This is a genomic window from Nocardioides sp. (assembly GCF_025965415.1).
Taxonomy (GTDB): Bacteria; Actinomycetota; Actinomycetes; order Propionibacteriales; family Nocardioidaceae; genus Nocardioides.
Map to the genome: position 1 here is coordinate 1 of NZ_JAOPWY010000192.1, position 52,855 is coordinate 52,855.

At 71.9% G+C, this 52,855-nt stretch carries 63 protein-coding genes and 4 tRNA genes; 29 read left to right on the plus strand and 38 right to left on the minus strand.

What is annotated here, in order from left to right; all coding sequences use genetic code 11:
• Positions 1-156: 156 nt before the first annotated feature.
• Together JWN97_RS20300 and JWN97_RS20305 are read right to left on the minus strand one after the other, a co-directional pair.
• Entirely contained in the window at positions 157-1,947 is a 1,791-nt protein-coding gene (locus tag JWN97_RS20300; RefSeq protein WP_297627368.1) for a GTPase domain-containing protein, read from the minus strand.
• Positions 1,944-3,062, minus strand: a complete 1,119-nt coding sequence (locus tag JWN97_RS20305) for a PrsW family intramembrane metalloprotease (protein WP_297627371.1) — start codon at positions 3,060-3,062, stop codon at positions 1,944-1,946. Before JWN97_RS20305 ends, JWN97_RS20300 begins: the two co-directional genes overlap by 4 nt.
• Before the next feature lie 103 nt (positions 3,063-3,165).
• Here JWN97_RS20305 and JWN97_RS20310 point away from each other — a divergent pair, with 103 nt between their 5' ends.
• Positions 3,166-4,563 carry an aminopeptidase P family protein gene (locus tag JWN97_RS20310; RefSeq protein ID WP_297627375.1) on the plus strand — a complete coding sequence of 466 codons (1,398 nt, stop codon included), beginning with the start codon at positions 3,166-3,168 and terminating at the stop codon, positions 4,561-4,563.
• A 2-nt stretch (positions 4,564-4,565) separates the two neighbouring features.
• Positions 4,566-5,672, plus strand: a complete 1,107-nt coding sequence (locus JWN97_RS20315) for a methyltransferase domain-containing protein (protein WP_297627378.1) — start codon at positions 4,566-4,568, stop codon at positions 5,670-5,672.
• Between the two features lie 5 nt (positions 5,673-5,677).
• Here JWN97_RS20315 and JWN97_RS20320 read toward each other — a convergent pair whose 3' ends face one another.
• Positions 5,678-6,295, minus strand: coding sequence for a hypothetical protein (locus tag JWN97_RS20320; protein WP_297627381.1), 618 nt, complete (start codon positions 6,293-6,295; stop codon positions 5,678-5,680).
• A gap of 257 nt (positions 6,296-6,552) precedes the next feature.
• Here JWN97_RS20320 and JWN97_RS20325 point away from each other — a divergent pair, with 257 nt between their 5' ends.
• Together JWN97_RS20325 and JWN97_RS20330 are read left to right on the plus strand one after the other, a co-directional pair.
• A complete protein-coding gene (locus tag JWN97_RS20325; protein WP_297627391.1) occupies positions 6,553-7,959 on the plus strand; it encodes a dicarboxylate/amino acid:cation symporter in 1,407 nt (468 codons plus the stop codon).
• A gap of 44 nt (positions 7,960-8,003) precedes the next feature.
• Positions 8,004-8,079 (plus strand) — tRNA-Arg (locus tag JWN97_RS20330).
• 134 nt (positions 8,080-8,213) lie between these two features.
• Here JWN97_RS20330 and JWN97_RS20335 read toward each other — a convergent pair.
• From JWN97_RS20335 to JWN97_RS20345, 3 genes are read right to left on the minus strand one after another with little or no spacing between them, the layout of a single operon-like run.
• Positions 8,214-9,233 carry an adenosine deaminase gene (locus tag JWN97_RS20335; RefSeq protein WP_297627394.1) on the minus strand — a complete coding sequence of 340 codons (1,020 nt, stop codon included), beginning with the start codon at positions 9,231-9,233 and terminating at the stop codon, positions 8,214-8,216.
• A 24-nt stretch (positions 9,234-9,257) separates the two neighbouring features.
• A complete protein-coding gene (locus JWN97_RS20340; RefSeq protein WP_297627396.1) occupies positions 9,258-10,040 on the minus strand; it encodes a thioredoxin domain-containing protein in 783 nt (260 codons plus the stop codon).
• A complete protein-coding gene (locus JWN97_RS20345; protein WP_297627400.1) occupies positions 10,006-10,533 on the minus strand; it encodes a MauE/DoxX family redox-associated membrane protein in 528 nt (175 codons plus the stop codon). The genes JWN97_RS20340 and JWN97_RS20345 overlap by 35 nt, the downstream gene beginning before the upstream one ends.
• Positions 10,534-10,609: 76 nt before the next feature.
• On the opposite strand from JWN97_RS20345, the gene orn reads away from it, so the two are divergent.
• Together orn and JWN97_RS20355 are read left to right on the plus strand one after the other, a co-directional pair.
• Positions 10,610-11,290, plus strand: coding sequence for an oligoribonuclease (orn, locus tag JWN97_RS20350; RefSeq protein WP_297627403.1), 681 nt, complete (start codon positions 10,610-10,612; stop codon positions 11,288-11,290).
• A 46-nt stretch (positions 11,291-11,336) separates the two neighbouring features.
• A tRNA-His gene (locus tag JWN97_RS20355) sits at positions 11,337-11,412 on the plus strand.
• A 53-nt stretch (positions 11,413-11,465) separates the two neighbouring features.
• Here the strand turns inward: JWN97_RS20355 and JWN97_RS20360 are convergent.
• The 3 genes from JWN97_RS20360 to JWN97_RS20370 are packed head-to-tail and all read right to left on the minus strand — an operon-like array spanning position 11,466 to position 13,316.
• Positions 11,466-12,593: an aromatic acid exporter family protein gene (locus JWN97_RS20360; protein WP_297627407.1), complete on the minus strand. Its 1,128-nt coding sequence runs from the start codon at positions 12,591-12,593 to the stop codon at positions 11,466-11,468.
• Positions 12,594-12,645: 52 nt separating this feature from the next.
• Complete coding sequence (locus JWN97_RS20365) at positions 12,646-12,909, minus strand: metal-sensitive transcriptional regulator (RefSeq protein ID WP_297627410.1); 264 nt, start codon at positions 12,907-12,909, stop codon at positions 12,646-12,648.
• A complete protein-coding gene (locus tag JWN97_RS20370) occupies positions 12,909-13,316 on the minus strand; it encodes a DUF302 domain-containing protein (protein WP_297627413.1) in 408 nt (135 codons plus the stop codon). The genes JWN97_RS20365 and JWN97_RS20370 overlap by 1 nt, the downstream gene beginning before the upstream one ends.
• 67 nt (positions 13,317-13,383) lie before the next feature.
• On the opposite strand from JWN97_RS20370, the gene JWN97_RS20375 reads away from it, so the two are divergent.
• Positions 13,384-13,566 carry a hypothetical protein gene (locus JWN97_RS20375; protein WP_297627415.1) on the plus strand — a complete coding sequence of 61 codons (183 nt, stop codon included), beginning with the start codon at positions 13,384-13,386 and terminating at the stop codon, positions 13,564-13,566.
• Positions 13,567-13,578: 12 nt separating this feature from the next.
• Here JWN97_RS20375 and JWN97_RS20380 read toward each other — a convergent pair whose 3' ends face one another.
• Positions 13,579-13,980, minus strand: coding sequence for a MerR family transcriptional regulator (locus tag JWN97_RS20380; protein WP_297627418.1), 402 nt, complete (start codon positions 13,978-13,980; stop codon positions 13,579-13,581).
• A gap of 63 nt (positions 13,981-14,043) precedes the next feature.
• On the opposite strand from JWN97_RS20380, the gene JWN97_RS20385 reads away from it, so the two are divergent.
• Positions 14,044-15,540 carry a SulP family inorganic anion transporter gene (locus JWN97_RS20385; RefSeq protein ID WP_297627420.1) on the plus strand — a complete coding sequence of 499 codons (1,497 nt, stop codon included), beginning with the start codon at positions 14,044-14,046 and terminating at the stop codon, positions 15,538-15,540.
• 7 nt (positions 15,541-15,547) lie between these two features.
• Here the strand turns inward: JWN97_RS20385 and JWN97_RS20390 are convergent, their stop codons facing one another.
• Entirely contained in the window at positions 15,548-16,477 is a 930-nt protein-coding gene (locus JWN97_RS20390) for a universal stress protein (RefSeq protein WP_297627423.1), read from the minus strand.
• A 169-nt stretch (positions 16,478-16,646) separates the two neighbouring features.
• Here JWN97_RS20390 and JWN97_RS20395 point away from each other — a divergent pair, with 169 nt between their 5' ends.
• The 4 genes from JWN97_RS20395 (at position 16,647) to JWN97_RS20410 (ending at position 20,195) form a co-directional block, all read left to right on the plus strand.
• Positions 16,647-18,221: an NAD(P)/FAD-dependent oxidoreductase gene (locus tag JWN97_RS20395; protein ID WP_297627426.1), complete on the plus strand. Its 1,575-nt coding sequence runs from the start codon at positions 16,647-16,649 to the stop codon at positions 18,219-18,221.
• A gap of 66 nt (positions 18,222-18,287) precedes the next feature.
• Positions 18,288-18,360: transfer RNA gene (locus tag JWN97_RS20400), tRNA-Lys, on the plus strand.
• Between the two features lie 296 nt (positions 18,361-18,656).
• Positions 18,657-19,394, plus strand: coding sequence for a GAF and ANTAR domain-containing protein (locus tag JWN97_RS20405; protein WP_297627429.1), 738 nt, complete (start codon positions 18,657-18,659; stop codon positions 19,392-19,394).
• Between the two features lie 168 nt (positions 19,395-19,562).
• On the plus strand, positions 19,563-20,195 hold the full coding sequence (locus tag JWN97_RS20410) for a GAF and ANTAR domain-containing protein (protein ID WP_297627432.1): 633 nt from the start codon (positions 19,563-19,565) through the stop codon (positions 20,193-20,195).
• Positions 20,196-20,272: 77 nt separating this feature from the next.
• Here JWN97_RS20410 and JWN97_RS20415 read toward each other — a convergent pair whose 3' ends face one another.
• From JWN97_RS20415 to JWN97_RS20455, 9 genes are all read right to left on the minus strand, one after another.
• Positions 20,273-20,419, minus strand: coding sequence for a GPGG-motif small membrane protein (locus tag JWN97_RS20415; RefSeq protein WP_297627435.1), 147 nt, complete (start codon positions 20,417-20,419; stop codon positions 20,273-20,275).
• Between the two features lie 85 nt (positions 20,420-20,504).
• Entirely contained in the window at positions 20,505-21,077 is a 573-nt protein-coding gene (locus JWN97_RS20420; RefSeq protein WP_297627438.1) for a 1-acyl-sn-glycerol-3-phosphate acyltransferase, read from the minus strand.
• On the minus strand, positions 21,064-22,437 hold the full coding sequence (locus JWN97_RS20425; RefSeq protein ID WP_297627441.1) for an NAD(P)-binding domain-containing protein: 1,374 nt from the start codon (positions 22,435-22,437) through the stop codon (positions 21,064-21,066). Before JWN97_RS20425 ends, JWN97_RS20420 begins: the two co-directional genes overlap by 14 nt.
• Positions 22,438-22,462: 25 nt before the next feature.
• On the minus strand, positions 22,463-22,762 hold the full coding sequence (locus JWN97_RS20430) for a co-chaperone GroES (protein ID WP_297627444.1): 300 nt from the start codon (positions 22,760-22,762) through the stop codon (positions 22,463-22,465).
• 17 nt (positions 22,763-22,779) lie between these two features.
• Positions 22,780-23,028, minus strand: coding sequence for a DUF3618 domain-containing protein (locus JWN97_RS20435; RefSeq protein WP_297627454.1), 249 nt, complete (start codon positions 23,026-23,028; stop codon positions 22,780-22,782).
• Positions 23,025-23,795 (minus strand): ABC transporter ATP-binding protein, encoded by a 771-nt coding sequence (locus JWN97_RS20440; protein WP_297627456.1) that lies wholly within the window; start codon positions 23,793-23,795, stop codon positions 23,025-23,027. The genes JWN97_RS20435 and JWN97_RS20440 overlap by 4 nt, the downstream gene beginning before the upstream one ends.
• Positions 23,792-24,475, minus strand: coding sequence for a cobalt ECF transporter T component CbiQ (gene cbiQ, locus JWN97_RS20445; RefSeq protein ID WP_297627460.1), 684 nt, complete (start codon positions 24,473-24,475; stop codon positions 23,792-23,794). Before cbiQ ends, JWN97_RS20440 begins: the two co-directional genes overlap by 4 nt.
• Positions 24,475-24,840, minus strand: a complete 366-nt coding sequence (locus JWN97_RS20450; RefSeq protein ID WP_297627463.1) for a PDGLE domain-containing protein — start codon at positions 24,838-24,840, stop codon at positions 24,475-24,477. Before JWN97_RS20450 ends, cbiQ begins: the two co-directional genes overlap by 1 nt.
• Positions 24,837-25,526 (minus strand): energy-coupling factor ABC transporter permease, encoded by a 690-nt coding sequence (locus tag JWN97_RS20455; protein WP_297627473.1) that lies wholly within the window; start codon positions 25,524-25,526, stop codon positions 24,837-24,839. Before JWN97_RS20455 ends, JWN97_RS20450 begins: the two co-directional genes overlap by 4 nt.
• 161 nt (positions 25,527-25,687) lie before the next feature.
• Between JWN97_RS20455 and bcp the strand changes: the two genes are divergently transcribed.
• From bcp to JWN97_RS20470, 3 genes are all read left to right on the plus strand, one after another.
• Positions 25,688-26,158, plus strand: coding sequence for a thioredoxin-dependent thiol peroxidase (bcp, locus tag JWN97_RS20460; RefSeq protein ID WP_297627476.1), 471 nt, complete (start codon positions 25,688-25,690; stop codon positions 26,156-26,158).
• Positions 26,159-26,307: 149 nt separating this feature from the next.
• A tRNA-Leu gene (locus tag JWN97_RS20465) sits at positions 26,308-26,389 on the plus strand.
• A 57-nt stretch (positions 26,390-26,446) separates the two neighbouring features.
• Positions 26,447-27,319 (plus strand): bile acid:sodium symporter family protein, encoded by an 873-nt coding sequence (locus JWN97_RS20470; protein ID WP_297627479.1) that lies wholly within the window; start codon positions 26,447-26,449, stop codon positions 27,317-27,319.
• Here the strand turns inward: JWN97_RS20470 and rdgB are convergent.
• Both rdgB and rph read right to left on the minus strand, forming a co-directional pair.
• Positions 27,311-27,928, minus strand: a complete 618-nt coding sequence (gene rdgB, locus JWN97_RS20475) for an RdgB/HAM1 family non-canonical purine NTP pyrophosphatase (protein ID WP_297627481.1) — start codon at positions 27,926-27,928, stop codon at positions 27,311-27,313. The two genes, JWN97_RS20470 and rdgB, sit on opposite strands and share 9 nt — an antisense overlap.
• Complete coding sequence (gene rph / locus JWN97_RS20480; RefSeq protein ID WP_297627484.1) at positions 27,925-28,653, minus strand: ribonuclease PH; 729 nt, start codon at positions 28,651-28,653, stop codon at positions 27,925-27,927. Before rph ends, rdgB begins: the two co-directional genes overlap by 4 nt.
• A 239-nt stretch (positions 28,654-28,892) precedes the next feature.
• On the opposite strand from rph, the gene JWN97_RS20485 reads away from it, so the two are divergent.
• Positions 28,893-30,056: a histidine kinase gene (locus JWN97_RS20485; RefSeq protein WP_297627487.1), complete on the plus strand. Its 1,164-nt coding sequence runs from the start codon at positions 28,893-28,895 to the stop codon at positions 30,054-30,056.
• Positions 30,053-30,703, plus strand: coding sequence for a response regulator transcription factor (locus tag JWN97_RS20490; protein ID WP_297627490.1), 651 nt, complete (start codon positions 30,053-30,055; stop codon positions 30,701-30,703). The genes JWN97_RS20485 and JWN97_RS20490 overlap by 4 nt, the downstream gene beginning before the upstream one ends.
• Before the next feature lie 4 nt (positions 30,704-30,707).
• On the opposite strand, the gene JWN97_RS20495 is transcribed toward JWN97_RS20490, so the two are convergent.
• Positions 30,708-31,463 carry an MBL fold metallo-hydrolase gene (locus JWN97_RS20495; RefSeq protein ID WP_297627493.1) on the minus strand — a complete coding sequence of 252 codons (756 nt, stop codon included), beginning with the start codon at positions 31,461-31,463 and terminating at the stop codon, positions 30,708-30,710.
• Positions 31,460-32,263 (minus strand): glutamate racemase, encoded by an 804-nt coding sequence (murI, locus tag JWN97_RS20500; RefSeq protein ID WP_297627636.1) that lies wholly within the window; start codon positions 32,261-32,263, stop codon positions 31,460-31,462. The genes JWN97_RS20495 and murI overlap by 4 nt, the downstream gene beginning before the upstream one ends.
• A 112-nt stretch (positions 32,264-32,375) precedes the next feature.
• On the opposite strand from murI, the gene JWN97_RS20505 reads away from it, so the two are divergent.
• On the plus strand, positions 32,376-33,425 hold the full coding sequence (locus JWN97_RS20505; protein ID WP_297627496.1) for an alkaline phosphatase family protein: 1,050 nt from the start codon (positions 32,376-32,378) through the stop codon (positions 33,423-33,425).
• Here the strand turns inward: JWN97_RS20505 and JWN97_RS20510 are convergent.
• Genes JWN97_RS20510 through JWN97_RS20525 form a run of 4 tightly spaced genes read right to left on the minus strand, consistent with a single transcriptional unit; the run spans position 33,412 to position 35,778 of the window.
• Positions 33,412-34,038, minus strand: a complete 627-nt coding sequence (locus JWN97_RS20510) for a DUF3152 domain-containing protein (protein ID WP_297627498.1) — start codon at positions 34,036-34,038, stop codon at positions 33,412-33,414. The two genes, JWN97_RS20505 and JWN97_RS20510, sit on opposite strands and share 14 nt — an antisense overlap.
• Before the next feature lie 35 nt (positions 34,039-34,073).
• Positions 34,074-35,024 carry a cysteine synthase gene (locus JWN97_RS20515; protein WP_297627501.1) on the minus strand — a complete coding sequence of 317 codons (951 nt, stop codon included), beginning with the start codon at positions 35,022-35,024 and terminating at the stop codon, positions 34,074-34,076.
• Positions 35,021-35,320: a MoaD/ThiS family protein gene (locus JWN97_RS20520; RefSeq protein ID WP_297627504.1), complete on the minus strand. Its 300-nt coding sequence runs from the start codon at positions 35,318-35,320 to the stop codon at positions 35,021-35,023. The genes JWN97_RS20515 and JWN97_RS20520 overlap by 4 nt, the downstream gene beginning before the upstream one ends.
• The gene (locus JWN97_RS20525; RefSeq protein WP_297627507.1) at positions 35,320-35,778 is read right to left on the minus strand and encodes a M67 family metallopeptidase; all 459 of its coding nucleotides are present in this window, start codon (positions 35,776-35,778) and stop codon (positions 35,320-35,322) included. The genes JWN97_RS20520 and JWN97_RS20525 overlap by 1 nt, the downstream gene beginning before the upstream one ends.
• Positions 35,779-35,870: 92 nt before the next feature.
• Here JWN97_RS20525 and JWN97_RS20530 point away from each other — a divergent pair, with 92 nt between their 5' ends.
• The gene (locus tag JWN97_RS20530) at positions 35,871-37,124 is read left to right on the plus strand and encodes an MFS transporter (RefSeq protein ID WP_297627511.1); all 1,254 of its coding nucleotides are present in this window, start codon (positions 35,871-35,873) and stop codon (positions 37,122-37,124) included.
• A gap of 12 nt (positions 37,125-37,136) precedes the next feature.
• Here the strand turns inward: JWN97_RS20530 and JWN97_RS20535 are convergent, their stop codons facing one another.
• The 3 genes from JWN97_RS20535 to clpS are packed head-to-tail and all read right to left on the minus strand — an operon-like array spanning position 37,137 to position 39,250.
• Positions 37,137-38,354: a DUF429 domain-containing protein gene (locus JWN97_RS20535; protein WP_297627514.1), complete on the minus strand. Its 1,218-nt coding sequence runs from the start codon at positions 38,352-38,354 to the stop codon at positions 37,137-37,139.
• Between the two features lie 7 nt (positions 38,355-38,361).
• Positions 38,362-38,952: a DUF2017 domain-containing protein gene (locus tag JWN97_RS20540; protein WP_297627517.1), complete on the minus strand. Its 591-nt coding sequence runs from the start codon at positions 38,950-38,952 to the stop codon at positions 38,362-38,364.
• Position 38,953: 1 nt separating this feature from the next.
• Positions 38,954-39,250, minus strand: coding sequence for an ATP-dependent Clp protease adapter ClpS (clpS, locus tag JWN97_RS20545; RefSeq protein ID WP_297627520.1), 297 nt, complete (start codon positions 39,248-39,250; stop codon positions 38,954-38,956).
• 26 nt (positions 39,251-39,276) lie between these two features.
• Between clpS and JWN97_RS20550 the strand changes: the two genes are divergently transcribed.
• Together JWN97_RS20550 and JWN97_RS20555 are read left to right on the plus strand one after the other, a co-directional pair.
• On the plus strand, positions 39,277-40,566 hold the full coding sequence (locus tag JWN97_RS20550) for a nicotinate phosphoribosyltransferase (protein ID WP_297627523.1): 1,290 nt from the start codon (positions 39,277-39,279) through the stop codon (positions 40,564-40,566).
• A gap of 91 nt (positions 40,567-40,657) precedes the next feature.
• Positions 40,658-41,233 (plus strand): isochorismatase family protein, encoded by a 576-nt coding sequence (locus tag JWN97_RS20555; protein WP_297627527.1) that lies wholly within the window; start codon positions 40,658-40,660, stop codon positions 41,231-41,233.
• Positions 41,234-41,251: 18 nt separating this feature from the next.
• Here the strand turns inward: JWN97_RS20555 and JWN97_RS20560 are convergent, their stop codons facing one another.
• Positions 41,252-41,788 carry a DUF1697 domain-containing protein gene (locus JWN97_RS20560; RefSeq protein ID WP_297627530.1) on the minus strand — a complete coding sequence of 179 codons (537 nt, stop codon included), beginning with the start codon at positions 41,786-41,788 and terminating at the stop codon, positions 41,252-41,254.
• Between the two features lie 39 nt (positions 41,789-41,827).
• Here JWN97_RS20560 and JWN97_RS20565 point away from each other — a divergent pair, with 39 nt between their 5' ends.
• The 3 genes from JWN97_RS20565 to JWN97_RS20575 are packed head-to-tail and all read left to right on the plus strand — an operon-like array spanning position 41,828 to position 44,210.
• On the plus strand, positions 41,828-42,616 hold the full coding sequence (locus JWN97_RS20565) for a transporter substrate-binding domain-containing protein (RefSeq protein WP_297627533.1): 789 nt from the start codon (positions 41,828-41,830) through the stop codon (positions 42,614-42,616).
• Positions 42,617-42,654: 38 nt separating this feature from the next.
• A complete protein-coding gene (locus tag JWN97_RS20570; protein ID WP_297627537.1) occupies positions 42,655-43,446 on the plus strand; it encodes an amino acid ABC transporter permease in 792 nt (263 codons plus the stop codon).
• Complete coding sequence (locus JWN97_RS20575) at positions 43,446-44,210, plus strand: amino acid ABC transporter ATP-binding protein (RefSeq protein ID WP_297627540.1); 765 nt, start codon at positions 43,446-43,448, stop codon at positions 44,208-44,210. Before JWN97_RS20570 ends, JWN97_RS20575 begins: the two co-directional genes overlap by 1 nt.
• A gap of 31 nt (positions 44,211-44,241) precedes the next feature.
• On the opposite strand, the gene JWN97_RS20580 is transcribed toward JWN97_RS20575, so the two are convergent.
• Together JWN97_RS20580 and JWN97_RS20585 are read right to left on the minus strand one after the other, a co-directional pair.
• Complete coding sequence (locus tag JWN97_RS20580; protein WP_297627543.1) at positions 44,242-45,048, minus strand: hypothetical protein; 807 nt, start codon at positions 45,046-45,048, stop codon at positions 44,242-44,244.
• 100 nt (positions 45,049-45,148) lie between these two features.
• Positions 45,149-46,060, minus strand: coding sequence for a LysR family transcriptional regulator ArgP (locus tag JWN97_RS20585; RefSeq protein WP_297627545.1), 912 nt, complete (start codon positions 46,058-46,060; stop codon positions 45,149-45,151).
• A 72-nt stretch (positions 46,061-46,132) separates the two neighbouring features.
• Between JWN97_RS20585 and JWN97_RS20590 the strand changes: the two genes are divergently transcribed.
• From JWN97_RS20590 to JWN97_RS20600, 3 genes are read left to right on the plus strand one after another with little or no spacing between them, the layout of a single operon-like run.
• Positions 46,133-46,732, plus strand: a complete 600-nt coding sequence (locus tag JWN97_RS20590) for a LysE/ArgO family amino acid transporter (protein WP_297627550.1) — start codon at positions 46,133-46,135, stop codon at positions 46,730-46,732.
• A gap of 42 nt (positions 46,733-46,774) precedes the next feature.
• A complete protein-coding gene (locus JWN97_RS20595) occupies positions 46,775-47,209 on the plus strand; it encodes a MarR family transcriptional regulator (protein ID WP_297627554.1) in 435 nt (144 codons plus the stop codon).
• Complete coding sequence (locus JWN97_RS20600; protein ID WP_297627557.1) at positions 47,206-48,444, plus strand: MFS transporter; 1,239 nt, start codon at positions 47,206-47,208, stop codon at positions 48,442-48,444. The genes JWN97_RS20595 and JWN97_RS20600 overlap by 4 nt, the downstream gene beginning before the upstream one ends.
• On the opposite strand, the gene JWN97_RS20605 is transcribed toward JWN97_RS20600, so the two are convergent.
• A complete protein-coding gene (locus JWN97_RS20605; protein ID WP_297627560.1) occupies positions 48,441-49,238 on the minus strand; it encodes a hypothetical protein in 798 nt (265 codons plus the stop codon). The genes JWN97_RS20600 and JWN97_RS20605 overlap by 4 nt on opposite strands.
• An 87-nt stretch (positions 49,239-49,325) precedes the next feature.
• Positions 49,326-50,558 carry a 4-hydroxyphenylpyruvate dioxygenase gene (gene hppD, locus JWN97_RS20610; protein ID WP_297627562.1) on the minus strand — a complete coding sequence of 411 codons (1,233 nt, stop codon included), beginning with the start codon at positions 50,556-50,558 and terminating at the stop codon, positions 49,326-49,328.
• An 81-nt stretch (positions 50,559-50,639) separates the two neighbouring features.
• Here hppD and JWN97_RS20615 point away from each other — a divergent pair, with 81 nt between their 5' ends.
• Positions 50,640-51,116 (plus strand): Lrp/AsnC family transcriptional regulator, encoded by a 477-nt coding sequence (locus JWN97_RS20615; protein WP_297627565.1) that lies wholly within the window; start codon positions 50,640-50,642, stop codon positions 51,114-51,116.
• Positions 51,117-51,125: 9 nt separating this feature from the next.
• Here the strand turns inward: JWN97_RS20615 and JWN97_RS20620 are convergent, their stop codons facing one another.
• Positions 51,126-51,629 (minus strand): PaaI family thioesterase, encoded by a 504-nt coding sequence (locus JWN97_RS20620; protein ID WP_297627568.1) that lies wholly within the window; start codon positions 51,627-51,629, stop codon positions 51,126-51,128.
• 55 nt (positions 51,630-51,684) lie between these two features.
• On the opposite strand from JWN97_RS20620, the gene JWN97_RS20625 reads away from it, so the two are divergent.
• Positions 51,685-52,167 carry a helix-turn-helix domain-containing protein gene (locus JWN97_RS20625; protein WP_297627571.1) on the plus strand — a complete coding sequence of 161 codons (483 nt, stop codon included), beginning with the start codon at positions 51,685-51,687 and terminating at the stop codon, positions 52,165-52,167.
• Positions 52,168-52,170: 3 nt separating this feature from the next.
• On the opposite strand, the gene JWN97_RS20630 is transcribed toward JWN97_RS20625, so the two are convergent.
• On the minus strand, positions 52,171-52,806 hold the full coding sequence (locus JWN97_RS20630) for a helix-turn-helix domain-containing protein (protein WP_297627574.1): 636 nt from the start codon (positions 52,804-52,806) through the stop codon (positions 52,171-52,173).
• Positions 52,807-52,855 lie beyond the last annotated feature (49 nt).

The following is a 52,855-nucleotide window of genomic DNA, read 5'->3' on the forward strand; positions in this document are numbered from 1 at the left end:
GTCGTCGACGCGTCCGCGGGCCGCGGCTGCGGCGCGCTCGAGTCCGTCGACGCGGGCACCGATGTCAGAGCTCCTGGTGACCAGCTTCTTGGCCCCTTCGAGCAACGACGTCATGACTCCCTCACGGCACTGGGTGGACTTGTTCGGACCCCAACACTAGGGGGCGGTGTCGTCGTGCTCCGAACCCTGGGCCGCGTGGGTTGCGGCATAGCGCAGGTCGTCGACCTTGCGGGCGGCGGCGCGGAGCCGCTCGGGCGCCTCCGGCGAGATCTCGAGGCTGTCGAGCAGCTCGGTGTAGCGACGGCGCTCGGAGTCGAGCAGGTCGCTCACGGAGGCCTCGAGCTGGAGGCGCGCACGCTCGGCGAGGGAGCGGACGGCCTGGTCGCCGAAGACGGCCTCGAGCAGCTTCTGGCCCAGCACCGCGGAACCACCGGCGATGCCCGCCTCGGCGCCGGTGACGCCGGCGGTGTGGGCGAAGACGACCACCATCAGAGCGACGGACAGGCCGTTGACGCCGAAGGCGAGGAACCGCGCGGTCGAGCGCTTGTCGGCGCCCTCGGTGCGGACCATCTCGAGAACGTCGGACTGCCAGTCGCGCACCGCTCGCTCGGCCCGGCGGCGGAAGTCGCGCGACGCCCGGCCGAGGTCCTCGCCGGCGTCGCGGAGCAGGATCTGGCCGGCCGCGGTGCCCCGCCACGACGCCTCCGCGCGCTCGGCCGCGGCCTCGGCGTGCTCGAGGACCAGCGTCTCGAGGCCCGACTCGACGGCGACGGTGACCCGCTCGGCCTGCTGCGGCTTGCCCTTGACGGCGTTGACGACGCGGTCCCGGAGCCAGCCGACCTTGGTCTCCAGCGACTTGAGCAGCTCGCCGGTGCCGACGAACTCCTGCCAGCGGGCCAGCACCTCGCCGCGCAGCAGGGTGCCGTCGGCGGAGGCCTCACCGATCGCGGTGACCGCCCGGTCGTAGGCCTCGTTGGCGTCCTCGCGCAGCCGGCGTACGGCGTCGGTCTGCTCGGTGGCGGCGTCGGCGACGCTGTGGGTGCGGCGCGCCAGCGTGCGGATGGCGCCGTCGAGGGTCTGCTGGACGACTGCGCCGCGTGCCTCCTGGTCGTCGGCGAGGGCCTGCAGCCACTGCCGGATCTCGATCACGGCGGAGGACTGCAGCAGCCCCATCTCGGAGACCGGGCCCTCCTCGACGGTGAAGAGCGGGGAGTCCTTGAGGCCGCGGCTGGCGAGCATCCGGGCGAGGTGGGTCGAGATGGTGTCGACGGCATCGGCGGGCGTGCGGTCGAGCACGATCGCGACCGCGGCGGACCGCTCCGCGGCCTTGCGGAGGAAGTCCCACGGCACCTGGTCGGCGTACCTCGCGGCCGAGGTGACGAACAGCCAGAGGTCGGCGGCGGCGAGCAGCTGCGCGGCGAGGATCCGGTTGCGCTCCTCGACCGAGTCGATGTCGGGGGCGTCGAGGATCGCCAGCCCGGGCGTCATCGCGGGCGAGGCCACGAGCTGCAGGGCCTCGGGGTCGTTGGTCTGCCGGCCGACGCGCTCGAGCTCGGGCAGCAGCCGGTCCTGGCCGAACCACTTCGCGTCGTCGGGGTGGTGCACCAGCACCGGGGACCGCGTGGTCGGGCGCAGCACGCCGGGCGCGGTGACGCGGGTGCCGACGAGGGAGTTGACCAGCGTCGACTTGCCGGCGCCGGTCGAGCCGCCGACCACGGCGAGCAGCGGCGCGTCGAGGGTCATCAGCCGCGGGATGACGTAGTCCTCGAGCTGGTCGACCATCTCGGTGCGCGCCGCACGCAGGTCGTCGGCACCGGGCAGCTCGAGCGGCAGCCGGGTCTCCTGGAGCGCACCTCGCAGCCGCACCAGGGCGGTGACCATCGCCGTGGTGGCATCGGGCGTACGACGGCCGGGGAACGGCGTCTGGTCCGCCTCGGGCTCGCTCATCGGGTCGGCACCACCTGTCCGGGGAAGGAGATGTACGGGCGGATGAGCCGCAGCTGCTCGACGTGCTCCTGGCCGCGGACGCCGAAGTCGTCGGGGGCCGTGCCGCGGAGGTAGCGGTGGTGGAGGTAGCCGAGCTCGATGGCGGCGGCCTGGTACTCGCGCATCCCCCGCTCGGCCTGCGTGCCGCCGTGCTCGCGGGCCCAGCGCCGGGCGTGCCGACGCGCGCGCAGGTCGACCAGCCACGGGATGTCGGTGGCGGGCAGCAGCCCGCGGTCGGCGGCGTCCTGCAGGGCCGCGACGAGCAGCGGCCGCTCGGAGCGGCGGCGGTAGACGGCGAACGCGACCACGCCGACGAAGGCGGGCAACATCAGCGTGCCGTAGACGAGGAAGAAGTGGCCGGTGCCCGACAGGGTCGAGGCGTTCCAGAGCGCGTGCAGCAGGGCCGCGACGGCGAAGCCGGCCAGCGGGGCCAGCGCCCGCAGCCAGAGGCGCCGCGACGTGATCGCCAGACCCACGCCGATGCCGGTGAAGACGGTGAAGAAGGGGTGCGCGAAGGGGCTGATGAGGCAGCGGAGCACGAACGTGCCGGTGAGCGCGGTGGTGCCGCCGGGACCCAGGCCGTCGGTGCCGTCGTAGGCGGCGGCGAGGTAGAGGATGTTCTCGGTGAAGGCGAAGCCGATGCCGACCATGCCGGCGTAGACGATGCCGTCCAGCACGCCGTCGAGCTCGTGGCGCCGCCACCACAGGAGCAGCAGCAAGAAGGCGCCCTTGGTGGCCTCCTCGGTGATCGGTGCGACGACGGCGAGGCTGTCGCGCTCGCTGGCGCCGCCGACCAGGCCGATCCCCTGGAAGACCAGCGCGGCCGCGGTGGCGACGAACGCTCCCCACAGCAGGCCGGCGACCAGGAGGTGGCGGGGCTCGGGCTCGTAGCGGTCGAGCCACATGAAGCAGCCGACGAGGGGGCCGACGGGCACCGCTGCCAGCACGGCCGCGAGGGCGAGGGAGCCCGGTGCCCCGGACAGCCCGACGACCAGGGCCATGGCGAGGCCGCCGAGGAGGACGAGGATGCCCACCACCACGGTGAAGGCGACACTGTCGCGACGTCCTCGGTGCATGGCTCGACCCTAACGGAGCGGGGTGCTCGCCCCCGCCTCCCGCACCCCTACGGGCGGGAGGTCCCGGCCCGCCCACGGCAGGCGCTCGTCGTACAGTGAGCAGGTGAGCGAGCCGACTGCCGAGAACCCCGCCGTGACCACCGCCGAGGACGCTGCCGACCTCAAGACCGAGTCGCACGACCCGGCCGTGCCCGCCGCCTACGCCGCCTTCATGCGCGAGGGCTGGGGCGAGCGGCAGCTGGAGCTGCCGCGCCACTCGGTCGCCGACCGGGCCGCCGCGCGCCGCGCGAAGCTGGCCGTGGCGTTCCCCGGCGAGCGCCTGCTGCTGCCGGCCGGCACCTACAAGGTCCGCGCCAACGACACCGACTACCGCTTCCGTCCCGACACGGCCCACACCTACTTCTCCGGTAACCAGACCTCGGACGCGGTACTGGTGATCGACGACGGCGAGTCGGTGCTCTACGCCCGGCCGCGCTCGGAGCGCGACACCGACGAGTTCTTCCGCGACCGGCAGTACGGCGAGCTGTGGGCGGGGCGACGGCCGTCGGCCCAGGAGATCTCCGACTCGCTCGGGATCGAGGTCCGCCACGTCAAGGACCTGCCGTCCTTCGAGGACGACCGCAAGACCCGCGACCTCACCACCGACCAGGACCTGGGCCGCGTCGCCGACGAGCTCCGGCTGGTCAAGGACGAGTGGGAGGTCGCCGAGCTCCAGGAGGCCTGCGACATCACCACCCTCGGCTTCGAGGACTCGGTGCGCGAGTGGGACCGGGTGCTCGAGTTCGGCGAGCGCTGGATCGAGGGCACCTTCTTCCGCCGCGCCCGCGCGATGGGCAACGACATCGGCTACGACTCGATCTGCGCGGGCGGCTCGCACGCCACGACGCTGCACTGGATCGACAACACCGGCGCGATCGAGCCGGGCAAGCTGGTGCTGCTCGACATGGGCGTCGAGGGCCGCAACCTCTATACCGCCGACGTCACGCGCACGCTCCCGGTCGACGGCACGTTCACGCCGCTGCAGCGCGACCTCTACGACCTGGTGCTCACCGCCCAGCAGAAGGGCATCGAGGCCGTACGCCCCGGCGTCCCGTTCCTCGCCGCGCACACCGCAGCCATGGAGGTGCTCGCCCACGGCCTGTCCGACCTCGGGCTGCTCCCGGTCCCGGCCGAGGAGGCGCTCGACCCCGAGTCGAAGCTCTATGCCCGCTGGACCCTGCACGGCACCTCGCACATGCTCGGCATGGACGTCCACGACTGCGCTCGGACCTCGGTCGACATCTACCCCAAGGGCGACCTCGCCGAGGGCATGGTGCTCACCGTCGAGCCCGGCCTCTACTTCCAGGAGGACGACCTGCTCGTCCCCGAGGAGCTGCGCGGCATCGGCATCCGGATCGAGGACGACATCCTCGTGACGGCCGACGGCAGCACCAACCTCTCGGCCTCCCTCCCCCGCACCTCCGCCGACGTGGAGGAGTGGATGGGGCGGAACCGCGGGTAACGGTGGACTGCCACCACGACGACGCCTTCCGCTGCCGCTCCTGCACGCTGCTGGAGGTCCCGCGGGCCCGCCAGCTGTCCGACAAGGCGGCGCACGCGCGCTCCCTCGTCGACTCACCGGTGTGGCTGCCGACGGTGGCCGGGGCGGAGGCGGGCTTCCGCAACAAGGCGAAGATGGCGGTCGGCGGGACCGTCGACGCCCCGACCCTGGGGATCCTCGACCGCGGCCTCGCCGGGATCGACCTGCGTGACTGCGGCCTGCACTCCCCCGGGCTCACGACGGCCCTGGGCGGGATCGCCGACTGGATCCGCGACGCCGGCCTGCCGCCGTACGACGTGGCGACGCGCAGCGGCGAGCTCAAGCACGTGCTGCTGACCGAGTCGCCCGACGCCGAGCTGATGCTGAGGCTGGTGATGCGGTCGACGGCGCTGGAGGCGCGGGTGCGCTCGCGCCTGCCCGACCTGCTGCGCGCCGTGCCGGGCCTGCGGGTGGTGACGCTCAACGTGCAGCCCGAGCACAAGGCCGTGCTGGAGGGCGAGCGGGAGATCGTGCTGACGCCGGAGTCGACGATGCCGATGCGGCTGGCGACCGGGGTGAGCCTGTGGCTCGGCCCGCAGTCGTTCTTCCAGACCAACACCGCGATCGCCGAGGCGCTCTACGACCAGGCGCGGACCTGGGTCGATGCGCTGCCGGACGTCCGCACGATCTGGGACCTCTACTGCGGGGTCGGCGGGTTCGCGCTGCACCTCGCGGCGCCGGGTCGCGAGGTCGTGGGGGTCGAGGCGTCGGCCGAGGCGATCCGGTCGGCCACGAGCGCGCAGGCGGCCGGCACGGCGTTCGTCGCCGCCGACGCCACCGCGTGGGCGCTCGAGCAGGCGGCCGTCCCCCACCTCGTGCTGGTCAACCCACCCCGGCGTGGCATCGGCACCGAGCTCGCGGGCTGGCTGGAGGCCTCAGGGGTGCAGCACGTCGTCTACTCCTCGTGCAACGCCGAGTCGCTGGCGCGGGACCTGGCACTGATGCCGTCGCTGCGACCGGTCGAGGCGAGGGTGCTCGACATGTTCCCCCACACCACCCACTACGAGGTGCTGGTGCTCCTCACCCGGTGAGGGGATCAGCCGCGGCGGACCTTCGAACCCTTGCCGATGCTGTTCTCCCGGATGACGCCGTCACGGTGGCCGTCGTCGGCCATGAGCACGATCTCGGCCTGGTCCGGGTCCGTCGGCATCTCGAACGTGACGACCCCCACCCCGACCTGCACCCAGCGGGGCGCGCCGATGCACGACGTCGGCAGCGTCATCGTCACCGTGTCGGCCGCCTCGTCGATCCTCGCGCGGAGCCCGCGGCACTCGACGTCACGAGAGGGGCCTCGCCCCAGGACCGCGTGGGTCCGTGAACCCCGCTCCCTCGAGACGTCGACGCCGTAACTCCCCAGCGGCGTCGCGACCCGCGCGAACGCGGAGAAGTAGTCCGTTCGCCGGAGGTCCGCGACGTGGACGGTGATGGCCAGACGCCGGTCTCCGTGGGCGACGACGGTCCGCATGACGTCGGCACTCGTGTCCTCGGGCGCCGGGACGAAGACGTCGTTCCCGCTGTCCGGCTCGACGGTGTACTGCAGCGAGTCGCCGACGGCGTCCTCGGTCACCACCTTCTCGGCGTGGGCCGCAGCGGGGAGCAGCAGGACGGCGGGGACGAGGGCGGCCAGGAGCCGCGCGGCAGGGCGCAGTGACATGCGGCGAACCCTAGTCAGGCGAGCCCTGACGTGTGAGGTGAAGCACGGAATCCGCGGCCCGGAGCATCGGTTGAAATCTGGGTGAGCGCATCCCTGACCGTCCCCGCGACCGTCGGCGACCTGCTGACGCACCGGCGTGCGATCGACCTCGCGCGCACCGAGAGCGCGCTCTGTCGCCTCGGGCGCACCGTCGGCTGAATCCACTGCGTCCTTCGTCCGGTCTCATCCGGGCGGCCCCGAAAGGTTACTTTTTCACTATGGCTACTTCTGTTACGGAGGCGAAGAGGCCCACCGGCCTCAAGCTCCCCTCGTTCGGCGTCCAGGTCCTGATCGGACTGGTCCTCGGCGTGGCCCTCGGGCTCCTTGCCCGCACCATGGGCGCCGACGGCGTCGACGCCACCACCGGCGAGGTCGACCCCAACTGGCTCACCGAGACCCTCAGCACCGTCGGCGGCACGTTCGTGACGCTGCTTCGCGCGGTCGTCCCGCCGCTGGTCTTCCTCGCGATCGTCGCGTCGATCGCCAACCTGCGTGACGTCACCGGTGCCGCACGGCTGGCGTGGAAGACGCTGGCCTGGTTCGCCATCACGGCACTGATCGCCGTCGCGATCGGCATCACGCTCGGCCTGGTGCTGCAGCCGGGGGAGCACACGAGCGTGGCGGCGGAGGCCGCGTCGGCCCCGTCGACGACCGGCTCGTGGCTCGACTTCCTGACCGGCCTGGTCCCCGCCAACGTGCTGGGCCTGGAGGGCTCGGCCGGCGACGACGGCAGCGTCTCGATGTCGTTCAACGTGCTGCAGATCCTGGTCGTCGCGATCGCCACCGGCATCGCCACGCTCAAGGTCGGCGAGGCCGCCGACCCGTTCCTCGGCTTCGTCCGCTCGGCGCTCGCCGTCGTGCAGAAGGTGCTGTGGTGGATCATCCTGCTCGCCCCGATCGCCACGATCGGCCTGCTCGGCAACGCCGTCGCCAGCTATGGCTGGGACGCGCTCGGCTCGCTCGGCACGTTCACCCTGGCCATCTACGCCGGCCTGCTGATCGTCCTGCTCGGCGTCTACCCGGCACTGCTGCGGCTCAACGGCCTGTCGGTGAAGCAGTTCTTCTCCGGTGCGTGGCCCGCGATCTCGCTGGCCTTCGTGTCGCGCTCGTCGGTCGGCACGATGCCGGTCACCGAGTCCGTCACCGAGCGCAACCTCGGCGTCCCGCGCTCCTACGCGTCCTTCGCCGTGCCGCTCGGCGCGACCACCAAGATGGACGGCTGCGCCTCGATCTACCCGGCGATCTCGGCGATCTTCGTCGCGCAGTTCTTCGGCCTCGACCTGTCGATCACCGACTACGTCCTCATCGCGTTCGTCTCGGTCATCGGCTCGGCGGCCACCGCCGGCGTCACCGGCGCCACGGTGATGCTGACGCTGACCCTGTCGACGCTCGGCCTGCCCCTGGAGGGCGTGGGCCTGCTGCTCGCGATCGACCCGATCCTCGACATGGGTCGCACCGCGGTCAACGTCACCGGCCAGGCACTCGTGCCGACGCTCGTGGCCAAGCGCGAGGGCATCCTCGACCAGGCGGCGTACGACGCCCCGCGTGGGCGTGGGGCCTGGCGCGACGAGCCGGCGACCGAGCCGGCCGCGTCGCTCCCCCGGCCGAGCCACGCCTCGGCCTGACCGGCGCCACGACCGGGGGCCGTGCTGGGATACTTTGCGGCACGGCCCCCGTGGCGCAATGGATAGCGCAACGGCCTTCTAATCCGTTGGTTGCAGGTTCGAGTCCTGCCGGGGGCGCCATCCCCAGTCCGTGGCGGAGGCCGCACCGCGACACGCGGCGCCGCCTCCGTCGCGGCGACACCGAACCCCGACAGGATGGGCGCAGGCCCCGCCACGTATGAGGTTGCGGGGCCGAATACTTTCCCGGCGCAGGGTCAGCGCGGCCGAGCGGCGTACGCCTCGATCTCGGCCCCGATCCGCGCCTTGACCTCCTCGGGCGCGAACGACGCGTCGACGGCCGCCCGCGCCAGGTCGGCCACCCCTCGCTCGTCGAGGTCGAGCAGGCCGGCGGCCACCTCGTAGTCGTGGTTGAGGGTGGTGGCGAACATCGGCGGGTCGTCGGAGTTGATCGTCACCGTGACCCCGGCCTCGACGAACGCCCGCAGGGGGTGGTCCTCGATCCGGTCGACCGCCCGGGTCGCGATGTTGGACGTCGGGCAGACCTCGAGGACGACACCGGTGCCGGCGAGGTGCGCCAGCAGCTCGGGGTCCTGCGCGGCCGAGCAGCCGTGGCCGATCCGCTCGGCGCCGAGCAGGCGCAGCGAGTCCCAGACGGTCTCGGGACCCGTGGTCTCGCCGGCGTGCGGGACCGAGCGCAGCCCGGCGGCGCGGGCGGCCTCGAAGTGCGGCGCGAACTGGGCGCGTGGCACCCCGATCTCCGGCCCGCCCAGCCCGAAGCCGACGAGCGCGTCGGTGCGGTGCTCCAGCGCGTACTCCACGGTGGCGTCCGCCGCAGGCAGCCCGGACTCCCCCGGGATGTCGTAGACCCAGCGCAGCACGAGCCCGAAGTCGCGCTCCGCCGCGACCCGGGCGTCCTCGATCGCGTCGGTGTAGTCCTGGATCGCGATGCCGCGCAGCACCGAGGTGTACGGCGTGCAGGTGAGCTCGGCGTAGCGGAGGTTCTGCCCCTCCGCCATCTCGCGCGCCACCTCGTAGGTCAGCAGCCGGATGTCCTCCGGCGTGCGGATCAGATCGACGACCGCGAGGTAGACGTCGATGAAGTGGGCGAAGTCGCGGAAGGTGAAGAACTCCTTGAGTCCCTCGAGGTCGCTGGGGACGCCGGCGTCGGGATGGCGCGCCGCGAGCTCGGAGACGATCCGCGGCGACGCCGACCCGACGTGGTGGACGTGCAGCTCGGCCTTCGGGAGGCCGGCGATGAACGACTGGAGGCTCACGCCGCGCAGTCTCTCAGCCGGGCCTCAGCCGGCCGAACCGACCATCTCCGCGGCGATGTCCTCGATGGTCTGGCCCGTCGCCTTCTCGCCGTCGATGAGCACCGTCGGCGTGGAGTTGACCCCCGCCTTCGAGGCCGCCTCGCCGGCCGCGTCGACCCAGCCCTCGAAGGCCATGTCCTCGATCCCGGGGCGTACGTCGGCCTCGGTGGCACCGGCCTCGACGGCCAGGTCGACGAGGTCGTCCTTGCTCGGGAAGGGGCCCTTCTCGGACGGCTGGTTGTCGAAGAGCAGGTCGTGGAAGGCCTTGGCCACGTCGGGGCCGGCGGCGTCGAGCACGACGGCGAAGGCGTTGGCGGACTCGGGCGAGTAGTCGCTGATGCGCTCGAGGAACGGAAGCGGGCGGTACTCGACGCTGACCTCACCGGCCTCGACCGCCGCGTCGAGCCGGTCGCGCACGGTCTTCTCCAGCTGGCCGCAGAAGGGGCAGAGGAAGTCTTCATAGACCACGACCTGCCTCGGCGCGTCGGCGTCGCCGATCACGACGCCGTAGCTGCCCGAGGCCCCGTTGGGCGGGGTGCTCGGCTTGTCGGACCCCAGGGTGGAGATCAAGAAGTAGCCACCGACGATCAGCACCAGCACGCCGGCGACCAGCCCGAAGCGGGTGAGCTGCTCCTTGCGCCTGGCCGCCTTGCGGCGCTCCTCGGCCTGCTCGCGGGCGCGCTCGGTCCGGGCGCGGCGCGCATCCCGCTTGGCCTGCGTCGCGGCCTTCTCCTCAGCGGTCCTGTGCGAGGTCTTCTTCTGCGCCATCGAGGCTTCCTTCGTCTTCGGTGGTGGGGTCCATCTCGGTCGTTCGGGGGAAGAGGACGGCCTCCAGGGCCAGCCTGGACCGGGGGCGCACGGCGAGCCAGAGGCTCAGGCCCAGCAGTCCGACGTCGCGGGCGATCTCGCCGGGATACTTCGCGGCCGCGTCCGGGATCTCGCCGCCCCCGCCGAAGCAGCCGCAGTCGATCGACAGCCCGCGCGCCCAGGCGCTGGAGATGCCGATGATGAAGGCGACGAACAGCACGGCAGAGACCACCGAGGTGCCGCGCACCATCACGCCCAGCACCAGGCACAGGCCGATCACGACCTCGACCACCGGCAGCAGGTGCCCGACAGCCGGGACGACCGCCTCCGGCAGGAGGTCGTAGGCCCGCACGGCTCGCACGCTGTCGGCGGGGTAGGGCAGCTTGAGCGCGCCCGCCACGATCCACACACCGCCCGTCACCAGGCGTGCGACGAGGCCGAACCAGTCCTTCACATCCCGAAGGGTAGGAGGTGTCCCTGAATCGTGCCTGAGAGAGGGGCGTCCGAGGGGGTCGGTAGTGTGGCCGGTCGTGAGCGACAGACTGGTGTGGATCGACTGTGAGATGACCGGCCTCGACCTCGGCGCGGACGCGCTGATCGAGGTCGCGGCCCTCGTCACGGACTTCGAGCTCAACGTCCTCGGCGAGGGCGTCGACGTGATCATCAAGCCGTCGCAGGAGTCGCTGGACCAGATGGTCGACTTCGTGCGGAGCATGCACGAGAAGTCCGGCCTGCTCGACGAGCTAGCCGGAGGTACGACGCTCGCCGACGCCGAGCAGCAGGTGCTGGCCTACATCCGGGAGCACTGCCCCGACGGGAGCCGGCCGCCGCTGGCCGGCAACACGGTGGCCACCGACCGCGCCTACCTCGCCCGCGACATGCCGGCGCTCGAGTCGTTCCTGCACTACCGGATCGTCGACGTCTCCTCGATCAAGGAGCTCTCGCGCCGCTGGTTCCCCCGCGCCTACTTCGCCGCCCCGACCAAGCGCGGCAACCACCGCGCCCTGGCCGACATCCAGGAGAGCATCGAGGAGCTGCGCTACTACCGCGAGGCCGTCTTCGTGCCCCAGCCCGGTCCCGACAGCACCATGGCCCGGGAGATCGCGGCCCGGCACGGCGGGCAGCTGACCGGGCTCGGCCCGGACGCCACCCCGGACGCCGACCCGAATGCCACCCCGGATGGCACCCCGGATTCAGGGTCCGCGGGCTGATTGCCCTACACTTCTCGTCGTCCTCGCCTCTGCGCGAGCAGACATGGTGGGTATAGCTCAGCTGGTAGAGCGCCGCCTTGTGGTGGCGGATGTCGCGGGTTCAAGTCCCGTTACTCACCCCAACGAGACCGAGCCCCCGACCTGACCAGGTCGGGGGCTCGGTCGTCGTCCGGGCTCAGCCCCCGCCACCCAAGCGCCGGCGCGACGGCAGCTGCAGGGGCACCGGGGTGCCACCGATCGGGTTGGCCTCGGCGACCCGGCCCATCGCGTCGACGATGTTGCGCAGGTTGATGATCAGCGCACCGTAGATCGGCCACTCCGGGGAGCGCTCGGTCGCCCTCAGGTCCTCGGTGAAGGCCTCCAGCCGCTCGCGCACCGCCAGCAGGCCCGCGGGGTCGGCGCCGGCAGCGGCCTGCCCGGCGTCGCCGAGCATCCCGATCCAGGGCCCGGCGAAGGCGTCGCCCCAGGTCTCGCGGTGGGCCCGCTGGCTGCCCAGCGTGCGACACAGGCTGCGCGCCTCCGCCACCGCCTGCTCCATGCGGCGCAGCAGCTCGTGCCACTGCTGGGGGTCCTTCATCGCCCGGGCCGAGCGGCGCGGGTTCATCCGCGCGCTCTCCTGTGCCTGCCGCACCAGCGCCCAGGCCCGGTCGAGGTCCCCGTCGAGGTCGCGGGTGCGGTCGATCCACGCGGTGACGTCCTCGTCCTGGCACCCGTCGCCGAGGCCGCCGGCGATGTCGACCAGCAGCTCACCGATCCTGTCGTCGATGCGGTCCATCGCCCGCGCCGCCGTACGACGCCGCAGCGGGGGCCAGACGATCACGTTGACGAGCAGGCCGACGGCCACGCCGATCGCGGTGTCGAGCAGCCGCGAGACGAGCAGGACGTCGTCGTCGAACCCGGTGGTGAGGACCACCAGACCGGTCGTGGCGATGGTCGTGGCCTCGGCGCCCAGCCAGGGCACCGCGCCGAGGAGGAGGGCGAGGACCAGCAGCAGGGCGATGGCCCCGGTCGTCAGCCCGAGCGTCTCCCCCACCACGGTGGCCAGGAGCACGGCCACCACCGTGGCCGCCACCTGCTGGGTGCCCTTGGAGAAGGTCCGGTAGACGGTCGCATGGACCACGAGCAGGGCGGCCCACGGGGCGAGGAACGGTTGTGGCAGGTCCAGCAGGCTCGAGGCGATCACCCAGGCGGCGACGGCAGCCAGCACGGTCTTGGCGAGCTGGAGGACGTCGTTCCACCAGATCGGATCACCGAGCCGTTCGTCGACGCGCTCCCGCAACCGCCCGCCCATTGTCTCGCTCATCCGCCCGACCCTACGGGCGGTCGGCCCCGACCCACGGATCACGACCCACGGCTCACGCCAGGGAGAGGAACAGCTTCTCCATCTTCTTCACGTCCACGCTGTCGACGCCGTCGCCGGCGACGAGGCACTGCTGCAGCCCGCTCGCGACGATCGCGAAGCCCGCCCGGTCCAGCGCCTTGGACACCGCGGCGAGCTGGGTGACGACGGCCTCGCAGTCGCGGCCCTCCTCGAGGAGCCGCAGCACGCCGGCGAGCTGGCCCTGTGCGCGCTTGATGCGGTTGACGACGGGCGTCATCTGGGTCGGGTCGAGCTCCATCAGGTCTCCTCGGACGGATCGGACAGGGCAGCCAGCGCCGCGGTCAGGCGTTGCTTGGCGTCCGCGGCGACCGAGTCGAGGGCGCCGTCGTCGGCCAACCCCATCATGGCGTCGGGGTCGAAGGCCTCCACGATCGTGGTCGTGGCGTCCAGGGACCGCACGACGACGTTGCAGGGCAGCACGGCGGCGATCGAGGGATCGACCTGGATCGCCTCGTAGGCGAGCGGGGGCCGGCAGGCGCCCAGGATCACCTGGGGCGGCAGGTCGACGCCGAGCTTGGCCTTCATGGTGGCGGCGAGGTCGATCTCGGTGAGGATGCCGAACCCCTGCCTTGCCAGCGCGTCGCGCGTGGCCGCCACTGCGTCGTCGTACGGCATCCGGACGGTCCTGCTCAGCGTGTAGCCCATGGGGTGCTCACTCTCCTCGGTGGAATACCCCCTAGGGTATCTTCACCACCCTAGAACGGAGCACCCCATGTGCCGAGCAGTCCGATGCAGGACCTGCCACAAGACCACTTGGGCCGGCTGCGGCCGGCACGTCGGCCAGGTCAGGGCCGGCGTGGCCGCGCAGGACTGGTGCAACGGCCAGCACTCGCCGGCGGAGAAGGCCGCGGCGGGCCCCGGCGGAGGATTCCTGTCGAGGCTGTTCGGCCGCTGACGCGGCTCCTGCTCAGCCGGCCCGCTCGCCGATGAGGGAGACGAACTCGTCGGCCATGCGCAGCTGGCGCACCAGAGCCTGACGCCGCTCGAGCGCCTCGTCGCGGATGCCCGCCAGACGATCGCGCGCGGCGGCGCCTTGCGCGGCGGTGACGTCCGGGGCGTCGAGCGACTCGAGGTCGCGCATGACGTCCTTCATCTGCTCCAGGCTGAATCCGAGGGGCTTCATGCGCCGGATCACGAGGATCTTCTGCACGTCGGCCTCGGTGTAGAGCCGGAACCCGCCGTCGGTGCGGCCGGAGGGGACGAGGAGGCCCACCTCCTCCCAGTGCCGCAGGCTGCGCAGCGAGAGCTCCGTGCGCGCGGCGACCTCGCCGATGTGCATGACCGCTTCCGAGCCGTCGCTGCCGATCACGTTCGTTCCCCTCACCGTCCGGGAAGACAACACTACCCTTACGTGAGGTTAGGGTTGCTGGTCGTGACGTCACCCCAGGTCCTCGAGCCCACCGTCCGCAACGCCCTGCGCTCCCCGCGGATGTTGCGCACCGAGGTCCTTGCGGGCCTCGTGGTCGCCCTCGCGTTGATCCCCGAGGCGATCTCGTTCTCCATCATCGCCGGGGTCGACCCGCGCGTCGGCCTGTTCGCCTCCTTCACGATGGCGGTCTCCGTCGCGTTCCTCGGCGGCCGGCCGGCGATGATCTCGGCGGCGACCGGGGCCATCGCCCTGGTCATCGCACCGGTCGTGCGCGAGCACGGCCTCGACCACCTCGTCGCCACCGTGCTCCTCGGCGGCATGCTGCAGGTCGTCCTCGGGCTCGCGGGGGTGGCCCGGCTGATGAGGTTCGTCCCACGCTCGGTGATGGTGGGCTTCGTCAACGCCCTGGCCATCCTGATCTTCCTGGCCCAGGTCCCGCACATGATCGACGTGCCGTGGCTGGTCTACCCGATGATCGCGATCGGCATCGCCGTGATCGTCGGGCTGCCGCGGGTCACCGACGTGGTGCCCGCTCCCCTCGTCGCGATCGTCGCCCTCACCGCCTTCACGCTGCTGGCCGCGATCAACGTCCCGACTGTCGGCGACGAGGGCGAGCTCCCCGAGAGCCTTCCCTCGCTCTTCTTCCCCGACGTGCCCATGACGCTCGAGACGCTGCGGATCATTGCGCCGTACGCCCTGGCGATGGCGCTCGTGGGGCTCCTCGAGTCCCTGCTGACCGCCAAGCTCGTGGACGACATCACCGACACGCGCAGCGACAAGACCCGCGAGGCGTGCGGACAGGGCGTGGCCAACATCGTCACGGGCTTCTTCGGCGGCATGGGGGGCTGCGCGATGATCGGCCAGACCATGATCAACGTGAAGGCCTCGGGGGCCCGCACCCGGATCTCCACCTTCCTCGCGGGCGTCTTCCTGCTCATCCTCGTCGTCGGCCTCGGCGACGTGGTGGCCCTCATCCCGATGGCTGCCCTCGTGGCCGTCATGGTCATGGTCTCGGTCGGCACCTTCGACTGGCACTCGATAAAGCCCCGCACCCTGCGCAGGATGCCCCGGTCGGAGACGGTGGTGATGGCCTCCACCGTCGTCGTCACCGTTCTCAGCCACAACCTCGCGATCGGGGTGGTCGTCGGCGTGCTCGTCGCGATGACGCTGTTCGCCCGTCGCGTCGCGCACCTGACCGAGACCCGTCGAGAGCTCGTCGAGGACCGCGGCGGCAGGCCGACCGCCGTCTACCACGTCACCGGTGAGCTCTTCTTCGCCTCCAGCAACGACCTCTACACGCAGTTCGACTACGCGACCGACCCCCGTGACGTGGTCATCGACCTCACCCGGTCACACATCTGGGACGCCTCCACCGTCGCGTCCCTCGATGCGATCACCACCAAGTACGCCCGCGCGGGCAAGACGGTCGAGATCATCGGTCTCGATGCCTCCAGCGCCGAGCGTCACCAGCGTCTCTCGGGGTCGCTCCCGTCCCACTGACCCGGGCTCAGGCGTGGTACGCCGACCGGTGGGCACGCGGACTGGCGAGGAGCACCGGGCAGGTCGCCTCGCGGAGCACCGCCCGGGCCACCGGCCCGATGTGCGAGCCGACGGGGACGAGCGGGTCGTGCCGCCCGATCACGAGCAGCTGGGCGCCAGCGCAGGCCTCGAGGATCGCCTCGACGGCGCGTCCGGGGTGCACGACCACGTCCGCCTCGATCGCCACCGACTCGTCGCCCAGTGCGTCGAGCGCGGCCCGCACCTCGGCGCGCGACCGGTCGGCCCAGCGGTGGTGCTCGCCCGGGTCGATGACCATGCCCTCGTGCACGGGCAGCGCCCAGGAGTGCACGACGCGGAGCGCGGCGCCGCGCGCGCGGGCCTCGGCCGCTGCGGCCGAGAGCACCTCCGACGCACGCTCGGGGACGTCGACACCGGCCACGACGACCGCAGGACCTTCGGGGGTGGTCCAGCCGCTGGGCACGGCGACGACGGGGACGCGCAGGTGTGCGGCGACCCCACCGGCGACGGTCCGGTTGACGATCCTCGCCACGCGGGAGAGGTGGCGGTGCTCGAGCACGACCATCCGCGCCGTACGACCCGCCTCGACCAGCGCCGGCACCGGCGCCCCGTGCTGGAGCTCGTGGGTGACCGGCACGGCACCGTCGACCAGGTCCTCGGCCCGCTTGACGGCCGAGGCGAGGATCTCGCCTCCCCAGGCGTCGGCGTCGACCGAGGTCACCAGGATGTTCTCGGGGCCGGCGGGCACCACGTGGACGGCGTGGACGAGGTGCAGTCCGCACCCGGCCCGGGTCGCCTCCGCCGCGGCGAACTCCAGCGCCGCGTCGACCTCCTCCGGGCCGACGCCGACGACGATCGGTCGCCCGTGCGGCTCGGTGGCTGACGGGGTGGGGGTCGGGACTACTGACACGTCGGTCATGACGTTCTCCTCTGCTGGTCGGGCACCTCCACTGTCCGCCGCCGGGCCCCTCGCACGAAGGGTCCTTGGGCCTGACAGGTGACGGCAAAGGGCCCTGCTGCTAGACCCCGCCGGGCCGAGGTCTGCACCGTCGCGGGGCGGCGTGCACGCGAGGGTCTACGTTGGGCCGGTGAATTCCGGCAACGCCAACAACAGCTATGACGTCGTGGTGGTCGGCGGCGGCCACAACGCCCTGGTCAGCGCCGCCTACCTCGCCCGCGCCGGCCTGTCGGTCGTGGTGCTCGAGCGCCTGGACCACACCGGCGGCGCCGCCGTCTCCGTCGAGCCGTTCGCCGGGCAGCCGGCCCGGCTCTCGCGCTACTCCTACCTCGTGAGCCTGATGCCGGAGCAGCTGATGGCCGACCTGGGCCTCGACGTCCGCCTGGTCTCGCGCACCACGGCGTCGTACACCCCCTGGACGCGCGGCGAGCGCTCCGGCGGTCTGCTCGTCGAGCGACCCGAGGGCGAGACGACGCGGGCGTCGTTCCGCGACCTGACCGGGGGCGACGAGGAGTACGCCGCCTGGCAGGCGTTCTACGCCGAGGTCGGCCGGCTCGCCGAGGTCGTCGCGCCGACGCTCATGCAGCCGCTCCCCCTCGAGCGCGAGGTGCGGGCACTGGTCGACGAGCGGATCTGGACCGACGTCGTGGCCGAGCCGCTCGGGCGCACGATCCTGTCGCGCTTCACCGACGACACGGTCCGCGGCGTGGTCGCCACCGACGCGCTGATCGGGACCTTCGCGTCGATGGAAGACCCCTCGCTGATCCAGAACCGCTGCTTCCTCTACCACGTCATCGGCAACGGCACCGGCGAGTGGCGGGTGCCCGTCGGCGGGATGGGAGCGGTCACCGACGCACTCGCGAAGGCCGCCGTGGAGGCGGGTGCCGAGATCGTCACCGGGGCCGGCGTCAGCGCCATCTCGCCCGGTCCCGACGGCGCCGAGGTGATCTGGCACGACGGCGTCCGCGAGCACTCGGTGACGGGTCGCCGCGTGCTGTCGGGCGTCGCCCCGTGGGTGCTGCGGATCCTGCTCGGGGAGGGTGAGGACAGCGAGCACAAGCCCGCCGGCTCCCAGCTCAAGATCAACTTCCTGCTCGACCGGCTGCCCGCGCTGAAGTCCGGCGTCGACCCCGAGGTCGCCTTCGCCGGCACCCTCCACCTCGCCGAGGACTACACCCAGCTGGAGGCGGCGTACGCCGCTGCCGTCGGCGGCGCGGTGCCCGACCCGATGCCGGGCGAGGTCTACTGCCACAGCCTCAGCGACCCCTCGATCCTCGGCGACCGCGCGGGGTCGGCGCACACGCTGACCTACTTCGGTCTGCACACGCCCGCCGGGCTCTTCGACGCCGACCCCGGCGCGCGCGAGACCGCCACCCGGCGCGCGCTGGCCTCGCTCAACGCCGTCCTCGCCGAGCCGATCGAGGACTGCCTCGCCACGGACGCCGAGGGCCGTCCCTGCCTCGAGGCGAAGATCCCGCAGGACATCGAAAAGGACCTCGCGATGCCCGGTGGCCACATCTTCCACGGCGACCTCGAGTGGCCCTGGTCCCCCAACCGGGCCCGCCTCGACACGCCCGCCCAGCAGTGGGGCGTGCAGACCGAGCACGACACCGTGCTGCTGTGCGGGTCGGGCGCGCGGCGCGGCGGCGCGGTCTCCGGGCTGGGTGGGCACAACGCCGCCCAGGCGGTGCTGGCCGACCTCTGAGCGGAGCCGGACCTCGATTTCGTGCGCCGGACACGACGGGGTAATGTTCTACTCGCTTCACCGCACGCGCCATTAGCTCAATTGGCAGAGCAGCTGACTCTTAATCAGCGGGTTCGGGGTTCGAGTCCCTGATGGCGTACAGAGGCACCGCAGTCCAGAGGCCCTCTCCCTTCCCCGGGAGAGGGCCTCTGGCGTGTGCGGGGTCGACCGTCGTCCCGGGCGCGATCCGAGGGCGCACTCCCTTGCCAGGTCGATCTCCTGTCCGTCCCGCATCCGGCGCCCCACGAGGAGCGAGCCGTCGACGTTGCCCGCGACATCCTCGCCGGTAAACTCGTACTGGAGTCGGACGCATGATGACGAGCGGGACCTGGTCCCCTTTCCTCGGCGGTCCAGGTGGTTCGGGCCAGGCTCCCGAGGGAGGGGAACGACCGCACGATGACGAGCATCGCGGCGGACCAGCTGGCACGGGTCCTCGTCGAGGTCGCCGACACCCTCATCGACGAGTTCGACCTGATCGACTTCCTGCAGCGGGTGACGACCCACGCATCGGACCTGGTCGGCGCCGGGATCTGCGGGCTGATGCTCGCCGACCACCGCCGCCGGCTCCAGCTGATGGCGTCCTCGGACGAGCGGGTCGAGATGCTCGAGCTGTTCCAGGTGCAGACACAGGAGGGTCCGTGCCAGGACTGCTTCCACACCGGGAGACCCGTCGCCGTCGCGAACCTCCGCGACGCCGAGGACCGGTGGCCGCACTTCGCGCCGCTGGCGCTCGAAGCCGGCTTCAACGCGATCCACGCCTTCCCCATGCGGCTGCGGGGACAGGCGATCGGCGCCCTCAACATGTTCGCGGTCGACGCCGGCCCCATGCAGGAGTCCGATGTCCGGGTCGTGCAGGCCCTGGCGGACATCGCGACCATCGCGCTGCTGCAGGAGCGGGCGGTCACGCGTGCCGAGGTGCTCAGTGAGCAGCTCCAGTCCGCGCTCAACAGCCGCATCGTGATCGAGCAGGCCAAGGGATACCTCGCCCAGGTGCACGGCGAGAGCCCGGACGAGGCCTTCGCACGGATGCGCACCTACTGCCGGCGTCACGGGCTCCGGCTGGGCCAGGTGGCGTCGGGTGTCACCACCGAGCCGGACACCCTGCCCGAGCTGACCCGGCCACCTGCCGGCTGACCGCGACGGACCGGGTCCGCGCGGCCCTTCAGTTCTCGGGGGATGTCTGTTTCACTGGAGAGACAGCCCCAGACCCGGCAGCGCAGAAGGTCGACCGCGCGGTCAGGGGTGGGAGCAATGGACGTCCACACGACAGCCGTCCTGCCACGACCCCGGTTCGACCGGGACGTGAGCGACACGCAGCGCTCCCTGAGGGTCGACGCCACGCTGCTGGTCTGCCTGCTGCGCGACTTCGACGACGCCAGCATCACCGTGGTCGACGACGCGGGGGCCGTCGCGAGCTGGGCACGGGTCGGCGACCTGGCCTCCCCGTTGGACCACCTGCAGCACGACGCGGGCGAGGGTCCGTGCCTCGACGCCCTGCGGGACGGTCGGCTCGTGCTGGCTCCGCGCATCCGGCACGACGGCCGCTGGCCGGCGTACGTCGCGGCGGGGGTGGGGATCGGGCTCCGGTCGCAGCTGGCGATGCCCGTGCGCTGGCGCGACGACATGCTGCTGGGTGCGCTGAACCTGTACTCGACCACCCATGACGACATCGACGCCTCCGCTCCGGTCGTGGCGGGTGTGGTCGCTGGCCAGGTCGGGCGCTCCCTGGCCAGCTTCCGCGAGATCGAGGCGCTGGACCGCGCGCTGGCCGAACGCACCGTCATCGGACAGGCATGCGGGTTGGTCATGGGGAGGCTCGACCTCGACCCCGACCACGCCTTCGAGCACCTACGCCGTCGCGCCGCCGCGCAGGGCCGCGCGCTCGTCCTGGTCGCCCAGGAGATGGTGCTGACGTCTGACCCGCGCCCCGGGTAAGCCCCCCGTCCCCCGGGTGCGCACAAGCCGAGAGCCGGTCCTCATGGACCGGCCCTCGGTGTTCGTGCGTGCGGGAACTACTTCGTGAAGAGGCTGACTCCACCCGGGCCGACCAGGAGGCCGACGATGATGAGGACGATGCCCCAGAGCATCTGGCCCCGGACCAGCGAGACGATGCCGGACACCACGAGGATGACGGCAAGGATCCACAGCAACAGCGCCATGACGTGCTCCCTTCGATTGGAGCCCTCAACGTAGCCATCGCGAGGTGCGGCGGGAAATCGCCCACACCCTTTCGGAGGGCGGGTCTCACCCCTCCCGGCGGCCCTCCTCGCGCAGGAGCGGAGGCGTGAAGCTGTCCGGCCGGAAGCCGGTCTTGTCGGCGTAGAAGTCGCGGACGGCGTCCATGTCGGCGCGCACGTCACCGGTCGGGTGGAAGGTCGGACCCCAGCCGACGGTGCGCGAGGGCACGTCGAGAAAGGCCAGGGTGATCGGCAGTCCGGTCTGCTGAGCGATCCGGTAGAAGCCGGACTTCCAGTACTCCCCGCGCGAGCGGGTGCCCTCCGCCGCGATGCCGATCAGCCAGGGGTCGTCGCCCTCGGACTCGGCGAGCAGCTCCTTGATGGTGGTCGCCGGGTTCGTCCGGTCCAGCTTCACCGCGCCGGTCCGGCGCAGCAGCCAGCCCAGGGGTCCGACGAAGAGCTCCTGCTTGACCAGCAGGCGGATCGTGATGCCGTAGGACCAGGCCAGGAGCATGGTCAGCACCCAGTCCCAGTTGGACGTGTGGGGAGCGCCCACCAGCACCCCGCGGTCGGGCACCTCGCCGACCGCCTTCCAGCGGACGGCGCGCAGGACGAGGCGGGCGAATCTACGACGAAGCACGGGCTCGTCCCTTCTTGAGCTCGCGCCCGAGGTCCCACAGGTAGTGGTCGAAGTCGACCTCCATGGTGTGCCGGGGCGAGGCGTAGAACTGCTGGGTGTCGCGCTCGTGCTCCGCCGCCATCTGGCGCCGGATCACGGAGTCGGACGGGGGGACGTAGTCGCCGGCGAGCGTCTCGGCGATCCACTTCGCCTGGGCCTCGGCCAGCGGCATCACGGCACCGATGGGCTGCAGGAGACCGACGAAGTAGAGCCCCGGGAGGCCGGGGTGCACTGCGCGCTTCCACAGCGGCAGGTCGTTGTCGCGCGCGGCGATGAGCTCGGGGGCGAGAAAGGGGAAGCTGACCTTGTAGCCGGTGGCCCACACGATCAGGTCCGCCGGGGCGGTGCTGCCGTCGACGAAGACGACCCGGTCGCCCTCGAGCCGCTCGATCGCGGGCCGTGCCGTGACGGCACCGGCGGCGAGGCGCTCGCGGATCCGCTCCGACTGGACCGGGTGTGACTGGCCGGGCTTGTGGCTGGGTGCCGGGAGGCCGTACGTGGTCATGCTGCCGGCGGTCAGCGCCCCGATGCGCAGGCGAAGGGCGGTCACCCACCAGGGCACCCAGCCGGGGGGCAGCAGGCCCTGGTCGCTCGGCCTGCCGAGGAAGAACTTGCGCAGCACCCACTCCGTACGCCGCACGGACCACGTCGTCGTCCGCGCCCGGAAGGACGACTCGACGACGATGTCCATCGCCGAGTTGCCGGCGCCGACGACGACCACGTCGCGGCCCTCGAGCTGGTCGCCGGAGCGGTGGTCGTGGGCGTGGATCTGCTCGCCGTCGAAGGTGCCGGGGTAGGCGGGTTCGGGCCAGCGTGGGTCCCAGTGGTGGCCGTTGGCGACCAGCACGGCGTCGTACGTCCGCGTCTCGGTGCCGCCCGGACCGCTGATCCGGACGTCCCAGCGGCCGTCGGCGGAGGGCGAGACGTCCTCGACGGTCGTGTCGAAGGTGATCGTGTGGCGGAAGCCGAAGTGCTCGACGTACTGCTCGAAGTAGGCGTGGACCTGGTCGTGGCGGGCGTAGGGCGGGTAGTCCTCCGGCATCGGGAAGTCGGAGTAGGCCATGCGCGGGCACGAGGTGTTGATCTCGAGGGAGTCGTAGCACGCGGACTGGCCGTTGGAGTTGTCGAAGACCCACGTCCCGCCGATGTCGCTGCCCAGCTCGAAGCAGTCGAACCCGATGCCGGAGAGGTAGAGGTTCTTGGCCGCGGCGATGCCCGACGAGCCGGCCCCGATCACGCACGCGCGGGGCAGGGAGTCGTCGACCGGCACGGGCGCTGTCACCGCCGGGACGCGGTGCGACTGCTTCACGAGGTAGGCCACCAGCACTCCTTCACGCGTCGGTGCTTCAGAGGTAGAGCCCGGTCGAGCCGGGGTCGAGCCGCTCGGCCGCGACCGCGTGGACATCACGCTCGCGCATGACGACGTAGACCTCGCCCTGCACCTCGACCTCGGCCTTGTCCTCGGGGTCGAAGAGCACCTTGTCGCCGACCTCGACGGCCCGGGCGTGCGGCCCGACCGCGATCACCCGCGACCACGCCAGCCGGCGCGCACCCATCGCGGCCGTGGCGGGGATGACGATGCCGCCGGACGACCGCCGCTCGCCCGCCTCCTGGTCGACCTCGACCAGCAGGCGGTCGTGCAGCATCTTGATCGGCGCGGTGCTCAGCGGGCGACCTTGCGGACGACGGCCAGCAGGACGATGGCGCCGACGACGGCGCCGGCGACCTTGAGGATGTTGTCGGTGCGCGGGGCCCCGGTGTCGAGGTCCACGAAATGCGACTTCACCGTCGTCACCTGGCGCCCGACGATGGTCTTGGGGTGGGCGCGGTGCGCGAGCTGGTCGATGGTCGACGCGAGGCGCTGGCGCGTCTCCTCGATCTCGCGCTCGAGCGCGGTCATGTCCTGGGTCACGCGGGCAGGCTATCAATGCGCCGGGGATCGAAGCCCCACGGCAGCTCCAGCCGGTGGGCGGCCATCAGCGCCTCGTCGGTGAGCACGTCGAAGGTCGGCCGGTCGGCCACCACGACGCCCTCGCTCAGCACCACGCTGCGGGGGCAGAGCTCGAGCGCGTAGGGCAGGTCGTGGGTCACCATCAGCACCGTCACGTCGAGGCTGCGCAGGATGTCGGCGAGCTCGCGGCGCGAGGCGGGATCGAGGTTGGAGGACGGCTCGTCGAGCACCAGGATCTCCGGCTCCATCGCCAGCACGGTGGCGACCGCGACGCGGCGGCGCTGGCCGTACGACAGGTGGTGCGGCGGCCGGTCGACGAAGTCGGCCATGCCGACCCGCTCCAGCGACTCCATCACCCGTCGGTCGAGCGCGGCGCCCTGGAGCCCGAGGTTGGCCGGGCCGAAGGCGACGTCCTGGCGGACGGTGCCGAGGAACAACTGGTCGTCGGGGTCCTGGAAGACGATGCCGACCCGGCGACGGATCTCCTTCAGGTGCTTCTTCACCACGGGCAGGCCGCTGACCGAGACCGTGCCGCGGCCGTGCCCCCCGGACTCGGCGCTGAGGATGCCGTTGAGGTGCAGCACGAGGGTCGTCTTGCCGGCGCCGTTGGGCCCGAGGAGCGCGACCCGCTCGCCCTCGTGGACGTGGAGGTCTAAGCCGAAGAGGGCCTGGTGGCCGTCGGGATAGGCGAACGCGAGGCCGCGGACGTCGAGGACCGGGGTGCTCACCGGGCGTCCTCCGTCCGGGGCAGCCTGCCGTCGTAGCCGCGCGACAGCATGGCCAGGTGCACGCGCTCGCCGCGCTCGTAGGACCGGATGAAGAGCGCCCCCAGCGACCGCGCCAGGACCGGCCAGTGCCGCGGCGAGCGCGGGTCGCAGCCGCGCGAGCGCAGGGCGGTCATCATCCGGGTCAGCTCGGCGGTGACGACGTCGAGGTAGCGGATCATGAAGCCCATGATCTGCACGATCAGGTCGGGCATCCGCAGCCGCTGGAGCCCGCGCAGCAGGTCCTGGGGCTCGGTCGTGGCGGCGAGCGTGAGCGAGGCGAGCACGCCCAGGGTGCCCTTGACGAGCAGCGCGATGCCCGCGTGCAGGCCGGGCTCGGAGACGGTGATGCCGAGGACCTCGGTGCGTGGGCCGTGGGAGATGAACGGCACGAGGACGGCGAAGAGGGCGAACGGGAGCTCGATCACCATGCGGGGCGCGAGGTAGGCCACCGGCACCCGGGACAGCGCGACCACCGACAGCAGGACGAGCGCCTCGACGGCGTACGCCGCGGGCCAGGAGCGGGGCGTGGCCACCACGACCAGCATGAACCCGACCAGGGCCAGCAGCTTGAGGTGTGCGGGCGCGCGGTGGACCGCGCTGTGGCCGTGGAAGAAGAGCCGGTGTCCGTGCCCCGCGCCCATCAGCCCCTGCTGCCCGCGTGGTCGGCGGGCTCGTCGTCCCGGCCGACTGGCCGGTCGTCCCGCGTGGCGCCCCGGCGGCGCAGCGCCCAGAACAGGCCGGTGCTGAGCCCGAGCATGACCAGCACGCCGACCACGCCGGCGAGGCCGCCGCTGAGCCGGCCGTCGTCCACACCCTTCGTCGTGTAGCCGGCGAACGGGCTGTCGGACGCGCTGTGGGGCTTCTCGGCGTCGCTGAAGCCGGTCTCCTGCGCGACGTAGGCGAGGCCGTCGGGGTGGGCGCTGGCGTAGTAGCTCGCCACACCCGCCACGAGGAGGGAGAGCAGGAGGAAGGAGACGAAGAAGGCGCGGTTGGAAGGTCGCTTCACGGGGCCGCGACCTCCGGGGTGCGGATCTCGAGGTCGCGGGAGGCGACGAGCGGACGAGCACCGCGGACGAGGTCGGGCCGGGTTGCCACGACGCTGGCGACGACGAGGCCGGTCACCGCCGCCTCACCGAGGCCGATCAGCGTGTGCCAGCCGAGCATCGCGACGAGCACGGCCTGGAGGTCGACCGGTGCCGTGCCGCCGACAGCGAAGAGCCCCGTGAAGGCGAGCGCCGCGACGGGCACGCTCACGAAGGCGGCGACCGCGGCGCTCGACGCGACCCTGGAGGTCCGGGCGGGCAGGAGGCGTCGCAGCACCACGAAGACGCCCCACCCGACGCCGACGGTGACCAGGCCCATCAGCGTGATGTTGGTGCCCAGCGCGGTGATCCCGCCGTCGGCCATCAGCAGGCCCTGCACCAGCAGCACCACCGCCATGCAGAGGATCGCGGTCCAGGGACCCACGAGCACCGCAGCGAGCGCGCCGCCCATGAGGTGGCCGCTGGTGCCGGCGCCCACCGGGAAGTTGATCATCTGGGCGGCGAAGACGAACGTCGCGACCAGGCCCGCCATCGGCGCCGTACGGTCGTCGAGCTCGCGACGCGCACCGCGCAGAGCTAGGGCCACCCCGGCAGCGGCCACGGCCCCGGTGGTCACCGAGGTCGGGGCGTCGAGGAAGCCGTCAGGCACGTGCACGTCGTCTGCTCCGGATCTGGTTGGCTGGTGGGGGACTGTTTGATGTCTGGTGGCCGACCCGGATCCCCCGATCCCGTGCCAGCACACCCCGACCTTATTGCAAACTCCTTGCAACAACCACACCGACCCAGCCCTCGCGTCCTCCAGGAGCCTCCATGTCCGACCGCCTCGCCGCCGGCGACACCGCACCCGACTTCACCCTCACCAGCGACACCGAGGAGCAGGTGACGCTCTCGGACCTGCGCGGCAAGAAGGTGATCGTCTACTTCTACCCGGCGGCGATGACGCCCGGCTGCACCACGCAGGCCTGCGACTTCTCCGAGTCGCTCGACTCGCTGCGCGGCGCGGGCTACGAGGTCCTCGGCGTGTCCAAGGACAAGCCCGCCAAGCTCGCGAAGTTCCGCGAGCGCGACGCGCTGACCCTCACGCTGCTCTCCGACGAGGACCTCACGGTGCACCGGGCCTACGGCGCCTACGGCACCAAGAAGCTGTACGGCAAGGAGGTCGAGGGCGTCCTGCGCTCCACCTTCGTCATCGACGAGGCCGGCACGATCGAGCTCGCCCAGTACAACGTGAAGGCCACCGGGCACGTGTCGAAGCTGCGCCGGGACCTGGGGCTCGCCTGACCGACCGTGGGGCCTCCGCCCCGCAGTCGCCAACTCACGAGTTGGCTGACCAACTGGCGAGTTGGCGGCGACACCTCGCGACGGCGGCGCGCAGCCCGGGAGGGTCGTCGTCCGGACGGGACGCTCGGAGAACTACGCTGGTCCGGCCAGCCGGAGTGGTGGAACAGGCAGACACGCACGGTTTAGGTCCGTGTGCCCCAGGGCGTGCGGGTTCGACTCCCGCCTTCGGCACGCACGCGTCTCGCGCGTTCGTCCCCATGTGACCCCCGTCACCACTAGGGTCCGCGCATGGACTCAGCGCTGACCACCGTCGGACTGCCCCTCGCCCTCGCGATCATCATGTTCGGGCTGGGCCTGGACCTGACGATCGCCGACTTCCGCCGCGTGGGTCGGGCACCCAGGGCCGTCGGCGTCGCGCTGGCCTGCCAGGTCGTGCTGCTGCCGGCGGTCTGCTTCGGCCTCGTCGTGCTCTTCGACCTGCCCGCGCTGCTGGGCATCGGCATGCTGCTGCTCGCGGCCTCGCCGGGCGGCACGACGGCCAACCTCTTCAGCCACCTCTTCCGCGGCGACGTGGCGCTCAACATCACGCTGACGGCGATCAACACCGTCATCGCGGTCGTCACCCTGCCGCTGATCACCGGTCTCGCGATCGCCTACTACGACCGCCAGGACGACGTGACGATGCCGCTGGTCGAGATCGTCAAGGTGTTCGCGCTGATCCTGCTCCCCGTGGGGATCGGGATGCTGGTGAACGACCGGGCACCCGGGTTCGCACGCCGCATGGACAAGCCGGTGCGGATCGGCTCGGCGGTGATCCTCGCGATCCTGGTCGTCGGGATCCTGCTCGACCAGCTCGAGAGCGTCGGCGACTACGTCGCCGACGTCGGCCTGATCGCCGCCCTGTTCTGCGCGATCAGCCTGCTCGTCGGCTACGTCGTGCCGAAGGCCTTCGGCGTCACCGGCCCGCAGGCCATCGCCTCGTCGATGGAGGTCGGCGTGCACAACGCCACCCTCGCGATCTTCGTGGCGGTCGAGGTGCTCGACGAGGTCGAGATCTCGGTGCCGGCCGCGGTCTACTCGCTGATCATGTTCCTCTTCGCAGCGCTCTGGGGCATGTGGGTCTCGCGCCGGGTCGCCGACCGCGAGGCCGTGTCAGCCTGAGGCCAGGTCCGCGGCGACGTACGGCGCCAGCTCGCGCAGCGCGCGGCCGCGGTGGGAGATGCGGTCCTTCTCCGCCGGCTCGAGCTCGGCGGAGGTGAGGCCCTCGTCGGCGTGCTCGTCGGCCACGAAGACCACGTCGTAGCCGAAGCCGCCGCTCCCCCGCACCTCGCGGATGATCCGGCCGTCCATCCGGCCCTCGACGACGCGCTCGCGCCCCTCGGGCTGCACCCACGCCACGGCGCACGCGAAGTGCGCGCCCCGGCGCTCGTCCGGTACGTCGTCGAGCTGGGCGAGCAGGAGGTCGTTGTTGCGCTCGTCCGACTTCGGTGGTCCCGACCACCGCGCCGACAGCACGCCCGGCATGCCGTTGAGGGCGTCGACGCACAGCCCGCTGTCGTCGGCGACCGACGGCAGCCCGGTCGCGGCGACACCGGCCCGCGCCTTGAGCAGCGCGTTGCCGGCGAAGGTGGGCTGGTCCTCGACCGGCTCGACGTACCCCTCGATGTCGCCGATCCCGAGCACCTCGATGTCGGGCACGTGCTCGGCCAGGATCCGCTGCATCTCGAGGATCTTCTTGGCGTTGGCCGAGGCCAGGAAGATCCGGGTCACCGGGCGAGCGCCTCGTGCTGGAGGCGCGTCAGGTCGGCGCAGCCCTTGCCGGCCAGGTCGAGGAGCGCGTCGAGCTCGGCGCGGTCGAAGGCGGCGCCCTCGGCGGTGCCCTGCACCTCGACGAACGTGCCCTCGCCGGTCATCACGACGTTCATGTCGGTCTCGGCGCGCACGTCCTCGACGTAGGGCAGGTCGAGGCGCGGCACGCCGTCGATGATCCCGACGCTGACCGCGGCCACCGATCCGGTGAGCGGCTCCCCGGTGAGCGCACCGTTGGCCCGCAGGTGCGCGACGGCGTCGGCCAGGGCGACGTACGCGCCGGTGATCGCCGCGGTGCGGGTGCCGCCGTCGGCCTGGAGCACGTCGCAGTCGAGCACGATCGTGTTCTCGCCGAGGGCCTGGTAGTCGATGACGGCGCGCAGCGAACGGCCGATCAGGCGCGAGATCTCGTGGGTGCGGCCGCCGATGCGGCCCTTGACCGACTCCCGGTCCGAGCGCGTGTTGGTCGAGGCGGGGAGCATCGCGTACTCGGCGGTGACCCAGCCCAGGCCCGACCCCTTGCGCCAGCGCGGCACGCCCTCCGAGGCGGACGCCGCACACAGCACCTTGGTGCCGCCGAACTCGATCAGCACGGAGCCCGCGGCGTGGTCGAGCCAGTTGCGGGTGATGGTGATGGGGCGGAGCTCGTCGTCGGCTCGGCCGTCTGCGCGGGGTGCGGAAGTCATGGCACGACCCTAGAGCCCCGGGAACGGCCCAGCCGGGCCCGGTCACCCCCGTGAGAGACCGGACCCGGCTGCAAGGTCCCTACCCCGTGGGGACGCTTGATGCGCGGCACCCCACGCCGCGCAACTCCCTCCACGCGGTGGTGACTCCATCGTCGCGCGGGTGCGCGGTCCGCCGCATCCCCCATGAGGTGGTAATCGGTGCGACCAAAGTAGGAGCACGGCTCGTTAACCTGATCCGCGTGGAGACCCGTCCGAGCCTCTCGGAGACCCAGCCGGAGCTGACCTGGGTCTCCCACGCATGGCGCTATGCGCTGTGCCTGGTCATCTCGGTGGCGGTGTGGCAGTCGATCGCAGCCCTGGAGTGGCGCGAGCACCGGACGCTCTTCTTCACCGAGCTGGCCCTCGGCGCCGCCGCCTACGTCCTGGTGTGGTTCCGCCGCCGCGCACCCGTGCGCATCGCCCTCGTGATCGCCGCGATGAGCGCCCTGTCGGGGATCGCGGCGGGCCCCGCCACCCTCGCGGCCGTCTCCGTCGCCACCCGACGCGTCAGCTGGCAGGTCCTGGTCGTCGGCGTGGCCAACTTCGTCGCCGCCCAGACCTACACGACCCTCGCGCCGTTCGAGGACAACCACCCGATCATCACCACGGCGGTCAACGTCGCGGTCAACGCGGGGATGATGGGCTGGGGCCTCTACCTCGGCTCACGTCGCGAGATCGTCTGGAACCTGCGCACCCGCGCCGAGCGGGCGGAGCGCGAGCAGGAGCTCCGCGTGGCCCAGGCCCGCTCCACCGAGAGGGCCAGGATCGCGCGCGAGATGCACGACGTGCTGGCCCACCGGATCACCCAGGTCTCCATGCAGGCCGGCGCCCTCGCGTTCCGCGACGACCTCGACAACGACCGGTTGCGCGAGGGGCTGAGCCAGATCCAGGGCCAGGCCAACGACGCGCTCCACGAGCTGCGTGACGTGCTCGGCGTGCTCCGCGAGGACGACCCCGGACCGCTCACCGCGCGCCCGCAACCGACGTACGACGACATCGCCGCGCTCGTCGAGGAGGCCCGCACCCTCGGCCTCGACATCGACTGGACCGACGAGGTCGACGACTCGACGCCGGTGCCGTCGGCCACGGGTCGCACCGTCTACCGCATCGTCCAGGAGGGCATCACCAACGTCCGCAAGCACGCCCCCGGCTCCGTCGTGGACATCCGGTCCTCGGGCGACCCGCGCTCGGGCATCCGCGTGGTGCTGGTCAACCCGGTCGGCGACGACCGGGCAGGCGCTCCCGGAGCGGGGCTGGGACTGATCGGGCTGCGAGAGCGCACCGAGCTGCGCGGCGGCCGGCTGGACCAGCGCACCGAGGACTCGACGTTCGTCCTGGAGGCGTGGCTACCGTGGTCAGCGTGATCCGGGTGCTGATCGTCGACGACGACCCGTTGGTCAGGTCGGCGTTGTCGCTGATGCTGGGCGGCCAGGCCGACCTCGAGGTGGTCGGCGAGGCCGGCAACGGCGCGGCCGGGCTGGCGCTCGTGACCGAGCTGGACCCCGACGTCGTGCTGATGGACATCCGGATGCCGGTCATGGACGGGCTCGAGGCCACCCAGGCCCTCCACCAGCGTCCCTCGCCCCCGTCGGTCGTCATCCTCACGACCTTCGACGCCGACGACCACGTCCTGCGTGCCGTCGCCGCGGGGGCTGACGGCTTCCTGCTCAAGGACACGCCGCCGGGAGACATCGTGCACGCGATCCGCACGGTGGCGGCGGGCGAGGCGATGCTGTCCCCCTCCGCGACCCGCAGCCTCGTCTCGCGCCTGCGCAGCGTCGCCCCGACGGACCGCTCCTCCACGGCCTCGGACCGGCTGACGGTCCTGACCGAGCGCGAGCTCGAGGTCGCGGTCTGCGTGGGCCGCGGGCTGAGCAACTCCGAGATCGCCTCGGAGCTCTACCTGTCGATCCCGACGGTGAAGTCGCACGTGTCGCGACTGCTGACCAAGCTCCACAGCACCAACCGGGTGCAGGTGGCCATGGTCGTCCACGACGCCGGCCTGGTCTGAGGGCTCACACGTCGTACGTCGCCCCGGCGCGGGCCAGCTCGACCGGACCCACCCACTCGGCGCGGGCCTCGGCCTCGGCGTCCGCGGCGTCGTGCCACGGCGGGACGTGGGTCAGCACGAGCCGCTCCACGCCGGCCACCGACGCCGTACGCCCGCAGTCTGCGCCGGTGAGGTGCAGGTCGGGCGGGTTGTCGTCCCCGGTCCGGAAGGACGCCTCGGCCAGGAGAAGGTGGGCGCCGGCCGCGACGTCGTCGAGGGCGGCGCAGGGGCCGGTGTCGCCTGAGTAGACGAGGGTGCGACCGCCGGCGGTGACCTTCAGCGCGAAGGCGGTGACGGGGTGGACGACCTGGTGCGCCTCGATGCGGAAGGGGCCGAGCTCGACCGGACCGTCGTACTCCTCGAAGGCGAACTCCTCGGTCATGCCCGGGTCGACCGGCAGGTCGTAGGCGCGCGCCATCCGCTCGGCCGTGCCGACGGGACCCCAGACCGGGATCCGCGGCTGCGGGCCGGTGGGGTGGTACTTGCGCATCACGTAGTAGCCGCAGAGGTCGAGGCAGTGGTCGGCGTGCAGGTGGCTGACGAAGACCGCGTCGATGCCCAGCGGGTCGGCGTAGCGGTGCAGCTGACCGAGTGCGCCGTTGCCGAGGTCGAGCAGGATCCGCCACGTGCGGCCGTCGTGCTCGGCCTCGAGGAGGTAGCAGCTCGCCGCCGACTCGGGACCGGGGTAGGACCCGGAGCAGCCGACGATGGTGAGCCTCACCAGCGGCCTCCGGCGAACTGGGTGGCGCTCAGCAGCTCGGTGCCGAGGAAGCGGCGACCGATGGTCGCGAAGTCCTCCGGGCTGCCGGTCGTCGAGAACGTGTAGGCGGCGTCGCCACCGTCGCGCATCAGGCCGGTGCCCGCCAGCATCTTGTAGACGTCCTTGGCACACTCCTCCGCCGAGCTCACGAGGGTGACCTCGTCCCCCATGACGTAGGAGATGACGCCGGTCAGCAGCGGGTAGTGGGTGCAGCCGAGGATGAGGGTGTCGACGCCGGCCGCGGCGAGCGGGTCGAGGTAGGCGTGGGCGGCCGCGAGCAGCTCGTCCCCGCCGGTGATCCCCTGCTCGACGAAGTCCACGAAGCCCGGGCACGCCTGGATGTGCAGGTCGAGGTGGGGCGCCGCAGCGAACGCGTCGTCGTACGCCATCGAGCTCGCGGTCGCGCGGGTGCAGATGACACCGACCTTGCGGTTGCGCGTGGCGGCCGCCGCACGGCGGGCGGCCGGGAGGATCACCTCGACGACGGGTACGTCGTAGCGCTCGCGGGCGTCGCGCAGCATCGCCGCGCTGGCGGAGTTGCACGCGATGACCAGCGCCTTGACGCCCTGGTCGTAGAGGTGGTCGAGGCACTCGAGGGCGTACTCGCGGACCTCGCCGATCGGCTTCTGCCCGTAGGGCTGGCGCGCCGTGTCGCCGAGGTAGACCACCGACTCGTGCGGCAGCTGGTCGATCACCGAGCGCGCGACCGTCAGGCCACCGAACCCGGAGTCGAAGATGCCGATCGGCGCGTCGGCGGTCATCCGCGGCGTGGGGGTCGGCACAGGCAGCAGGCTAGGCGCTCGGTGCGCCGCGGGTCACGCCATCCGGGGCGTCGGCCCCGTCACACTGCGGCGCCCGGGTTATCGTCGCCCGGTGCTCCGTCGAACCTCTGTGACCGCGTCCGTCGTCTCCGTGCTCGTCTCGGCGAGCGTCGTCCTCGCGGGTGCTCCCGCCTGCGCGCTGGTGCCGGACGGCGGGGTCGGAGCCGACGTACGCCGCGAGGTCCACCGCGCCGACGCCGACTCCGTGCTCGCCATCTCCATCGACGGCATGAGCGTCGCCGCAGTCCGCGAGCTCGGCCCGAAGAAGCTCCCCCACCTCTACCGCTTCATGCGCGCCGGCGCCTCGACCATGAACGCCCGCACCGAGCACGAGATGACCGTGACCCTGCCCAACCACACCGGCATGGTCACCGGGCGGCGCATCGACGCCGCCACCGGCGGCCACGGGGTCACCTGGAACGACGACCGGCTGACCCCCCGCACCGTGCAGGAGGCCGCCGGCCACGACGTCGCGTCGGTCTTCACCGCGGTCGACGCCGCCGGCGGGTCGACGGCGATGTTCGCCGCGAAGACCAAGTTCAGCCTCTGGCAGCGGTCGTGGCCGGACGCGATCGACCGCGCCACGATCGACCTCGACAACTCGCGGCTGGTGGACCAGCTCATCGCCGACCTCGACGTGGACCGCGACTTCCGCTTCCTCCACCTCTCCCTGCCGGACGCCGCCGGGCACGCGCACGGCTGGATGTCGAAGCCCTATCTGCGCGCCGTCCGCCAGTCCGACGCGCTCGTCGGTCGCGTGGTGAAGGCGGTGAACTCCGACCCCGCCCGCCGGGCCGGCACCACGATCCTGCTCACGAGCGACCACGGCGGCCACGGTCCCTCGCACAGCAACCCGTCCCTGCTCGACGACTACTGCATCGTGTTCATGGCTCGCGGCTCCGCGGTGGACCGCGGCGTCGACCTCTACGCCGTGAACCCCGACTACAAGAACCCGGGCACCCGACGCACCACCTACGCGACGAAGCGTCAGCCGGTGCGCAACGGGATGATCGCCAACCTCGCGCTCGACCTGCTCGACCTGCCCGCCGTCGAGGGCAGCGAGCTCGACGCGGACCTGTCCCTGCGGCTCACCGCCCCCTGACGCCCGCGGCCTCCCACGGGAGCGGCCAGGGGTTGAACCGGCAGCCGTTGGTGCCCTTGGACTGCTGCATCATCACCGGGGCCGGCCGGCCGCCGGCCGGGCACGACGCGTGGCCGCGCCCCAGCCAGTGGCCGGTCTCGTGGTTGACCACGAGGTGGCGGTAGTCGCGCAGCGACCGGCCCGCCGCGTTCCACGCCGGCGACGCGTGCAGCCACCGCTCCTGATTGATGATCACGTAGCGCCCGACGCGGCACGACCACGTCGACGAGCAGCTGGACGAGAACGACGGCACGGTCCGCGCGGCGGCCAGGACCAGCGTGAAGCTTCCACCCCTGCGGACCCGGCGGAACTCCACCCCGCCGTTGCGCCACCCGCGCGGGTCGTCGTACGTCTCCTGCGCGAGGCGCCGGAACACCTCGAGCGACGCGGTGATCGCTCCGCGGGTGGTGACCGAGTACGTCACCCGCCGGCTGACGGGGACGGCGAACCCGTCAGCGGCGTGGTGGCCGGGCGTGGGCGTCCAGCGCCGGTGCTCGGCCGGGCCCGCGTGGGCGGGTGGCGCGAACAGCGCCAGGACGAGGGCGGCCAGCAGCGGGACGACGCGGGGGGTCATCCGTCAGAGACTAGGCCCAGTCCCGGGCCGTGTCCTCAGGCCCAGAGCTGCCCGTCGAGCCGGTCCTCGGCCTCGTCGACGGTGCCCTCGTAGGCGCCGGTGGAGAGGTACTTCCAGCCGCCGTCGCACACGACGAACGCGATGTCGGCTCGCTCGCCTGCCTTGACGGCCTTGGCCGCCTGGCCGAGCGCGGCGTGCAGGATCGCGCCGGTGGAGATGCCGGCGAAGATGCCCTCGAGCTCGAGCAGCTCGCGCACCCGGCGTACGGCGTCGCGCGGGCCGACGGAGAACCGCGAGTCGATCAGCGAGGCGTCGTAGAGCTCGGGCACGAAGCCCTCGTCGAGGTTGCGCAGGCCGTAGACGAGCTCGCCGTAGCGCGGCTCCGCGGCCACGATGCGCACGTCGGGCTTGGCCTTGCGGAAGAACCGGGAGACGCCCATGAGGGTGCCGGTGGTTCCGAGCCCGGCGACGAAGTGGGTGATCTCGGGGAGGTCGGCGAGCAGCTCGGGACCGGTGCCCTCCTCGTGCGCGAGGGCGTTGGCCTCGTTGCCGTACTGGTAGAGCATCACCCAGTCGGGGTGCTCCCCCGCGACCTGCTTGGCGACGCGCACCGCCTCGTTGGAGCCGCCGGCGGCGGGCGAGGAGATGATCTCGGCCCCCCACATCCGCAGCAGCTGGCGTCGCTCCTCGGAGGTGTTCTCGGGCATCACGCAGACGATGCGGTAGCCCTTGAGCTTGGCCGCCATCGCCAGCGAGATGCCGGTGTTGCCGCTGGTCGGCTCGAGGATCGTGCAGCCCGGGCGCAGCGTGCCGTCCTTCTCCGCCTGCTCGATCATCCTGAGCGCCGGACGGTCCTTGATGGACCCGGTCGGGTTGCGGTCCTCCATCTTGGCCCAGAGGCGTACGTCGGGGCTCGGCGAGAGCCGCGGCAACCCGATGAGGGGCGTGCCGCCGACCGACTCGAGGAGGCTGTCGAAGCGAGTCATCCGAGGGGGTGGGCTCCGCCCGCGACCGCCGGGAGGACCACGACCTGGTCGCCGTCGCTCAGCGGTGCCTCGAGGCCGCCGATGAACCGGACGTCCTCGTCGTTGATGTAGACGTTGACGAAGCGGCGCAGGTCGATCGACCCGGACTTGTCCTCGACGAGGCGACCCTTGATGCCGGGGTGGTTGCCCTCGAGGTCGTCGATGAGCTCCGACAGCGTGCCGCCGGTGCCGTCGACCGCCTTGGCGCCGTCGGTGTAGGTGCGCAGGATGGTGGGGATCCGGACCTCGATGGCCATCAGGGGGTGCTCTCTTCCTGGGTCTTCTGTGTCGTGTCTGGGGGCGTGATCGTGACGTCCTCTTCGGTCACGACGCCGTCGATGATTCTGTAGGACCTGAACTCCACGGGGCCCTCACTATTCCCGTGCTCGCGTGTGCTCACGAGCACGTAGTGCGCGTTCGGCTCGCTGGCGAGGCCGATGTCGGTGCGGCTGGGGTAGGCCTCGGTCGCCGTGTGGGAGTGGTAGATCACCACCGGTTCCTCGTCGCGGGCGTCCATGTCCTTGTAGAGCGCGAGCAGCTCGGTGGAGTCGAACTCGTAGAACGTCGGGCTGCCGGCGGCGTTGACCATCGGGACGAACCGCTCCGCGCGATCGCTGCCCTCGGGGCCCGCGACGACGCCGCACGCCTCGTCGGGGTGGTCGCGCTTGGCGTGCGCCACGATGGCGTCGTACGTCTCCTGGTCGATGGTCAGCACGTCGTCAAGGGTAGGCAGGAATCCGGTGTGACCCCACCACGTCTCACCCCATAGTCTTGACGTCGGGACACGTGCGAGGGGGAAGGGGACCGATGTCGCTGCGCGAGGTCCCGCCGCCCCTGACCCGGCGAGGCATCCCCCTCGAGCGCGACCTCCAGGTGCTCGCGCTCGGGTCTTTCGCCAACCGGTTCGGCGCGGGCGCGGTCATGACGACGAGCGCCCTCTTCTTCACCCGGCAGGTCGGCTTCTCCGCCGCCGAGGTCGGGCTCGCCCTCTCCGTCGCCGCGATCGTGGGGATCGTCGTGCAGGTCCCGGCCGGTCACCTCGGCGACACCCGAGGACCGCGCCGCGTGCTGACCTGGTGCATGGTGGGCGCGGCGCTCACCAGCGCGCTGCCGGTGCTCGCGCGCACGCCGTGGCAGCTCGCGCTGCTCCTCGCCCTGCTGGCGCTCTTCGAGCGGTCTGCGGGCTCGGTGCAGCAGGGCGTCATCGCCCAGCTCGCCACCGGCGGGCGCGGCGTGCTCTTCAAGGCCTACCTGCGGGCGGTCACCAACACCGCCATCGGGCTGGGCTCGATGTTCGGTGGCGCGGCGCTGGTGATCGACGAGCGGTGGGCCTACGTCTCGGTCTTCGTCCTCAACGCGGTCTTCACCGGCTTCGCCGCGTGGAACTGCACCCGCCTCCCCGACCTCCCGCCCTACCTCCGCGCGGCCGGCGAGCCGCGCCTCGCCGTGCTGCGCGACTGGCCCTACGTCGTCGTCGTGGCGATCACCGGCCTGTTCTCGATCCACTTCTTCGTGATGGAGCTGGGGCTCGCGCTCTACATCTCCGAGCGCACGTCGGCGCCTCCGGTGATGGTCGCGGTCCTCCTGGTCATCAACACCGCCTGCGTGGCGCTGTTCCAGGTGCGGCTCTCCCGCCGGGCGGACTCCGTCGAGGCCGGCGCCTCGGCGCTGGTGCGCGGTGCGGTGTGGATCGCGGTGGGCTTCGCCATCGTGTCCCTCGCCGACCGGGGCGACGCGACCTTCGCGGTGGTGGTGCTCGTGGCCGGCTCCCTCGTCCACGTCGTCGGGGAGATGATCGGCTCCGGTGGCCAGTGGGGACTGCAGATGGGGCTCGCACCCCACGAGCGGCAGGGCCAGTACCAGGGCTTCGCCGGCCTCGGCTTCAGCGTCGTCGCCGTGGTCGGGCCGCCCATCGTCACGCTGCTGTGCGTCGACATGGGCGAGACGGGGTGGCTGGTCCTGGCCGCGATGATGCTGGCGATCGCGCTGGTCTCCGTGCCGGTGTCCCGCTGGGCGCTGGCCTCGCGCGAGCGCTACGGCGTGCTGACCCACTCCGGCTGACCGAATCGCGGGTCAGACCCAGATGGCGGCCGGGATGCCGTCGGAGAACACCTCCGGCGTGGCCGGGAAGGACTCGGCGAGCCCGTGCGAGTGTCGTACGGCGGACCATGCCGCCGCGCAGGCGTCGAGCAGGTCGTCCTCCCCGAACGGCGCACCGCGGAACCACGGCGGCGCCGCGATCCCGTGGTCGGCGAGCACCTCGCGGCGTGCCCGTACGCCGTCGGCGTCCTTCTTGCGGGCCAGGACCGGGGTGCCGGTCATCCGCGCGAAGCTCACCTCGGGGTGCACCTCGACGACGCGCACGCGGGGTCGGGACCGCACCCACGCGTCGACCTGCAGCACCTTCTCGCGCAGGGCGTACGCCTGGGCGCTGACGCTCGTGGTGCCGCCGGTCGCGGCGAGGTTGGCCGCCCGGCCCTCGGCGTAGGTCTCCGCCTCCAGCGCGGCGCGGGTGGGCGTCGAGAAGATCGACGACGACTTGCCCACCAGCACCCGACGGGCCTCGGCGTCGGCCGCGCGGCCGCTGCTGTCGGGCAGGCCGATGGGGATGTCGATCGCCACCACGGACACGGGGGTGGTCTCCCCCACCAGCTCCAGCAGGTCGGTGATGGTGAGCGCCGTGAAGACGCTCGCCCTCAGGTCGGTGTCGAGCACCACGCCGACCCAGCCGCCGGGGCAGGCGTCGACCCCGAGCACCGGGGCGGTCGGGGCGAGCGGGACGTGCCGGGGTGTCGCGGGCTCCAGGGGTGCGGCTGCGTCCGGGGAGATGAAGCGTGCCTCCCGCTCGTCGCTCAGCGCGGCATCGATGCGGCGGAGCATCACCTCGCCCATCGGCGGGAGGTCGTCGACCGGCCACCACCGCACGTCGCTGGACTCGTCGTCGGCCACGTGCGCCACGCCGGAGAGCCAGGTGCAGGCGAAGGTCAGGTCGAGGTAGGCCGCCCGGTCGCCGTTGACGTGCACGATCTGCCCGTGCGCGGACGTGGAGGCGAGCCGGTCCACGCGGATCGTCACGCCGGTCTCCTCCAGCGCCTCGCGCGCCGCGGCGACGGCGGGCTCCTCCTCGGGGTCCACGATGCCGGTCACCGGCGCCCACTGGCCGTTGTCGGAGCGCTTGACCAGCAGGACCTCGTCGCCACGTCGGACGACCGCGGTGACTCCGGGCAGCCACAGCGGGTCGGGGCCGATCTTGCGGCGGAGGTCGACGACGAAGTCGGGGATCGGGCTCATCCGGCGCTCATGCGCTGAGCGCCTCGACGACGGTCTCCTGGAGGTAGCCGACCCACTCGTAGATGTCGTGGGCCTGGGCGCGCGGGTCCTCGTCGGGCAGCGAGTGCCAGTAGTCCTCGTCGCCGGCCTCGACGCCGAGGCGGGTGGCCAGGGCCAGCCGGATGTCGGTGAACGCGCGCATCCACGACTCGGCCTCGGAGCGCGTCAGCTCGACGTCGATGACGAGGCCCTCCTCGTCGAGCTCCGGCGGCAGCCCGGCGTCCTCGAGGGCGTCGATGATCTGGCCGGCGGCCGCGGCCTTGCCGTCTCGAAGGCCGCCCTCGGTGAAGCGGCGGAAGTCGGCGGCCGACTCCTCGTCGTCGAGGTAGGCCGTCGGGAAGAGGCGGGCCAGCACCGGGTCGTCGGGGATGGTCGAGGCGCCCGAGAACTCCGTCATCAGCGCCTCGAAGGGATCGGCGGTCGGGGCCGCCGGCTCGGCGCGCTCGTTGCGCAGCAGCTCGACGATCTGCGAGGCCAGCGACCGCAACAGGTCGGCCTCGAAGCCCGTGAAGGTGGCGATGATCCGGTCGGTCTTCCGGTGGTGCTCGAACCCGCTCACGTCAGGTGGCCTTCTCCATGGTCGCCCAGAGGCCGTACTCGTGCATCGCCTGGACGTCGCGCTCCATCTCCTCGCGCGTGCCCGTCGAGACGACCGACCGGCCCTCGGTGTGCACCTCGAGCATCAGCTTCTCGGACTTCGCCTTGTCGTAGCCGAAGTACTTCTGGAAGACGTAGGAGACGTAGGACATGAGGTTCACCGGGTCGTCCCAGACCAGCGTCACCCACGGCTTGGCCAGGAAGGTGATCTCGTCAGGGCTGAGGGTCGGCTCGACCTCTACGGGACTGGCGGCTGACACGGTCCCATCGTGGCACAGTGTCGGTCGTGACAGCCTCAGCCGCGCTCCTCACGGACCACTACGAGCTCACCATGGTCCAGGCCGCCCGACAGGCCGGCACCGCCGACCGGCGGGCGGTCTTCGAGCTGTTCCCGCGCCGCCTGCCCCAGGGTCGCCGCTACGGCGTCGTCGCCGGTGTCGGGCGGGCGCTCGACGCGATCGAGGCGTTCCGGTTCGACGCGGCGGCGCTGGCCGCGCTGGACGGCGTCGTCGAGCCGGACATGCTCGACTGGCTGGCCTCCTACCGCTTCTCCGGTGACGTCTGGGGCTACGCCGAGGGCGAGGCCTACTTCCCCTACTCCCCGCTGCTCGTCGTCGAGGGGACGTTCGCCGAGGCGGTCCTGCTCGAGACCGTCCTGCTCTCCATCTACAACCACGACTCGGCGATCGCCTCGGCCGCGTCGCGAATGACCCTGGCCGCGGGCGAGCGCCCCTGCATCGAGATGGGCTCGCGCCGCACCCACGAGGAGGCCGCCGTGGCCGCTGCGCGCGCGGCGTACGTCGCCGGCTTCGACGCGACCTCCAACCTGGCCGCACGGGCGAGGTGGGGCGTCCCGTCCGCGGGCACCGCGGCGCACTCCTTCACCCTGCTGCACGACGACGAGACCGACGCCTTCCGCGCCCAGGTGCAGACGCTCGGGGTCGGCACCACGCTGCTGGTCGACACCTACGACGTCACCGAGGCCGTCCGGCTCGCCGTCGAGGTCGCCGGCACCAGCCTGGGCGCCGTACGCCTCGACTCGGGCGATCTCGGCGAGATCGCCCGCGACGTGCGCGCCCAGCTCGACGAGCTGGGCGCCACCGGGACGCGGATCGTGGTGACCAGCGACCTGGACGAGCACGCCATCGCCGCGCTGGCCGCCGCGCCCGTGGACGCCTACGGCGTGGGCACCCAGCTGGTGACCGGCTCGGGGCACCCGACGTGCGGCTTCGTCTACAAGCTGGTCGCCCGGGAGGGCGCCGACGGCGACCTGGTGTCCGTGGCCAAGCGGTCCGCGGACAAGGCGTCCATCGGCGGTCGCAAGTACGCCCTGCGCCGCCGCTCCCCCGGCGGGACGGCCCAGGCCGAGGTGATCGGCATCGGCGATCCGCCCGAGGACGACGGCGACGACCGTGCGCTGCTCGTCCCGCTGGTCCGCGCCGGCGAGGTGGTCGGTCGGACCACGCTCGAGGAGGCCCGCGCCCGCCACCGCGCCTCGCTCGCCGAGCTGCCCCGCGCCGTCACGATGATGTCCGCCGGCGAGGCCGTGATCCCGACGGTCCACCTCGGCCCCTGACCGCGGGGCTGGCTGGTCGGGCCCAGCGGTCGGGCCGGGTGGCCAGTTGGCAGCCGAACCACACGACCCCGCGCACCGCTAGCCTCGGAGCATGGCACGAGCACTGATCGTGGTCGACGTCCAGAACGACTTCTGCGAGGGCGGGTCGCTGCCGGTGCCGGGAGGTGCCCGCGTGGCCGCGCAGATCGGCGCGCTGCTGCACCGCTGGTCCTCGCACGACGCCGACCGGCCGGCGTACGACGTCGTGGTCGCCACCAAGGACCACCACGTCGACCCGGGCGCCCACTGGTCCCTCAAGCCGGACTACGCCGAGTCCTGGCCGGCGCACTGCAAGGTCGGCACCGAGGGCGCCGGCTTCCACCCCAACCTCGACCCGCAGCCCTTCGCCGAGGTGTTCTACAAGGGCGAGCACGAGGCGGCCTACTCCGGCTTCGAGGGGCGTACGGCGTCGGGCGAGCCGCTGGCCGCCTGGCTGCGTGACCACGACGTGTCCGAGGTCGACGTGTGCGGGATCGCGACCGACCACTGCGTGCGCGCGACCGCCCTTGACAGTGCCCGGGAGGGCTTCGACACCCGCGTGCTCACCGCGCTGTGCGCCGGGGTCGCCGCGGACAGCACGGCGGCGGCGATCACCCAGATGACGAGCGCCGGGGTCGAGATCGCGTGAGCCCGCGTCGAGCGCGGCTCAGCACCACTTCTCGGTGACGGTGCGCAGCACCTTCACCGTGCGGGCCGTCCCCTGCCCCAGCGCCTTGAACTCCTTGGAGCCCAGCAGCTTCGAGGTGTGGATGTTGCCGTCGAGCAGGACGTAGGCCGCGCGCCCGTCGACGACGACGGTCTCGCCCTCGTGCTCGAGGGCGTGCGCCGCCTTCACCGTCGCCGCGGTGGGCGCGGTGGCGAAGAGCGTGACGTAGTGCTGGCCGGACGGGTCGTGCTCGGCGTGCAGCTCCTCGGCCCGCGCGGTCAGCGCCGCGAGGTCTGGGGCGGTGAAGACGACCGTCGGGACCTCGAAGCCGGCGGCGTCGGCGTACGCCTCCTCCAGCGCCCGCTGCACCGCGGCCACCGACCGGGCCGCATGGGTCAGCCGGACGTTGCCGGTGTTGATGTAGGTCTCCACCTCCGACCCGCCCGCGGCCTCCGTCGCGGACCTGATCGCGTCCTTCGGGAACGTGCGTGTGGCTCCGAGGTTGATGGCCCGCAGGAAGGCGACGTAGGTCGGCATGGCGGCATTGTTCCAGCGGTGGGGTCTACGGTGGGGTGCATGAAGACTCGGATCCTCCTCAGTGCTCTCAGTGCCGCCGCCCTCGCCGTCTCCGCCTCCGGGTGCGCGAAGGAGGACACCTCCACGACCACCGAGTCGGGCATCGAGCTGGTCAAGGAGGGCACGCTGACCATCTGCACGCACCTCCCCTACGAGCCCTTCGAGTTCACCGAGGGTGGCGAGGTCGTGGGCTTCGACCCCGGCGTTCTCGAGCTCGCCGCCAACGCCGAGGGGCTCGACACCGAGGTGCTCGACGTCGCGTGGGAGACGATCACCACGGGCGAGGCCCTCAACACCGGCCAGTGCGACGTCGGCGCCGGCGCGATGACGATCAACGACGAGCGCGCCGCCGTCATGGACTTCACCGACCCCTACTTCAAGGCCACCCAGGCCCTCATGACCAAGACCGGGTCCGGCATCACCTCGCTGGAGGACCTGGCCGGGAAGAAGATCGCGGTCCAGGACGGCACCACCGGCGCCGACTACGTCCGCGAGAACGCACCCGCCGACGCCGAGATCGTCTCGTTCGAGGACTCCTCGCTCATGCAGCAGGCGGTCCGCACCGGCAAGACCGACGCCGGTGTCAACGACAACGGCCTGCTCAACTACTTCGTCAGCCAGAACCCCGACGTCGAGGTGGTCGCGGAGTTCGAGACCGGTGAGGAGTACGGCTTCTCGGTGAAGAAGGGCGGCAACGACGACCTGCTGGCCGCGATCAACGACGCCATCGCGAGCGACGACTACGACGCGGTCTACGAGGAGTGGTTCGGCACCGCTCCCACCGAGTGACGCCTTCCCCGACCCACCGACGAAGGTGATGTGAGTCCATGGCGAGTCCCCGCCAGCGCGCCGCCCGGTGGCGCTACGCCCAGTACGCCGTCCTCGTGGTCGTCCTGCTCGCCATCGCCTTCCTCGCCGACTGGGGTGAGATCCGCCGGGCGTTCTGGAACTGGGAGCTGGTCAAGGAGCAGTTCCCCCGCGTCCTGACGATCGCGCTCAAGAACACGCTGATCTACACCGCGTGCGGCTTCGCCTTCGGCCTGGTGCTCGGCCTGGTCCTGGCGCTGATGCGGCTCTCCAGCGTCGGCCCCTACCGCTGGATCGCGACGGGCATCATCGAGCTCTTCCGCGGCCTGCCTGCCCTCGTGGTCTTCATCGCGCTCAGCGTCGGGTTCAACCTGGCCTTCCCGGCGTACGAGATCCCGTTCGGCAACCTCGGCGTCGTCACCCTGGCCCTCGGCCTGGTCGGCGGCGCCTACATGGCCGAGACCATCCGGGCCGGCATCCAGGCGGTGCCCAAGGGCCAGATGGAGGCCGCCCGCTCGCTCGGGATGTCCCACGGCCGGGCGATGATCAGCGTCGTGATCCCGCAGGCGTTCCGGATCATCCTGCCGCCGCTGACCAACGAGCTGATCCTGCTCACCAAGGACTCGTCGCTCGTCTACATCCTCGGCCTCTCGCTCACCGACTACGAGCTCACCAAGTTCGGCCGCGAGGGCATGAACTCCGCCTCGAACCTGACCCCGATCATCGTGATCGGCCTCTGCTACCTGTTGATCACGGTGCCGCTGTCGATCGTCGTACGCCGCATGGAGAGCCGCTCGGAGAGGGCCCGCTGATGACCACCGACCGCACCGCACCGACGGACCGCACCACCGCCGCGATCGACGTGCAGGAGCTCCACAAGTACTTCGGCGCCAACGAGGTGCTCAAGGGCATCGACTTCCACGTCGGCACCGGCCAGGTGGTGTGCGTGATCGGTCCCTCCGGCTCCGGCAAGTCGACGCTGCTGCGCTGCGTCAACATGCTCGAGACCCCGACCAGCGGCAAGATCTTCGTCGCGGGCGAGGAGATCACCGACCGAGACGCCGACGTCGACCAGCTGCGCGCGCGGATCGGGATGGTCTTCCAGCAGTTCAACCTGTTCCCGCACATGACCGTGCTGCGCAACCTCACCATCGCGCAGGAGAAGGTGAAGGGGCGCAAGAAGGACGAGGCGGTCGAGATCGCCCGGTCCACGCTCGCCAAGGTGGGCCTGTCCGAGAAGGAGTCGGCCTACCCGGCCCACCTGTCCGGTGGGCAGTCGCAGCGCGTCGCGATCGCCCGTGCCCTGTCGATGAGCCCCGACATGATGCTCTTCGACGAGCCGACGTCGGCGCTCGACCCCGAGCTGGTCGGCGACGTGCTGGCCGTGATGAAGGACCTCGCGGCCGAGGGCATGACGATGATGGTCGTGACCCACGAGATGGGCTTCGCCCGCGAGGTCGGCGACAACCTGGTCTTCATGGACGGCGGAGTGATCGTCGAGGAGGGCGACCCGCGCGAGGTGCTGGCGGACCCCCAGCACGAGCGGACGCAGTCGTTCCTCTCGAAGGTGCTCTAGAAGGACCGCACGGCGCGGTCGGACTCGGGGCTCAGGCCCGCTTGCACTGGCTGGGCGGCGTCACCGCCGGGTCGAAGAGGTACTTCGGGGGCGCGATGGCGGAGCCGTCCTGGGACTCCTTCATCGTCATGGCCCACCAGCCGGCACGACGGGTGTCGATCGCGGCCAGCTCCTCCTCGGGGACGTCGTTCCACATGTTCAGCACGTCGACGCTGACCTCGATGAGGTGTCCGTGGGGCGTGACCACACCCTTGGCCTCGACGGCGTCCAGGCCTGCCGGGACGTCGGGGAAGAGGCCGCGCGGCATGCCGGTGATGACGTCCTTGGCGGGCATGCCGACGGCGACACCGTCCCCGGCCAGCCGGATGGCCCGCGCCGCGGTGACCGGCCAGGTCGGGTCGAGGTCGGTCGGGAGGGCCCAGCTGCGCGACACGTCATCGGTGATCTCGGCCCAGCAGCTTCCCGCGTTCGGGCCCCAGTCGTCGCTGTTGAAGTAGGTGCGGTCGTTGACGACGAGGTAGTCGACCTGCTCGACCTTGCCGTCGATCGCGGAGTCCATGGAGAGCTGGCTGTAGCCCGTCGAGGGACTGAAGCGGCCGTCGAGGTCGAAGATCCGCTTGCCGCCGGTGTCGGGGTTCTTGGTCAGCAGCTGACCGTGCCACTCGACCATGCCCATCGCGTTGACCTGGGTGACGAGGTCCTCGAGCTGCTCGCCCTCCATCACGACGCCCTGTCCCTTGCCGGGGGCGGCGGAGCCGGAGCCGCCGCAGCCGCTGAGGGTGAGGAGCAGGCCGGCAGCGAGAGCCGCGGTCCACGAGGCGTTGAGGCGACGTGTCACTGGGGTCCCCGTTCCGATCCTGGCGTGACGAGCACGATGCTCGATCTCGTCGGCAGCCTAGGTCTGGTGCCGGGACCTGTCAGGAGAACCGGAGATCTCGTCAGGTCGCCATCCAGCGCCGGGCGGCGTACACCACGGCGTCGGTGAGCTCACCGACCAGCGACGACCCCAGCCGCCAGTGCTGCCAGTAGAGCGCGACCTCGGGCCGTCGTCCGGGGACGAGCTCGACCAGCTCGCCGCGCGCGAGCTCCGCCGCGACGTCGGACTCGGGCAGCAGCCCCCACCCCATGCCCACGCGGATCGCACGGTCGAACTCGCGCACCGAGGGGAGGTAGGTCACCGGCGGCGCGAGGTGACGGCGGGTGACCCTCCGGACGAAGTCGTGCTGCAGCGAGTCGTTGCGGTCGAAGGCGACGATCGGCGCCTCGGCCAAGGTCGCCGACCCCACGCCGTCGGCGAAGTGGTCCGCGTGGAACTCGCGCGTCGCCACAGCGGCGTACCGCAGGCGGCCCAGCCGCACGACCCGGCAGCCCGGCACCGGCCTCGGCTCCCCGGTGATGGCGGCCATCACCTCGCCGCGGCGCAACCGCTCCGCCGTGCGCGTGTGGTCCTCGCGGACCACCTCGAAGACCACCCGGTGCCGGCTCTGCACCTCGGCGAGCGCGTCGACGAACCAGCCGTAGAGCGCGTCGGCGTTCACCGCGATCGGCAGTGAGGTGTACGACGTCCCGTCGGCGTCGGCCTCCTCGACCAGCTCGGCGACCGCCTCCCGCTCCAGCAGCTCGGTCTGCGTGGCCAGGCGCACGAGGACGAGACCGGCCTCGGTGGGCTCGAGCGGCTTAACCCGGTGCAGCAGCACGCGGCCGATGCGCGTCTCCAGCGCCTTGATCCGCTGGCTCACCGCGGAGGGGGTCACGTGCAGCTCGCGGGCGGCCGCCTCGAAGGTCCCGAGGCGTACTGCCACGGCCAGTGTGCGCAGCGCCACAGGGTCCAGCTGAGTGATGTCTTTCATAATTAGACATCCTAATGATTCGTCAGAATACTTCGCTGGATTGACGACGATGGCCGTCCTAACGTGGATGGCATGTTCCAGGTTGCACTCACCGGTCTTCTCACCGGACTCGCTCTCATCGTGGCCGTCGGCGCGCAGAACGCCTTCCTCCTCCGCCAGGGGATCCGCGGCGAGCACGTCCTGCCCATCGTGCTGACGTGCCTCGTCTCCGACGTCGTGGCGATCACCGCGGGCGTCGCCGGACTGGGCGTCGTGCTCGAGCGCTGGCCGTCGGTCCTCCCGATCGCCCAGGTGCTGGGCGGGCTCTACCTCATCGCCTTCGGCGTGCACGCCGCGATGCGCGCCTGGCGCCCGGGCCGGCTCGACGCGGGCGAGGGCGCGGCGATGACCCCCGCCAAGGCGATCCTGCTGACGCTCGCCCTGACCTGGCTCAACCCGCACTTCTACCTCGACGCCGTCCTCATGCTCGGCACGGTGGCCAACAGCTTCGGCACCGACCGCTGGTGGTTCGTGTCCGGCACCCTCATGGCGAGCGTGCTGTGGTTCTTCGGCCTCGGCTTCGGCGCTCGGCTGCTGCGCGGCCTCTTCGCCCGGCCCAACGCCTGGCGGGTGCTCGACTCCGCGATCGCGGTCGTGATGGGCACGCTCGGCGTGGGCCTGATCGCCCACTGACCCCGGTTGGATATACATAGGACTCCTATGTAATCTGGAGGGGTGACCGCCTCCCTGCCCGCCCTCGCCAGCGACCTCGTGGTGCTGGCCGCGCGCCTGACGCGGGCCGTGCGCCGCGAGGTCGACCACCCGGCCGGCGCCCGTGTGCTGTCGCTCCTCGACGAGCACGGCCCCTCCGGGGTCACCGCGCTCGCGATCGCCGACCGGTGCAGCCAGCCGACGATGACCGCGACGCTGCGGACGCTGCGCGACCAGGGCCTGGTCGACCGGCAGCCGCACCCGCACGACGGCCGGGCCCACGTCGTCGCACTCACCGCGTCGGGGCGCGCCGAGCTGGCCCGCATCCGCCGGGCCAACACCGCGCTCGTCATGGCCCGGTTGGCCACCACCCACCACACCGCCGAGGAGGTCGCGACCGCCGTCGCGGTGCTCCGGGACGTCCTCGACCTGCACCCCCAGGAGGACACGACCCCGTGAGCACGCCTGCCGACACCAGCTCGATCCTGCGCCAGCCCCGCGCCGTCTGGGCCGTGGCCTTCGCCTGCGTCATCGCCTTCATGGGCATCGGCCTCGTCGACCCGATCCTCAAGGAGATCGCCGCCCAGCTCGACGCGAGCCCCAGCCAGGTCTCGCTGCTCTTCACCAGCTACATGGCCGTCATGGGCGTGTCCATGCTCGTGACCGGAGTGATCTCGAGCCGGATCGGCCCCAAGCGCACCCTCCTCGCCGGCCTCGCGCTGATCATCGTCTCGGCCGCCCTGGCCGGTCTCTCCGACAGCGTCGGAGCCGTCATCGGCTTCCGCGCCGGCTGGGGCCTGGGCAACGCCCTCTTCGTGGCCACGGCACTCGCGACCATCGTCAGCGCCTCGGCCGGGCCGGTCGGCCAGGCGATCATCCTGTTCGAGGCCGCCCTCGGCCTCGGCATCGCGTCCGGCCCGCTCATCGGCGGCCTGCTCGGCCAGGTCTCGTGGCGCGGCCCGTTCTTCGGGGTCTCCGTGCTGATGACGGTGGCGCTCGTCGCGACCGCCCTCTTCCTGCCGTCGACCCCGCCCACCGGGCGTCGTACGTCACTGCTCGACCCGTTCCGCGCCCTGCGCCACCGGGCGCTGCTGCTGCTCGCACTCGTGGCGATCTTCTACAACCTGGGCTTCTTCACCCTGATGGCTGCCGGACCCTTCGCCCTGCCGTCGTACTCGATCATGGGCATCGGCTGGACGTTCTTCGGCTGGGGCGTGCTGCTCGCGGCGACGTCGGTGTGGCTGGCCCCGGTGCTGCAGCGGCGCTTCGGCACCCTGCCCACCCTGACCGCCGTGCTCGCGCTCTTCTCGCTCGACCTGGCCGTGATGGCCATCGGCGCGGTGCACGAGCCCGTCGTCACCGCCGGGATCATCGCCGCCGGAGCCTTCCTGGGCGTGACCAACACCCTGGTCACCGAGGCGGTCATGGGCGCCGCTCCCGTCGAGCGCCCGGTCGCGTCGGCGGCGTACTCGTTCGTGCGCTTCACCGGTGGCGCCGTCGGCCCGTACGTCGCGCTCAAGCTGGCCGAGAAGGTCGATCTGCACGCGCCGTTCTGGTTCGGCGCGGCCGCCGTCGCGGTCGGGGTGGCCATCGTCGCCGTGGGATCGCGCACCATCGCCGCGGCCCTCGACGCCGCGCCGGAGTCGCACAGCGTCACCGAGGCCGAGAGCGAGCTGGTCGGCGACCTGGGCTAGTCGCCGGCGAAGCCGCTCCCCTGCTCCTCCAGCGCCTCGCGCAACCGCGCGATCGCGATCGGGCCGACGCCGTGCATGGCCGCGAGCCCGGCCGCGGAGCGGGCCGCGACCTGCTCGAGGGTCGTCACGCCGGCCTCGCGCAGCGCCCGGGTCGCCGGAGCCCCGATGGAGCGCGGGAGTGGCGAGCCCTGCTCACGCGGAGCGCGCACCCGGGGCTCGGGCAGACCGGCGTCCACCACCGCCTCGCCGCGGGGGGAGAGCAGGTAGCCGATGGCGAGCGACTCGGTCAGCCCGAGCTCCTTGAGCTTGCGCACGTCCTTCTTGAAGTCGGCCGTCTCGCGCCCCACCTGAGCCGCCAGGTCCGGGGCGCGGACGGTGGGGTTGAGGTCGATCAGGTCGAGCGTCTGCCGGGTCCAGGCGCCGTACGACGACGACGCGTCGAGGCGGTCGAGCCGCGCGGTGATCGCCGCGATCTCGCCGGCGTCCGGCACGGTCGCGCGCAGGGCCTCGCGCGGGTCGGGACCGGCGTAGCGCAGGCCGATGCGCCAGGCCGGGTCCTCGGACCGGGCCGCCAGCGCCTGCTTGAGCGCGGCGAGCGAGGCGGACCCCGCCCGGCGGGCGTCCTCGGCCCGCAGGGCGGACACGCTGACCTGCTCCACCGAGGTGACCTCGAGCAGACCGACCCCGGTGCGCATCTGCGTGCCCACCACCACCCGCGGCCTGGCCCAGCGCCGGAACGCCAGGTCGACGGTGCCGGCCTTGATCGCGGCCAGTTCGGCCGGGCGGATCATCATGCGGGCAGTCTCCCAGAACCCGGCCGAGCGGTGCGTGAGGCAGGTTTCGTCGGCGCAGCACCTGCCTCGCGCACCGCGGCGACGGACTCAGAGGTTGCCGCGGGCGTCCTGCTCGCGCTCGATCGCCTCGAAGAGGGCCTTGAAGTTGCCCTTGCCGAAGCCGAGCGAGCCGTGCCGCTCGATGAGCTCGAAGAACACGGTCGGCCGGTCGCCGAGCGGCTTGGTGAAGATCTGCAGGAGGTAGCCGTCCTCGTCGCGGTCGACGAGGATGCCGCGCTTCTGCAGCTCCTCGATCGGCACCCGCACCTCGCCGATGCGCGCGCGCAGCTCCTCGTCCTCGTAGTAGGAGTCGGGTGTGTCGAGGAACTCGACACCGTTGGCACGCAGCGCGTCGACGCTGGCGAGGATGTCGCCGGTGGCCACGGCGAGGTGCTGGGCGCCGGGACCGTCGTAGAACTCGAGGTATTCGTCGATCTGCGACTTCTTCTTCGCGACGGCCGGCTCGTTGAGCGGGAACTTCACGCGGTGGTTGCCGTTGGCCACGACCTTCGACATCAGCGCGGAGTAGTCGGTGGCGATGTCGTCGCCGATGAACTCGGCCATGTTCACGAAGCCCATCACCTTGTTGTAGAAGGTGACCCACTCGTCCATCTTGCCGAGCTCGACGTTGCCGACGATGTGGTCGAGGGCCTGGAACAGCCGCTTGGGCTGGCCGTCCCGCTTCTCCCAGCGGGGCTCGACCGCGACGTAGCCCGGGAGGTAGGGGCCGGCGTAGGTCACGCCATCGACGGTGCGCTGCACGAGCGTGTGGCGGGTCTCGCCGTACGTCGCGATCGAAGCGATGCGGACCGTGCCGTGCTCGTCGCTGACGTTCGCCGGCTCGTGCAGCACGGTGGCGCCGGCCTTGCGGGCCTGGGCGATGCACTGGTCGACGTCGGGGACCTCGAGCGCGATGTCGACGACACCGTCGCCGTGGCGGGCGTGGTGGGCGATCAGGTCGCTGTCGGGCGACACGGCGCCGCTCAGCACGAACTTGATGGAGCCGGACTTGAGGACGTAGGACTTGTGGTCGCGGTTGCCGTTCTCGGGGCCGGAGTAGGCGATGAGGTCCATGCCCCACGCCGACGCGTAGTAGTGGGCGGCCTGGGTCGCGTTGCCCACGACGAAGCAGATCGCGTCCCACCCGGTGACCGGGAACGGGTCGGCGTCGGCGTCGTACTCCACGAGGCCGACGAGCTGTCGCAGCTGCTCCAGGGACAGGTCGGCCTTCATCTCGTCCACGGTCAGGGCGCCACCGGTCGAGGCGATGTCAGTCGTCATGGGCCCACCCTGCCCACCACAGGCAAGGTGTGCAACAGTACGACGAAACGTTGGGCAGTTTGCACAGCCGAAAGGGCGCACGTGGACGAGATCGACGGCAAGGTGATCGAGCTCTTCGTCAACGAGCCTCGCCTGGGGGTCCTGGAGGCGAGCCGGCGCCTCGGCATCGCGCGGGGCACCGTCCAGGCACGGCTCGACAAGCTGGTCGCCGCCGGCGTGATCACCGGCTGGGGACCCGACCTCTCCCCCGAGGCGATCGGCTACCCGGTGACGGCGTTCCTGACCCTCGAGATCCGCCAGGGCTCTGCCACTGCAGGGGGGCACGACGCGGTCGCCGCGCATCTCGCGGCCATCCCCGAGGTGCTCGAGGCCTACACGATCACCGGCGCCGGCGACATGTGGGCCCGCGTCGTCGCGCGCTCCAACGCCGACCTGCAGAGGGTCATCGACCTGGTCCTCACCGACCCCGGCATCGACCGCTCGACGACAGTGATCGCCCTCGCGACCCAGATCGACTACCGCGTGGTGCCGCTGGCGCGGGCGTCGGTCACGTCCTGACCGACGGGCTCAGCCCTCGACGGGGAAGATCATGCAGGTCGAGGTCGCGTGGGCGACCAGCTTGCCGAGGCCGTCGGTGAGCTGCGCCTGCGCGAGCGCCGTACGCCGTCCGCGCTGGATCACGGTGCCCTCGCAGGTGAGCAGGCCGGAGTCGACGGTGACCGGGCGGAGGAACTTCACCGTCAGGTCGACCGAGGTGTAGAACTCCCCCACCGCCAGCGTCGTGTGGACCGCGCAGGCGGCCGCGGTGTCGAGCAGCGTCGAGATCACGCCGCCGTGGACGCCCCCGAGCGGGTTGTAGTGGAACTCCGCCGCCGGCATCTCGACCACGACCCGGCCGGCCTCGGGCCGCAGGTCGGTGAAGCCGAGCGTGTCCATGATCGGCGGGTGCGGCATCTCGCCGGCGCGCATCGCCTGCAGCTGCTCGAGGCCGGTCATCGACAGCAGCCGCGACAGGTCCGCCTGGCCGGGCGTGGTCCAGGTGAAGGTGCGGGACTCGGTCTCGTACGGCATGGGCCCAGCATGCGGTTCCTTGCCTGAGTCTGTCAACTGGACCTAGCATGTGGGCATGGCCACACCTCCCGCCGCGCTCGCCTTCTCGACCGACAACTGCACGATCGGTCGGGCGATGGCCGTGCTGGGCGAGCGGTGGACGTTCGTGGTGGTGCGCGAGGTCGCCAACGGCATCCGGCGCTTCGACGACATGCGCCGCCACACCGGGATGCCGCGGCAGGTCCTCACCGACCGGCTGGCCCTGCTCGTCGAGCACGACATCCTGCGGCGCGTGGCCTACCGCGAGGAGGGCCAGCGCGAGCGCCACGAGTACCGCTTCACCGACAAGGGCTTCGAGCTCGTCCCGGTCATGCTCGCCGTCGCGGAGTGGGGCGACCGCTACTACGCCGACGACGACGGCCCGCCCGTCGAGTTCGCGCACCGCGGCTGCGGGGCGCCGGTCGAGGTGTTCGTCCGGTGCGCAGAGGGCCACGAGCCCGCCGGCCCGCGCGACGTCGTGAGCCGCCCCGGGCCGGGGATCAAGCCGTTCGGCGCGTGAGCCTCAGCGCAGCCGCGCCGCGACCTCCTGGGCGGCCGCGATCACCTGCGGCGCGACCACGGCCTCGTCGATCGCGTCCGCCAGTGTCACCACGCCGACGCTCGCGCGCAGCCCCTCGACGCCGCGCACCGGTGCCGCGAGCCCGCGCGCGCCGCTCTGCAGCTCCCCGCTCGTGACGGCGTACGACGGCTCCGCCACGTCGAGCAGCGCGATGGCCTTGCCGGCCGCCCCCTGCGAGAGCGGGTGCCGGGCACCGACCCGGTAGGCGACGTGGAAGTCGGTCCACGTCGGCTCCACCACCGCGAGGGCCAGGGCCTCGTCGCCGTCGGCCACCGTGAGGTGCGCGGTCGAGCCGATCGACTCGGCGAGCGAGCGCAGCACGGGCATCGCCAGGTCGCGCAGGATCGGCTGGACGGCACTGGCCAGATGGAGCACCCCGAGGCCGACGAACAGCCGTGAGCGCGCGTCGCGCCGGACCAGCCCGTGCTGCTCCAGCGTGCTGATCAGGCGGTAGACCACCGTGCGGTTGACCTGCAGGCGCCCGGAGAGCTCGGTGATGGTGAGGCCCTCGGGACTCTCGGCCAGCACGCGCAGGACCCGGAGTCCGCGGTCGAGCGTCTGGGAGGTCTCCGAGGGCATGTCACGACACTAGTGGGGCGCGACGCAGTCGCGCACCGCGTGTGGCGGG

Coding starts and splice junctions, on each gene's coding strand:
- JWN97_RS20300 (WP_297627368.1), bottom strand. CDS start 1,947: ATGAGCGAGCCCGAGGCGGACCAGACGCCGTTCCCCGGCCGTCGTACG.
- JWN97_RS20305 (WP_297627371.1), bottom strand. CDS start 3,062: ATGCACCGAGGACGTCGCGACAGTGTCGCCTTCACCGTGGTGGTGGGC.
- JWN97_RS20320 (WP_297627381.1), bottom strand. CDS start 6,295: ATGTCACTGCGCCCTGCCGCGCGGCTCCTGGCCGCCCTCGTCCCCGCC.
- JWN97_RS20325 (WP_297627391.1), top strand. CDS start 6,553: ATGGCTACTTCTGTTACGGAGGCGAAGAGGCCCACCGGCCTCAAGCTC.
- JWN97_RS20340 (WP_297627396.1), bottom strand. CDS start 10,040: ATGGCGCAGAAGAAGACCTCGCACAGGACCGCTGAGGAGAAGGCCGCG.
- JWN97_RS20360 (WP_297627407.1), bottom strand. CDS start 12,593: ATGAGCGAGACAATGGGCGGGCGGTTGCGGGAGCGCGTCGACGAACGG.
- JWN97_RS20365 (WP_297627410.1), bottom strand. CDS start 12,909: ATGGAGCTCGACCCGACCCAGATGACGCCCGTCGTCAACCGCATCAAG.
- JWN97_RS20370 (WP_297627413.1), bottom strand. CDS start 13,316: ATGGGCTACACGCTGAGCAGGACCGTCCGGATGCCGTACGACGACGCA.
- JWN97_RS20375 (WP_297627415.1), top strand. CDS start 13,384: ATGTGCCGAGCAGTCCGATGCAGGACCTGCCACAAGACCACTTGGGCC.
- JWN97_RS20390 (WP_297627423.1), bottom strand. CDS start 16,477: ATGACCGACGTGTCAGTAGTCCCGACCCCCACCCCGTCAGCCACCGAG.
- JWN97_RS20405 (WP_297627429.1), top strand. CDS start 18,657: ATGACGAGCATCGCGGCGGACCAGCTGGCACGGGTCCTCGTCGAGGTC.
- JWN97_RS20415 (WP_297627435.1), bottom strand. CDS start 20,419: ATGGCGCTGTTGCTGTGGATCCTTGCCGTCATCCTCGTGGTGTCCGGC.
- JWN97_RS20430 (WP_297627444.1), bottom strand. CDS start 22,762: ATGCTGCACGACCGCCTGCTGGTCGAGGTCGACCAGGAGGCGGGCGAG.
- cbiQ (WP_297627460.1), bottom strand. CDS start 24,475: ATGGGCGCGGGGCACGGACACCGGCTCTTCTTCCACGGCCACAGCGCG.
- bcp (WP_297627476.1), top strand. CDS start 25,688: ATGTCCGACCGCCTCGCCGCCGGCGACACCGCACCCGACTTCACCCTC.
- JWN97_RS20470 (WP_297627479.1), top strand. CDS start 26,447: ATGGACTCAGCGCTGACCACCGTCGGACTGCCCCTCGCCCTCGCGATC.
- rph (WP_297627484.1), bottom strand. CDS start 28,653: ATGACTTCCGCACCCCGCGCAGACGGCCGAGCCGACGACGAGCTCCGC.
- murI (WP_297627636.1), bottom strand. CDS start 32,263: ATGACCGCCGACGCGCCGATCGGCATCTTCGACTCCGGGTTCGGTGGC.
- JWN97_RS20510 (WP_297627498.1), bottom strand. CDS start 34,038: ATGACCCCCCGCGTCGTCCCGCTGCTGGCCGCCCTCGTCCTGGCGCTG.
- JWN97_RS20515 (WP_297627501.1), bottom strand. CDS start 35,024: ATGACTCGCTTCGACAGCCTCCTCGAGTCGGTCGGCGGCACGCCCCTC.
- JWN97_RS20520 (WP_297627504.1), bottom strand. CDS start 35,320: ATGGCCATCGAGGTCCGGATCCCCACCATCCTGCGCACCTACACCGAC.
- JWN97_RS20530 (WP_297627511.1), top strand. CDS start 35,871: ATGTCGCTGCGCGAGGTCCCGCCGCCCCTGACCCGGCGAGGCATCCCC.
- JWN97_RS20535 (WP_297627514.1), bottom strand. CDS start 38,354: ATGAGCCCGATCCCCGACTTCGTCGTCGACCTCCGCCGCAAGATCGGC.
- JWN97_RS20555 (WP_297627527.1), top strand. CDS start 40,658: ATGGCACGAGCACTGATCGTGGTCGACGTCCAGAACGACTTCTGCGAG.
- JWN97_RS20560 (WP_297627530.1), bottom strand. CDS start 41,788: ATGCCGACCTACGTCGCCTTCCTGCGGGCCATCAACCTCGGAGCCACA.
- JWN97_RS20565 (WP_297627533.1), top strand. CDS start 41,828: ATGAAGACTCGGATCCTCCTCAGTGCTCTCAGTGCCGCCGCCCTCGCC.
- JWN97_RS20570 (WP_297627537.1), top strand. CDS start 42,655: ATGGCGAGTCCCCGCCAGCGCGCCGCCCGGTGGCGCTACGCCCAGTAC.
- JWN97_RS20575 (WP_297627540.1), top strand. CDS start 43,446: ATGACCACCGACCGCACCGCACCGACGGACCGCACCACCGCCGCGATC.
- JWN97_RS20585 (WP_297627545.1), bottom strand. CDS start 46,060: ATGAAAGACATCACTCAGCTGGACCCTGTGGCGCTGCGCACACTGGCC.
- JWN97_RS20590 (WP_297627550.1), top strand. CDS start 46,133: ATGTTCCAGGTTGCACTCACCGGTCTTCTCACCGGACTCGCTCTCATC.
- JWN97_RS20605 (WP_297627560.1), bottom strand. CDS start 49,238: ATGATGATCCGCCCGGCCGAACTGGCCGCGATCAAGGCCGGCACCGTC.
- hppD (WP_297627562.1), bottom strand. CDS start 50,558: ATGACGACTGACATCGCCTCGACCGGTGGCGCCCTGACCGTGGACGAG.
- JWN97_RS20620 (WP_297627568.1), bottom strand. CDS start 51,629: ATGCCGTACGAGACCGAGTCCCGCACCTTCACCTGGACCACGCCCGGC.
- JWN97_RS20625 (WP_297627571.1), top strand. CDS start 51,685: ATGGCCACACCTCCCGCCGCGCTCGCCTTCTCGACCGACAACTGCACG.
- JWN97_RS20630 (WP_297627574.1), bottom strand. CDS start 52,806: ATGCCCTCGGAGACCTCCCAGACGCTCGACCGCGGACTCCGGGTCCTG.